A 57,671-nucleotide genomic window follows, 5' to 3' on the forward strand; every position below is an offset into this window, starting at 1 on the left:
ATAATCTCTCCTATTATTTAAATTCTAAAACTACTGGCATATCAGCAGGTGCATCTACATTAAACCATTTTTTATATAATGTATTAAATTCACCATCAGCCTTCATATCAGCAATTGCTTTATTGATTTCTTCTTGCAATGCTTTGTTATCCTTATTAATTGCTAAGCCCAAATATTCTTTAGTATTTGGATATGCCATAAATTTAATATGTTGGTCAGGATGCTTAGTACTGTAATATTGAGCTACAGGTAAATCGATTACAGTTGCATCTACTCCACTATTTTGTAATTCTAACAAAGCTTCATTACTATGGTCAAATTCTTTTACAGTAGTACCTTCAATTTTATGAGCTAAATCTGCACCAGTAGTACCTAATTGGGCTGCAATTTTTTTACCCTTTAAGTCATCAAGAGAATTCACAGCCGTTCCATCTTTATATACTACTGCTAAGGCATTTTCATAATAAGGAGAAGAAAATAATACTTTTTCACTTCTCGCTTTTGTAATAGTCATACCAGATGCAGCAACATCAATATCATGTGTGTTCAAAGCTGGAATCAAAGCATCAAAAGCTACATTTTTTAGCTCCACATCTTTATTAATACGCTTACCGATCGCACGAATCAATTCAATATCAAAACCTGTATAATCTTGAGTTTTTTCATCTTTAAACTCAAATGGAACAAATGTAGCATTAGTGCCAACGACAAGTTTATTAGATGTAGGTTGATTAGAGGAACCACATCCACCAACTAAAGAAGCCGCCATCACTAACATACAACCGCCAAGAATTATTTTTTTTACTTTGCTATTTAACATATTATCAACCTCATTATTTTAACTTACTACTACTTTATAATAGTATATAGATTTAGTATAATTATGTCAATAATTTTGTATATAATTTTAGATACAATCGCAAAATCGCTATATTTATATTTTAATTTTATACATTGTTTGTATAAATATTACGGTTATGTATAAAAACTTTCCCATAGTTAGTGGTTTTCTATAGATTTTATAATATACAACTGTATAAAAAAAGCACATGAGAAAAGCCTCATGTGCCCCTATACGGCTGACCTGGTCTTTGCCCCCACACTCGCCTGCTGGAAGGTTCGCTCATAAGTCCAAGACTCCCCACTACTACCTCTCTCGATTTTATCGGCAGGACTTACACCTAAGCCGCACCATGCTCACAACCCTTTGGGCTGCTTATGTGGATCGTTTTGCCTGCGACTAGCCTCGACTTTCAACCACAGACCCGTATAGACGTATTATAAAGAATAACAGTATTCATGTCTAGTTTTACTATTATTTTAAAAAATTTTTGATTATATAGTTAAGTAGCCAAACATAATTTTTTACCAAACATATTATCGCATAATTCTTAGAACAATGAGAATAAATTTTGCAACCCCTATTTGTTGATGTATAGAAAATTGGAATAGAAAACCTAAAATATTCTTCATAATATTTTAATATTTCTAAAATCACATTTTTTAAGTACCATATCTAGTGGATTCTTAAATTGTCAATTAGTTTTTGTATGCCAAATATGAATACAACATATTTGTAAGAACATACGTATCATACACAAAAAATTATTTATGGTGTATAATTTGTATACTGTTAAATTAGAACGGCCTAAAGTTGTACGATATGAACATAAGTACGAGGGGTTGTACCATATGTTCAGTTTGTTAGTTAGAGGGGTTTATTATGTTTATGTTATCATTGATGCAACCATCAGGTTTGTATGAACTGGAGAAAGACAGTTTAGAAGCCATAAGCGCACAACTTTTACAGATGATACAAATGAAAAGCTATCATCTCTATACACATTCTATTCAGGTTTCAAACTATGCTGTTAGCATCGCAGCTAAAATGGGTTTACCATTAAATGAAATTGAACAGATTCGTCACGCAGCTTTACTTCATGACGTGGGTCTATTAATGGTTCCTAATGCCTTAATCCAAAAATCTCCATATCTTAATAAGCAAGAAATGTCTAAGTATAAACAACATGCTGCAAGTGGTGCCAATATGATTGAAAACTATCCTTGCTGCCAACAAATTTTGCCTTATATTCGTTACCATCATGAAAAATGGGATGGCTCTGGTTATCCTAAACATTTACGTGGTGCGAATATTCCATTGGGAGCTCGAATTATTGCTGTAGCAGATTACTATGATACAACAGTTAATCCTTCTACTGAATTTTGGGCGAAAACAAAAGCTAAAGCAAAAGAAGAACTCTTTAGTGCGTCTGGTTCCCTTTTTGATCCAGATGTTGTCAAAGCATTTATTGATGTACTTGGCTAATATGAAATCAAATATTATATTCCTACATTTAGTAATAAAGATTAGAAACTACCACTAGCCAGCGTAAGGGCATCAACACGTAGCGCTTTATGCTTTTGTAAGACTTTTGCTACAGCTTCAATTGTGGCACCTGTAGTATATATATCATCAACAATTAATATATTCTTATTGGTAAAATCAATATCCTTATAATCAGCACATATAACAAAGGCATCATCAATATTTTGATGTCTTTCTTTATTTGTTAATCCCCACATATCTCGAGAAGTATTAAACTTGTATATACAATCTAACCATTTAAAGTTTTTTCTATCTATTTCCCATAAAGAATGAGCCCATTCAAAAAAGAATAAATCTACTTGATTATATCCTCTCTTAGCTTTTTTCTTTTCGCTAGACGGTACAGGAACAATATAATCATACATAATTTTACAATTACTATTCACAATATTAGACTCATTATATTTCATGTAAAAGTTGTACGATACTAAAAAAGGAGCGGCCCCTTTGGACTGCTCCTTTTTTTCATTAAATTTTACATCGTAAATCATAGACTTTAGACCACCACGATATTCGGCCAACACACATACATCATCTACATAGTGTAAAAATTTATGTGGTACATGACGAATATGTAATAAATCTGTAAAACAAGCTTTACACCAATCCCCTTGTGTTGCCACAGGTGCACCACAGTGAGGGCATACAGGTGGAAATAGGAAATCCCAAAGACTCATTACGAATCACATCTCCCTTGTAGTCGTTCTTTAAACAATGTGTAACGTTCATCGGCATTAACAGTACGCACAGCACGTTCAACTGCGCTCGTAGTACCAACGATGATTACTTTACGCTTTGCCCGTGTAACAGCAGTATACAACAAATTACGTTGTAACATACCACCATAACGTGGAACAAATGGAATAATAACTACACCATACTCACTACCTTGACTCTTATGGACCGTAATAGCATAAGCAGGCATAATCATATGTGCTTCATCGATAGGTAGACGAACCTCTTTATGGATAAATCGGATACAAATATCGGTCCGCGTAATAGCATAGATAACGCCAATTTCGCCATTAAACACTTCTAACTCATAATCATTGAGAATTTGAATAACCTTATCCCCAACGCGATACGTAATGCCATTGACACGAACTTCTCCCTTATAGCTATCTGGAGGGTTTACGGCTTGTTGTACATATTGTGATATCAATGTACTACCTGCTTCACCACGGCGCATAGGAGAAATAATTTGAATATCTAATTCATCCTCTATCGTCTCTTGTTCACGTTTATATACATCAATGATGGCTTTCATCATCATGTCATAAGATTTAACAGGAATAAAAGAAAACTCTTCGCTCACACCTTCCAGGTTAGGCATTTCACCACGGTTAATTGCGTAAGCACTTTCAACGATAGTATTACCAGAGCTTTGACGATAAATCTGATTAAGTCGTGTATAGGGCACACAATCACTATCTAATAAATCTTTTAATACGAACCCAGCACCTATAGGTGGTAATTGATCTACGTCACCCACAATAATGACATGGGCTTCCTTTGGAATAGCAGCCATCAAAGAATAGAATAAACGCACATTAAGCATAGATGCTTCATCGATGATAATGACATCTATATCTAGAGGATCATCTTCATTCTTTGTAAAGTCATAGGAGTCACTACCTTGAACAGGTACCAATAGACGATGAATTGTAGTAGCTTCAAACTCAGTGGCCTCGGTCAGACGCTTTGCAGCACGTCCCGTAGGAGCACAAAGTATAATGCGCCCCAATCCACCGAGTTGGAAACCTTTTACTAGTGCCTTGATGATAGTTGTTTTACCTGTACCAGGACCACCAGTTATAAGAGAAAACTTTTCAAAAAATGAGAGCTGTATAGCTTCTTTTTGAGCATCACCAAAGATAATGTAGTTGTCTCGTTCAAACTTTTCAATAAAACTAGAAATATCTAATGCTATTGGATCAGCTTCTAATAGAAACTCACGAGTATAGTGGACACCTTCCACTTCAGAAACATACATCTCTGGCGGATAGATATATAAGATATCTTCATAATACGTACTATACAGTGCACCTTGTTCCAGCAGGCTTTCAATAAAGTTCGCAATATCATCTACATCAGTTTGTAATAAATCGTCAAGTCGACCGATAAGTTGGTCTACTGGTAAACATGTATGACCTTGATTATCTAGACTACGTAGAATCCATTCTAAACCAGCCTCTAAACGGCGTGTATCACTACCATTAATACCAAGATGCTCTGCTAGTGTATCGGCCGTACCAAAGAGCATATCCGGTGCTACACGTAATAATGTATAAGGATTATCCTCTATAACTGCGACGGACTGCACACCATAATAGGTATATACAATACGACTCCATTTCGATGAAATGTGATGACTTTCAAAAAAATGATTTAAATCGGATAAAATACCTTCGCCAAGTAAGGTATTGAATAGCTCATCCTTAACACTCTTTCGGAGACCTGGAACATCTTTAATCTCTTCTGGACGTTCTTCCCGTAAAATTTCTAAAATACGAATACCGAAATATTCTAGTACCTTCTCTACGGATTTTTCACCAAAACCTTTTATGCCTAGGTTCAACAAATAAGTCTTGGCAGCACCCATATTATCAGGTTTTAACTTTTCAACACTGCTCGCATCAAATTGGCGGCCGTACTTTTCATGTTCTACATAGCGGCCCCGTACTTCGATGTCTTCCCCTTCTTTAGGAGACTCAAATTTGCCAGTACAAGTAATGTATTCCTCATTATAATCTTTTAGGATAAACACGCAATATGTACGTTGTGTATTCTCATATATAGTTCGGTATACAAATCCTCGTATGGCGTCCATTATTTCTCCGTATTCGGCAAAGCTTCAATAATTTCTTGCACTGCATCGGTAATACTGCCTTCGTTACCAATTTTAATATGTGCTACTTCTTCATATAAAGGATAACGTTCTTCATATACATTAAAAATATATTCGATACTTTCTTTTACAAGCGGACGAATCTCTAGATCCAAATCATCTAAAATATGATTTACATCGCGGTTAACAAATACAACAAGACCATTATTGCGCATCAATTTAACAGTTTTATCATAAGTAACAGTGCCGCCACCTGTAGCAATGACAGATGGTTTATTGTGAATTAATTCTTTGATTGTACTATATTCATATTCACTGAAAGCATCTTTACCATCGTAAATATAAATATTTTGAACGGATTTACCTACCTTATCTTGAATCGTTTGATCTAAATCGAAAAAGTCGCGGCCTAACTCTTTTGCTAGAACCTTACCAACAGTAGTCTTACCTGCGCCAGGCATACCAATGAGAAAAATATGCTTATGCATATGCTCTTTTAAGAACTCATTACTCATAGAAACGACGGTTTTTATATAATTTTCAACATAAGGTGCTAAAACTTTATCTTTACAATTTTGAGTATGTAAAGCAATGATACTTTCATCCCGTTCTTCATCAATAAGTGGTAAGTGATGTTCATCCTTATATTTACCAATTTCTTTAATCAGTGTGAGTCGCTTCTCAAACTCCGTAACTAATACAGAATCAATACTATCTATCTGTTTTCGAGCTTCTTTAATATCCATGAGAACCCCCTTTTATGCATTAGCCAAAATAGCTAGAGCCTGTTCTTCATCTACCTTCATTTGATTGATAAGATCTTGTAAATTATTAAATTTAACTTCCCCTCTAATATAAGAAATGAACTGTACAATTACTTCTTTTCCATATATATCTTGGTCAAAGTTAAAAACGTGTACTTCACATCTATGGTACTGATTTCTAAAGGTTGGATTATCTCCAATATTGCCTACCCCATCATACCAAATACCATCAATACATACACGATTAGCATAGACTCCGTCTGGAGGTGTAGCCATTTCATTAGGAAGTAATAGATTTAATGTAGGAAATCCTAATGTGCGTCCCCGTTGATCACCTTTAATCACAGTTCCTTTAAACTGAAATGGCCTACCTAGCCAATGATTTGCATCCTCCAAATGCCCTTCATGAATAGCTTTTCTAATTTCTGTACTAGAAATAGGTGTACTACTACCATCACAAGGTAATAAAGGCTGTACAAGAACTCGTATATTCTTATCCGCTACCACTTGTTTCATATATTCTGGATTACCAAGCCCCTTTGCACCAAATGTAAAGTTCTCACCGATTACAATAGCTTCCACATTCATATCATTGCAGAGTTCATGTAAGAATTCATCTGCAGTCATTTTTAATAATGCTTCAGTCATAGGTAACCGCAAAATATAGTCAACTTTGAGTTCTTCTAGCACAGTATCCATAATCTCTTCTTGAATCACTCGTTTAGGTACTCGTTCTGGATGTAATATAGTCAATGGATGATGCTCGAAGGTAATGATGATACTAACCCCATCGACTGATATAGCCTCTTCAACAGCCTTATGTATAACTCGTTGATGACCTCGATGAATGCCATCAAAGGTACCAAGGGCATATACTTTTGTATCTTTGATTTGACGTAGTTCATCAAACGAATGTAGTTGCTTCATACTTATCCTTCAATAAAAATATTTTTTTCCACTTTTAATGTGTGGTTGTTTCGTTTCATAATACCAATAAAACCATTCGGTCCATAAGCTCTATAGAGCTGACCTATTTCTGTGAAAGCAAATTCTTTACCAATCGGTAACTGCTTGCCTTCTATCATCATTCTTAATTGTACACTATTTACAGTTACTTTTGAAAGATGAGAAACAGCCGTATCTGTTGGCAACAACAGACTTTCACCATGTAGCATCAATTCTTCGGCCATCTTAGCAGAGCCGATATCAAAAGGGCCTACTTGAGTACGTGCCAAAGAAGTCATAGCGCCAGGAATACCTAAAGCAATACAAATATCGCGTAATAACGAGCGAATATAAGTCCCCCCTGAGCATGTCACACGAACCGTGAAAAAAGGGAATCCATAAGCAATGAGCTCAATATTTTTAATATGAATTTGACGTAATGGTAGCTCTACAGGAATACCTTTACGAGCATATTCATAAGCTCGAATACCATTTACTTTAATGGCAGAATACTTAGACGGCCTTTGGTCCTGAACGCCAGCAAATTTTCTCAAAATACTAACCAATTCTTCAAAGCCTGGTTTAACCATCGTTGTCGAGATTTCTGTAGATTGAATAGCTCGATTCAATACAATACCATCTCGCAATAGCATATCATTATCTGGCAATACAGGTTGTCCTGAGCTATCTTCAGTATCTGTAAAAGTACCCAATTTACATTCTGCTACATAGGTTTTATCAAATTCATCCGTGTATTCTATAAGGCGCGTAGCCTTACCAAGAAACACAGGCAATACACCATAAGCCATAGGATCCAATGTACCGCTATGACCAATGCGCTTTTCCTTTAGAATACGACGACAAATAGCAACGGCATCATGGCTTGTAATGCCAGGTGGTTTTAAAAATGGTAATATCCCATCCATTATTAAATTACCTCAATGAGAGCTTGTTTTGCCTCTTCTAATGGTAGATTAATAGTGCAACCTGCAGCACGAATATGACCACCACCACCAAAATGGCTTGCTACAACGTTCACATCAATACCTTTGGAACGTAAACTTACACGTGTTATATCATCAGCTTCTGCTTTTAATAAAATTGCCACGTCTACAGTATCAACATTTCTAATAATATCTACAAAACCATCTGTATCATCGCCAAGAATAGTCATAGCCTCACGATTCAACTCGATGGTAGCAATCGTATCATTCTTGTAAAACTCGATAGTTTGCATAACTTGTTTTGTTAATTCTAAACGACTGGCAGATACGGCTTCTATGGTTTCAGAAATAACATTTGGTCTAGCCCCTGCAGCTACACATTTGGCAGCCATCTCAAGAGTATTTGCTGTAGTATTGCTAAATTTAAAGAAACCACAATCTGTAGCAATCGCCATATATAATGCAGTACCCATAGATTCAGTGATAGGCCAATTCCATTTTGTACATAAGTCGGTAACAATTTCACCAGTAGCAGCAAAGTCAGGCTTTAAATATAGATGGTCCGCGAATTCTGTATTAGAAATATGGTGATCTATATTAAAAATAGGTGCACTCCAAAGTGCACCTACTTTGCCAATTCGCTCATACGTGCTAGCATCCAAAACCATAAGCATATCAATATCAACTGGATTAGTTTCAAAATACGCTACATCATGAATGTGGTCCGTATATCGTAAGAATGTGTACTTCTCAGGAACTACATCATCCACTACCATATATACAGTTTTACCTTGTCCTACAAGGGCTTCGTAAAAGGCTACCATGGACCCAATAGCATCACCATCAGGTCTAATATGGACGGTTAGCATAATAGAATTAGCTTCACACAGAGCCATATGTAATTGATTAATAGTAATCTTACTCATGTTCTGTATCCTTTTTGTTAATTTATTTCTTCATCCTTTTTGATTTCATTCAAAAGGGATTCAATATGCATGCTATAGTCTAAAGACGTATCCTTATCAAAGGTGATGGAAGGAATATGGCGTAATTTAAGTACTTTACCAAGCTCTGTACGAATATGACCTGCTGCATGCTTTAATGCGATAAGGGTATCTTCTTTTTCCTTATCGGAACCAAACAAGGAGACATAAATCGTAGCTTCACGTAAATCACCTGTTACATGAACATCGGTAATAGTAGTGAAGCCGATACGCGGATCTTTCAATCCGCGCATCAACATTTGACTTACCTCTTGTTTGATAAATTCTTGTAATTTTCTGACACGAACATCACTCATATAAACCTCCTATAATTGAGGTGCAATTTCTTCCATCAAGTAAGCTTCAATAACGTCGCCTTCCTTGATGTCGCGGTATCCTTCTAAGGAGATACCACATTCAAAGGATGTTTTAACTTCCTTAACTTCATCTTTAAATCGACGTAAAGAATCAACCTTACCTTCAAATACAACGATGCCGTCACGAATTAAACGAACTTCAGAGTCGTTAGTAATACGACCTTCTGTTACATAAGAGCCAGCTACAATAGCCTTTGGTGTGGAAATAACCTGACGCACTTCTGCACGACCTACGACAACCTCTTTAAATTGAGGCGCCAACATACCGCGCATAGCAGATTCAACGTCATTGATAGCATCATAAATTACACGATATGTACGCAAGTCAACCTTTTCTTGTTCCGCTGCACGTCGAACATTAGCATCAGGGCGTACGTTGAAGCCCATTACAATCGCATTAGATGCAGATGCCAACATGATATCCGATTCATTAATGGCACCTACTGCAGCATGAACAATAACAATACGAACCTCAGGGTTTTTGATGCCTTCTAAAGATTGACGCAATGCTTCTACAGAACCTTGAACATCGGCTTTGATGATAATATTAAGATCCTTCAACTCGCCTTGTTGAATTTGGTTGAAAATATCATCTAATGTAACTTTATGTGTAGCTTGCAATTCTTGAACCCGTTGCTTAGCAATACGTTTTTCAGCAATTGCACGTGCTTCGTTGTCATCCATACCATTTATAATTTCACCGGCTTGTGGAACTTCGGAGAAGCCCAAAATTTCTACCGGCATAGATGGACGAGCAACTTTTACTTTTTCACCGCGCTCATTTGTCATGGCACGTACTTTACCGTATGCAGTACCAGCAAGTACTGTATCACCTACACGAAGAGAACCTTTTTGTACCAAGACAGTACATACAGCACCACGACCTTTATCAAGTTGAGCCTCGATAACTACGCCATATGCCTTACGGTTAGGGTTCGCTTTCAATTCCATAACTTCTGCTACGAGCAAGATATTTTCAAGTAAGTCATCAATACCTTGTTTTTGTTTAGCAGATACTGGAACCATGATTACATCGCCGCCCCATTCTTCTGGTAAAAGGCCATGTTCAGACAATTGTTGTTTAACATGGTCTGGGTTAGCACCTGGTTTATCCATTTTGTTGATGGCTACAATAATAGGTACATCTGCAGACTTCGCATGATTAATAGCCTCGATAGTTTGCGGCATTACACCGTCGTCGGCAGCGACTACAAGAACTGCAATATCCGTAGATTTCGCACCGCGTAGACGCATAGCAGTAAATGCTTCATGACCTGGTGTATCAAGGAATGTGATTTTATTATCCTTGTAGCGAACTTGGTACGCACCAATATGTTGAGTGATACCACCAGCTTCGCCAGCTGTTACATTAGTTTGACGAATTACGTCCAACAAGGATGTTTTACCATGGTCAACGTGACCCATGATAGTTACTACAGGAGGTCGTAGTTTTAATGTTTCTGGTGCATCTTCAATTTCAATAACATCTGTAGGGTCTTCTTCAGGTTCTACTTCAGTTACAGTTACACCGAACTCTTCAGCCACGATAGTAGCTGTATCTACATCAACCTCTTGGTTAATGCTAGCCATAACACCTAAAAGCATCAATTTTTTGATGATTTCAGATACTTCGCGACCCATTTTTTCAGCTAAGTCTTTAACAGTTAGAGGCCCGCTCAATTCAATTTCTGTAGCAATTGCTGCTTCAGCTTTACGTTCAGCTTCTGCTTTTTGTTGTAGGTACTGCTCGTTACGATGTTTTACGCGATTTTTCTTTTTTTGCATAGATGTAGATAACAAGGATTGGGGGCGGTTATTACCACCTTTTTTATTTTTCTTGTTACGGCGATCATTATTAGAATTGCGATTATCGTTATTGCGGTTGTCGCTATTACGATTATCGTTGTTTCGACTGTCATTGTTACGCACATCATTAGAACGACCGTTATTACGGTTATCATTATTGCGGGTATTATTAGGGCGATTGTTAGCACGGTCTCCACCATGTTGCTTACCATCGGATTTGCGTGTAGGCTCAGAGATTTGTACATGACGGACATTGCCTTTTTTATGGTCCTTTTGTTTAGATTGATCGTCTTGTTTTTGACCAGCTTGTTTGTGTTTATCTTTTTTCTGTTCGTTAGAACGATTTGAATGCTGTTGTTTATGTGATGCAGCTTCTTGTTTATGAGCTGCAGTTGGAGCAGATTTCAATTCTACCTTTTTTTCTTTTTTTTGTGCTACTTTAGGAGCTTCAGATTTTTTACCTAATTGTTTTTTTACAATTTCATAACCTGAATCATCTACAGAATTAACTGCTTTAGTAACATTAATATTATGTTGTTGCAAGATAGAAATGACCTGCTTACTTTCAACGCCGAACTCTTTGGCGATTTCATGAACGCGTTTTTTGGACATCTACATACCCCCTTATTATCGATCAATCTCTTTAAGTAATGCCTTTGCAAATCCATCATCTAGTACGGCGACTACTACCCGAACTTCCTTACCAATGGCCGTGCCTAAAGCCTCTTTATCGGCAATACTGTGAAGTGGAATGTGATGGGTTTCTGCTAATTGAGTATATTTCTTTTCATTATTGGTTGCACAATCACTAGCGAGAAGTACTAATTTCGGTTCCTTTCTCTTTATAGCTTTTTCTACCATAAAATCACCAGAAATAACTTTTCCTGCTCGTTGCGCTAAGCCTAAGAGATTTAAAATTTTATCTTCATTCATGTATATCAGTGATTACTCATTCTCTTGTAAATCACGTTGTAACGCTTCATATATCTCTTTAGATACGCTATGCTTTAAGGACCGTTCTAATCGTTTTGCCTTATAGGCCTGCTCAAAACATGACATGGATTCACATAAATAAGCTCCACGTCCTGGTGCTTTACCGCTGCGATCAATAGTGATATTGCCGTCAGGACTCAAGGCTAAGCGAATCAATTCTCGTTTTGCCTTAGGTTCACCACATCCTACGCAAGTACGCATAGGTTGGGATTTTGGTTTCATGACTATTCACCATCCTCAGCATTGCCGAAACCTGTAAAAGGTTCTTCAGCAGCTTGAGTTTCACTTTTAATATCGATTTTCCAGTTAGTCAACTTAGCCGCCAAACGAGCATTTTGACCAGCCTTACCAATAGCTAAAGATAATTGGTAATCAGGTACTACTACATATGAAGATTTTTCTTCTTCGCTTACATCTACCGATACAACCTTCGCAGGGCTTAAGGAGTTAGCAATGTAAATTGCTGGATCTTCATCCCATTTTACAATGTCTATTTTTTCATCGTGTAATTCATCAACAATATGTTGTACACGTTGCCCTTTAGGACCTACGCAAGCACCTACAGGATCAATATTTTCATCACGACTATATACAGCGATTTTAGAACGCATCCCCGGCTCACGAGCTACAGACTTAAGCTCTACTACGCCTTCAAAGATTTCTGGAACCTCTAATTCAAATAGACGTTTTAATAGACCTGGATGTGTACGAGAAATCATAATTTGAGGGCCTTTCGTAGTTTTCTTAACCTCTACGATATAGCATTTAATACGATCCCCTTCACGGTATGTTTCAGTAGCAATTTGCTCTGTTGGAGGTAAAATTGCTTCTGTTTTACCAAGGTCGATAAACACATTTTTACCTTCGACACGTGTAATAACACCAGTGATGATATCACCTTCACGACTGTAGTATTCCTCATATACTACACTGCGCTCAGCCTCTTTCAAACGTTGAATAAGCATTTGTTTTGCAGTATGGGCAGCACTACGACCAAAGTTAGCAGGAGTTACATCGACTTCTACTACATCACCAATCTCAAAACGCTTATCTTTTTTGCGAGCATCCAACAAGCTAATTTCTGTTTCAGGCAATTCAACAGTTTCCACAACTTGTTTTTTGGCCATTACTTTATAAACACCTGTTTCGCGGTCAATCACAACGTACGCATCTGGATTAGATGTTGGTTCTTTGCGATATGCTTGCAGTAATGCAGCCTCTAAGGATTCAAAAATAACCTCAGGAGCAAAACCTTTTTGTTTTGTAAGCACCATTACCGCTTGAATTAATTCTTGACTCACTCGTATGCCTCCATATATTAAAAATCAAGATGTAATCGAATTTGTGCAATAGCAGAACGTTCAAATGTTATGCTTTCACCATTAATAGTAAAGTCGATAGATGTGTCCGTAAAACCTTGTAATGCACCAGTAAATTGTTTACTGCCATTAACAGGCTTAAACAACTGAATATCTACATCACGGCCATTATACCGAACTAAATCCTTATCTTTCTTTAGAACTCGATCAAGGCCAGGAGAAGATACCTCCAATAAATAATTTTCCGTAATTGGATCCTTTTCGTCGAGGACAGCACTTAATTTTTCGCTCACCAACTGACAGTCATCCAAATCTACACCACCTGGTTTATCAAGGTAGACACGTAAATACCAATCCCGTTCACGTACATAGTCTACATCGACGAGTTCCATATCGGTGCCGGCTATAATACCTTCAACTACAGAGGATACAAACTCCTCCACTGCTTCTCTTTTCATAGCCATCGCCTCCTTACTTACTACATCTTGTATATATCTCTTGATTCTAAATACTCTAAAATTGAGCTAATCATAAATGAAAGAGTGGACATAAGCCCACTCTTTTAAAAGATTATATAAAAGTCATATATAGTATATCACATTTGCTGTGTATATACAAATTCTACGCTTTCTGATGGGCAGAAAAACGACCCCATAAGCCATTCTATAAAAACATAAAATAGCTAAAATAACATAGTTAAGTCCATCCTAATTAATCAATGCGATCATTCAAGCCTTTTAATATAGCACCTAAATGCTCACGCAATAACACTGCTAAATCATCTAGATTTTTTGCATCTAAATGATGATCGATTTCTGGATAGCTTTTATAGCGAAGTTCCGCAAAGTATTCATCACGCAATTCATTATAATACAATAGTAAGCCTGTACATTCATCCATCTTGCGGTATTCGCCGATGATAAAAGACCCATTAATCATGCGAATCGCATGGGCTGGATCAATATCGCGTACAAAGCCTTCTAACTCATCAGGCATAACTTGTGAAAAGTCCCATTCAGGAATCCCTCGGCGACGATAAGTAAAAGTAAAATTATTAGCAGGTTCTATTAACATATTGGTTAACCCTTTTACACATCGTTCTTGTAGCCCACTCCAAAAAGACGCTAAATCGGCTCGCACAAAAGAAATGTCTACAAACGAAAATAGTGGCATTTCTATATGTACTGTATAGTCCTCTACCTCTTTATCATATAAGGCAGACCAACGCCACCCCAATTCATTTTGATAGTGGAAAATAGGTACCTTTAATACGTCTTCACCAGCACTAATACGATTAGCTAATATTATATAGTCACTTTCAGTAGATGTAACTAACGTAAAGCCGTCAACAGTTTGAGGTAACCAAGAATAGTCTAAGGCTTTACAAGTTTCAATAATTGTTTCCATATAACGCCTCATATCTTTCTTGATACTGTAAGACCGCCTTTACATAGCTACGGGTCTCAGGAAACGGAATCGTATCGACCATTCCATTCCAGTTATTTTCACGAAGCCACGATTCCACATGACCACGACCAGCATTGTAAGCAGCTAATGCTAACACCTGATCACCATTAAATTCCTTTAACAAGTGACCTAAATACCATGTACCTAACTCAATATTTATAGTAGGCTCTTTTAGTTGACGATCTGTATAGTTACCATGCCCCACTTGCTGTGCCACCCACCGTGCCGTATCAGGCATGAGTTGCATCAATCCAAGAGCCCCTGTTTCAGACTCCGCTGTGTTTTTATACTTGCTTTCTGCTAAGATAACACTAGCTACCAAAGATGGAGGTACCTGCTCTTTCTCAGCTGCGGCTATAACTTCCTCTTTATAGTTAAAGGGATACGCAATCTGACGCGCCAAATGGTCATCTAGATATGTAAAATAAAACCATCCTAGTACGAAACAAGATAATGCCGTTGCCGTTGCACGTTTCATATATCTCCCTTTCTATATAGAAACTATAAATAATTACCAAGATATAAAATATAATAAAATACTAGGTTAATATTATGCGAAGTTTTATGGGCTTATTATACCATTTAATAGTAATTTTTATATACCAATTTTGACACATAAAATGACTATCATTGAGGTTCTTATAAAACTGATTCGATACGCTCATTCCAAATGATATCTAATTGTTCCTTTAAATCCAGAGGTGTACCATTATTGTCAATGATTACATCCGCGTAAGACCGTTTATCCTCAAGACACATTTGACTATTAATACGAGCCAATGCCTCCTCCTCAGTCAATCCATTGCGGCTCATTAAGCGCTCAATTTGAGTCGACTCATTCACATATACGAGCCACACCTCGTCCATCATGGTATACCATTCTCCCTCGATGAGTAAAGGGATATCATATAGTAAAACTGGTGTATGTAGTGCCTCATAATGAGCTGTGAGCTCCATGATTCGATTTTGAATATGCTCTTTTAAACAACCATTCAGTTGTTGGCGTTTTTTTTCATTGTGAAAGATAATAGCCCCTAATACTTCTCGGTTTAATGTCCTATCACCGTGCAATACATCGGTTCCAAATGCAGCTACAATTGCTTCTAGCCCTTTTGTACCAGGCTCTACGACTTCACGAGCCACAATATCAGCATCGATATATGGTATACCTTTATCCTTAAAATATGTAAGAACTGTACTTTTGCCAGATGCAATGCCACCAGTTAAGCCAATTTTAAACATATATACCTTCTATTAATTATAAATATATATTACTTTACTAATGCCCAGTTTTCTGCATGATGTACGTCTACAATAAGAGGTACTTGTAGCTCTACAACAGATTGCATTGTACTACGTAATAATTCTTCTATAGCTTCTAATTCAGAGTTCACCACTTCAAGCACTAGTTCGTCATGTACTTGTAATAAAAGTCGAGACTTAAAGTTTTGTTCTTCTAATTTTTTCTCCACTTGGTTCATGGCTAACTTAATAATATCTGCGGCAGTACCTTGAATTGGCGTATTCATTGCGGTCCGTTCAGCAAAAGAACGACGGTTAAAGTTACGACTATTAATATCAGGTAACTCGCGTTGACGACCGAACATAGTGCGAACCTTCCCTGTTTCATGAGCCTCTTGAACCATTCGATCCATATACTCTTTAACCTTAGGATAACGACTAAAATAAAGTTCAATATAGTTTTTAGCTTCACCCCGTGTAATACCAAGATCACGAGATAAACCAAAGTCAGAAATACCGTAAATAATACCGAAGTTAATCGCTTTCGCATGAGAACGTTCTTCGCTAGTTACATCATCTTGAGCTTTACCAAGCACCTCTGCAGCAGTAAAACGGTGAATATCCTTGCCTTCTACAAAGGCTTTAATCAATGCTTCATCGCCAGATAAATGGGCTAAAATGCGCAACTCAATTTGGGAGTAATCGGCACTCACCAATGTATCATATCCAGCACCTGGGTAAAATAAAGCGCGAATTTCACGGCCTTTTTCGGTACGAACAGGAATATTTTGCAAGTTCGGATCAGATGAGCTAAGTCGACCTGTAGCCGTAACCATTTGATTGAAAGTCGTATGAATACGACGAGTCTTATCATTGATAAGAACTGCCAAACCTTCGCAATAGGTAGATACTAATTTAGCAACAGAACGGTATGCCAAGATTTTTTCAACAATCGGACTTTCGTGACGAAGCATATCCAGTACTTCCGCATCTGTAGAATAGCCGGTCTTAGTTTTCTTGATGATTGGCAAGTTCATCTTTTCAAACAAGATTACACCCAATTGTTTAGGTGAATTGATATTGAAATTTTCTCCAGCTAATTCATAAATCTCTTGTTGTACTTCGGCTAGTTCCTCTTTAAAACGAGTTGTTGTTTCCGCCAACTTCTCTGTATCGATATAGATACCATTCTTTTCCATCACTACTAAAGTATGAATCAAAGGCAACTCAATCGTTTCATATAAAGACCATAACTCTTCACGACGAGCAGATTCACAAGCTGCTTCGTTCATGGCGAGTAATGCTTTCACCATGGATACGCATTCTACATCTACACTACCGCTAGCAATGCTAGGTACGGAGAAGCGCTCAGTTAGATAAAGATATCCATAATTAGTACGTGTAGGATCTAATAAATACGCAATGAGAGACATATCGTGAACACGAGCAGTTTTATCAGCATTAAATAAAGAGATCTCAGCTGGCACATCTGCACCAAAGGCTTCGATAATCTCCTTGGTCTGAGTTGTAACGATGACTTTAGCACCTTGTAAAACAGCTAAAACAGCTTTAGTATCGTCTGTTTTTACAATAGTATCACCATTAGATAGATACGTATTCGTTACCGTTCTAAATGGTGTTTTTCCATCTAATATAACATGTACTGCTACCGTCTTATCTTTATAGAAGTCGGCTGTTAATACTTTAGCATCTGCTAAATCATCTAAGGAAATCTCCTCTTGTGGTGCAAATAATGAGCCTGGATCTCCAAAAGCTGCTTCATCGCCCCCCATTACTTGAACAATGCGAGGTGTTAATTTAGTGAAGCCTAAAGTTTCAAATAAAGGCTGTACTTCAGAGGTATGGAAGTTTTGTACAAAATCTTCTACTTTATAAGATAACTCCATATCTGTTTTTATTGTTGCCAACTCACGAGATAAAAAGGCTAACTCTTTATTCTCTACGAGGCGCTCTTTTAATTTCTTACCAGAAATATCTTCAATATGTTCGTATACAGATTCAAGATTGCCATATTCGGTAATTAATTTAAGCGCTGTTTTCTCACCTACGCCTGGTACACCTGGAATATTATCGGAAGAGTCACCCATAAGCGCCTTCATTTCGATAACCTTATCAGGACCATAACCATAAAGTTCCTCCATATTATCTAGAGTAACTTCTAACATGTCAGAAATACCTTTTTTAGTTAAGAACACATGGCTATGTTCTGTTACAAGCTGTAAATTATCGCGGTCACCTGTAATAATTTGAACAGCCATATCAGGGGCTCCAAACTTTTTACTTAAAGATCCAAGAATATCATCCCCTTCAAAGCCTTCTTCTTCGATGACACAAATGCCCAATGCTTTTAATACATCTTGAATTAAAGTAAATTGTGGACGCAAATCCTCAGGTGCATCTGGACGATTTCCTTTATATTCACTATACATTTCAGTACGGAATGTTTGACGACCTTTATCAAAAGCTACGGCAATATAGTCAGGATTAATTTCTTCATACAATTTAATGAGCATCGTTAAGAAGCCATATACTGCATTCGTTGGTGTTCCTAAAGCGGATTTCAACGGTGGTAATGCAAAAAATGCGCGAAATAACAAACTGCTGCCATCTATAATCATTAATTTTTTCATAAGACACCTCACTTAATTCTATTCTTCATTATAACATAAGGACCCTTTTAACTTTCATAAATAAAAATTAATATATTGTTACACTATAAAATGAATGATTAATTTAATTTTAAAAACCACATATATGCTTTCATAAATAAACAGTAGAATATGTTTTATAAATCATGTCATTAAGGAAAATATTGGGCTGAAAAGTCCTTGCGTATCAATATTTGGTATGATATAATCATTCAGGTATAAGAAACGATTTTTAAGGAGGTGACTCAATTGCCAAACATTAAATCCAGTATTAGAAGCGTAAAAACGGATGCTGAACGTCGTGCGAAAAATGCCGCTGTAAAATCTCAAATTCGTACAGCAGCTCGTAAAACCGTTGAAGCTGTTCAAGCAGGCGCAGTAGAAGAAGCAAAACAAGCACTTGTTCATGCTACTAGCGTAATTGATAAAGCAGCCTCCAAAGGTGTACTTCATAAAAACACTGCAGCTCGCAAAAAATCTAACCTTGCAGCTAAAGTAAACGCTTTATAATTTTAAAAGCAAGCAAGACAGTCTCTCGGGAATCCGTTGAGACTGTTTTTTTTATGGCCTTTTCTATTTAATCATAAAATATTTTTCGTTTGTTATACAGATATATTATTACGCCCTATGGGCAGATTAGAGGACTATTACTATGAGAACACTATTATTAATGCGTGGTGCTCCTGCTAGTGGTAAGTCTCAGTGGATTCGTGATAACAATCTTGAGGCTTACACCCTTGAAGCCGATCATTTCCGTATGCTTTTACGTAGCCCTTCCCTTGGTGAGAATGGCTGGTATATTTCACAAGAGGATAATGGTCCAGCATGGAAGCTCCTACTAGATTGTTTAGAAAAACGAATGATCAATGGCGACTTTGTCGTCTTAGATGCTACCCACACTACATCTAAAGCTGTTAATGCTTACAAAGAATTGCTTAACAAATATAAATATACTGTATATTACTATGAACCAGATACATCCTTAGAGGATTGCTTGGCCCGTAATGCGGCTCGCGCCGATTACAAACGCGTGCCAGAGCAAGTCATTCATTATATGTACAAAATGATTAAAACAAGTACATTACCAAAGTTTTGTAAAAAAATTAACTCTATTGATGAAATCAACAATTACTTCACGGTTAATCTAACAAATAGATATGATCGAGTGCGTGTTATCGGTGATATTCACGGTTGCTACACCGCATTACAACAAGCTATTACACCATGGGATGAAAAAACATTATACATCTTCTGCGGTGACTATTTAGAACGCGGTATTGAAAACAAAGAAATGATGTACGAAATGATGCGTCTCAGCACATTCCCTAATACAATTATGTTAGAAGGCAATCACGAGCGACATATTGCAAACTTTGCATTTCATACAAATTTAGATCGTTCTAAACGCTTTATGAAAGATGTGGTAGCACCTATCGTAAAGGATATGACGAAAAAAGAAGTGGAATCACTTCAACGAGAACTGCGACTCTTTTATAAATCACTTCGTCAATGTTATCCTTTTAGCTTTCATAGCAAAAAATATTTAGTTTCCCATGGTGGTATCTCCTATGTGCCTAATATGACCTTCATAGCTACCTCAACCTTTATTAATGGGTTTGGCGCTTACGAAACAAATATCGCTAATATCTACGATACTAATTACGAGCAAAACATGTGTCAGGACTTCATTCAAATTCACGGTCATCGTGGCGTTCCAGATGGAAAGTACTCCTTCTGTTTGGAAGGAGAAGTTGAGTTTGGTGGAGAACTAAAATACATTGATATCATAGCTAATACTTTCACAAAAAATGGAATTAAAAACGATGTATATGATAAAGATTATATGCGCCATGAATTCCAAAATATGACACAACATGTCATCTTCACACAAAATGAAGATATTAATATTATTGGCAATTCAAAATTAGTAAAAGTAAAACAATGTTTCCCTAACCTATATTCCTTGAACTTTACCTCTCGTGTATTTCATAAACGATTATGGAATGAAAGTACAGTACAAGCTCGTGGATTATTTGTGGATCGAATTACAGGAGATGTGAAATTACGTAGTTATAATAAATTCTTTAATCTTGGTGAGCGCCCAGAAACAGAGTTAGATAATCTAGCTAATATTCTCTCCTTCCCAGTTGAAATTAGAACTAAAGAAAATGGTTACCTTGCCATTCTTGGCGTTATCAACAAAGAATTAGTATTTGCCTCTAAATCTACAACAGAGGGTATACATGTGGATTTATTTAAAAACCTCTTCCATAGATTACCTGAAGGCTTACAAGTAGAAATCAAAGATTTATTAGCACGTAATAACTGCTCTATGATATTTGAGGTCATCAGCCAAGAGGATACTCATATCATTAAATACGACCAAGACCATCTCTATGTACTTGATATGATTCAAAATACTCTAGACGTAAATGGTAAGCATATAGATGTCCCATTCTCTAGAGAAAAATTAGCTGAACTTTATACGATTTTACAAAAATATGACACTGACTTGATTTCCATTGTTAAAACAGTTCAACAAGTTTCTACCATGGATGAGCTTCAAGCCATCATAAATGAGGAGCTAAATTCATTCCATAAATCTGAAGGCTTTGTATTAGTCGATAGCAATGGTTTTATGACTAAATTCAAAGGTCCTTATTATAATACGTGGAAGCACAGACGAAATCGCATTCTAGAACCGTATCAAAAATTTGGTAAAATTCCATATGAAAACTGTAAAAATGAAGATGACACTAAATTTGCAAACTTCCTTGGTTCATTAGATTATGATGTAGTATGTAAATCTACCATACTTGATATTAAAGATATGATGGAAAGTCAAGGCTTGTTATAGTTAAATAAACTCATCCTGTTTTAAGGATAAAAGCAAAAGGGACTATAACCAAATAGTCCCTTACTACTAAAAATAGCTATTAGTTGATTATATATAATCAACTAATAGCTATTTTTTCTGTATTTTTTTAAGGAAAAATGGCCCAAAGTACACATTCCATTGGTATATGATTTAGTAGGTATGAAAAAGAACAAAATAAATGAATTTAATTATAACAAATTATCCATACAATTTTTTGATAACAGTATTATAAGATTATATTCAATTATATATAAGAAATAGTTTCTATACAAAGCTACACTTTCAAAGAATTAAGAAATGAAGAACCAATCCCCCATTGTTTCAATCCAAAGTTTTGTAATACTGTTTCGCCTATATCCGCAAAACTATGTCTATCACCCAAAGCTACGGAATGACTCATACTTGGACTATAAGCTAGCAAAGGCACCATTTCTCTCGTATGATCTGTACCTTTCCAAGTCGGATCATTCCCATGATCTGCAGTGATGAGAAGTAAATCATCATCTTTAAGCAAGTCCAACAAACCGCCTAATTGGTAATCAAAGTCTTCAATAGCACGCTTATACCCTTCTACATTGCGCCGATGACCGTACAGACTATCAAATTCAACAAGGTTGACCATCATGAACCCCCGTGTAAAGCTTTGGCCCAACAGATAAGGAACTACGTTCATACCATGCGCGTTAGACTTTGTCGGATATGATGCATCCCAGCCAACATGAGCATAAATATCGCCGATTTTGCCCACTGCCACTGTTGGAATGTTTGCGTCTTGTAACTCTTGTTGCACCATTTTCTTTTCAGGCATACGACTGTAATCATGACGATTTGAGGTGCGTACAAAATGACCTGGTGTACCAACAAAAGGTCGAGCTATAATACGCCCCACATAATAATCACCGACACATACTTTATCGCGTGTAATTTGACACATGCGATACAAATCTTCTAAGGGAATGATATCCTCATGCGCTGCAATTTGAAAAACCGAATCCGCCGATGTATATACGATTGGCTTACCAGTTCTTATATGTTCTTCTCCGAGGCGTTCAATAATTTCCGTTCCAGAGGCTACCTCATTACCAAGAAATCCATAACCCGTTTCTTTTATGAAAGCATCCATCAGTTCCTTCGGAAATCCATCATAAAATGTCGGAAATGGCACCGTTACAGGATGCCCCATCATCTCCCAATGACCACTTGTCGTATCTTTGCCAGTACTCGTTTCAGCCATACGACCATAAGCGCCAATAACAGGCTCATCAAACGCTGATATATCAGCAATATTAGCTAAACCTAGAGATTTTAAATTTGGACAGCGAATAGGTCCTGCTACCGCTTCGATATGTCCTAATGTATTCGAACCTTCATCGCCAAATTTAATCGCATCGGCTGCATGCCCTACACCGACACTATCCATTACTAGTAGAATAATTCGATTATACATATGTACTCCTAAATCTATATGAGATTAGTTACTCATATAATGTAAAAATACTTTATAACATATTACAGTTAAAATCATCAATATGAATTAATAAAATACATATTATATTGAGAGATAATATTTCTAAAAATTACTTAAGATATGGCATAGCAAGCATGAGGGCCGCCAAAGATTTGCTATCCTTAATAGCCTCATTCTTGATAGCTTCCAATAGTTCTGTCAATGTGTAGTATTCTAGCTCCACATATTCATCAGGATCCCAATTGGTTTCCCCCATGGTAAGGTCCTTCGCAAGATATAAATGTAATACTTCATTGCAGAAACCAGGACTCGTAGCAATTGTACCTAACGAAATCCATTGAGCTGCACGATAGCCGGTTTCCTCAGCAAGCTCCCGTTTAGCACAAACAATCGGTTCTTCATTTGGATCTAATTTTCCTGCTGGTACCTCCAGTAGCGTCTGTTGCAAAGCATATCTAAATTGACGTTCCATAACAATCTTATTATCCTCTGTTACTGCCACAATCGCTGTAGCACCCGGATGATGCACAACCTCACGCCATGCATCCTTTCCGTTCACATCGGCTATATCATAGGTAACTTGAATCAACTTACCGTTAAATTTCATTTCACTGGATTTCTGAATTTCCTTACTAATTGCCATATATACCTCTAATCTTTTATTTTATGTAAAAACCCGAGCATCCTTATACGTTGTAAAATTTCCTCTAAGTACACTTTATTAGGAACAATAAAATCAATATTATCCCGCGTATGACGCTGAACTGTAATATTGTCATCCATAATAGCAAGAATCTTTTCTTTTGTTGTAGGCTCCACCATTTGCTTTATTACAAAGAGAAATCCATTATCTATATCTTGTTGTACTTTATTGTACATGTCGCCTATACCAATATAGGAGCTGCCTTCTTTTTCTACTATAGTAGAAATAAAATCTATAAAACGTTGAGGTATATACACCTTATTATCTTCGAAAGCAACTCTTTCATATGGTTCGGCATACATATCGAGATTATCTACAATAATCAAATATAGTAAACGAGAATAAACTCTGTCCATTTCGATAGTATAACCAGGCAACTTTCTATGTATATGATCAACTATATCCTGAACAGTAAATATATCCCCTCGATCCATAACCTCTTTAATAGCAATATGGATACTATCCGTCATATTAGAAGGAATACCAGTATTGACAACGCTGCAATAATATAATTTTGATAATACATCTATACTAACTCGTTCATTACGAACAATCTTTTTACTATGTTTATTTTTCGTTAACAGGGACATTCTAAACTGCGTATCATAAATGTAATCATAATATTGCTCTTTTGCAATATAATCATCATTTGCCAATTGAACTATATTATCGTGAATATCCTCCGGTAACCAACTTATGAAAGATCGTGAAAGAAATACATCCCCTATATAGGCACAACCTTGGTCATTGGCACGTTTTATAAATTCATGTACATATACAGGATCATTAAAAGGCTCTAAATATTCATGAGCCACATAATAATCGTTAGAGCTCAACACATTTTGGATGTTATCAATTTTATAACTCGCTTTTTGACTTATCCGATTATCTAATCCCATTGTATCCGCTACGAGCTTCAATATATTCTTCGTATATAAAGTCCGCTCCATCAACGGTAGCTCTAACTCTTTTTGCTCTGCATATTGCATGATTTCTCGATACTGCTCTAATCGTTTCCATCCAGGATACGTATTATACGATACATAAGCTACACCATTGTCGGATAAATTCTTATTACAGATAGATAGAATTTTATCTTTTACCACATCCGGAACCCAGGACCAAATACCATGTACAATAATATAGTCAAAGGTACCGAATGAATCATCAATATCTAGAATATCCTTCTCAAGCAAATGTATATTAGATAGTCCCATCGACGCAATCAGTTCATTTCCCATCTTAATCTGGGAAGACGATAAATCAATACCCGTAAAAGACGCTTCAGGATAGTATAAAGCTTGAGAAATAATGTTCCCGCCAAAAGAACATCCAAGCTCAAGGACACGCGCCTTTTTTAAAGATACAGGATTTAGTCCAAATAACAAAGCTCGCGCTGCTAATGTATTTAACGAGGTCGCCCCAAAAGGTTGAGAAATATATACTACATCTTCATAACTTTTTTTAAGAACCTTATTCTCATCCAAAACGTGCATGGTATTTTGTGTAGTCTCAATGTCATTCCCCATAACTGATGTACCTACATTCTTTTTTTGTTTTGACTCCTGTTTCATAAAGCCTCCCGAATTGTTCTACTAACTATAATAAATATTATATAGTATTATTGATAATAATTACAGCTGAGGAGAGAAATAAACACACAAAAACCGCCCAACAAAGTTGAGCGGTTTTTACTAGTTTATACAAAACCATATATTATTTACATAGTCCCAGTGCTTCCAATGCCACCAGTTCTTACACCAGTAGCATCATCATCATTTGTAATAAGGTATTTAGAGAATATACCTTGAGCAACGCGTTCGCCTTTTTCAAGGGTAACTGGTTCTTTGCCAAAATTATAGAGGGCGATCATAATATGACCTTCGTTGTCCTCATTGTTGTAGTAATCACTATCAATGATACCTGTGCTATTCACAAGTGCTAAATGGCGTTTAATAGCCATGCTAGATCGGATGTGAATGGCAAGGTATTCGTCGTACGCCATGAAAGCTTTAATACCTGTCGGAACGAGCACTACTTGGCCTGGTTCTAATGTAACAGCTTCAGCACATTCAATATCATAGCCTGCGCTTTCAGTTGTTTTACGTGTTGGTAAGTTGATATCTTGTTCTTCAAAAGCAGAAACTACTTCAAAGCCACGAATATCCATGTAACACCTCTTATTTTAAACAATCTTTACGGGACAAGTTTACACGGCCCTGTTTATCGATTTCGATAACTTTTACCATGATTTCATCCCCTACACTTACTACGTCTTCTACATTTTCAACGCGTTCTTTCGCAAGTTTGGAAATATGTACAAGACCTTCCTTACCTGGTAATACCTCTACAAATGCGCCAAAAGCCATTAGACGAGTTACTTTACCAAGGTATACTTCCCCTACTTCAACCTCTTTAGTAAGGTTTGTGATAATTTCTTGAGCTTTTGCAGCACCTTCTTGTTCTACAGAAGCGATAAATACTGTACCATCATCTTCGATGTCAATTTTAGCGCCTGTTTCTTCGATAATACTGCGAATTACTTTACCGCCAGAACCGATTACGTCACGAATCTTATCGGAATCAATTTTCATTGTAATAATACGTGGAGCGTATTGGGACATTTGTTGACGTGGTTCAGCAATTGTATCAAGCATGATGCCCATGATATGCATACGGCCTTTGTGAGCTTGTTCTAATGCTTCTTGAAGGATTTCTCGTGATAATCCGGAAATCTTGATATCCATTTGAATTGCTGTTACGCCTTTAGCTGTACCAGCAACTTTAAAGTCCATATCTCCAAGAGCATCTTCCATGCCTTGAATATCAGTTAAAATTGTATAGTGTTCCCCTTGAGTTACAAGCCCCATAGCGATACCAGCTACAGGCGCTTTAATAGGTACACCAGCATCCATCAAAGATAATGTAGAACCACATACGGAAGCCATGGAGCTAGAACCATTAGATTCCAATACTTCAGATACTAAACGCAAAGCATATGGGAAATCCTCTTCACTCGGAATCACAGGTACCAACGCGCGTTCAGCCAACGCACCATGACCAATTTCACGACGCCCAGGGCCACGGGAAGAACGAGTTTCCCCTACGGAGAAGGATGGAAAATTATAATGATGGATATAACGTTTTTCAGTTTCAACACCAAGACCATCGATAGTTTGTTTTTCGGATAAAGGTGCTACTGTTGTGACATTTAATACTTGAGTTTGTCCACGTGTAAACAAACCAGAGCCATGTGTACGAGGTAATACGCCTGTACGGCAAGAGATTGGACGAACTTCATCAAGTTGACGACCATCTGGACGGATTTTTTCAACAGTAATCATATGACGCACAATTTCTTTTGTCATTGCATCAAATGCTTTATTTACATCAGCCAAGTTATCTGGGTAGATTTCTTCAAAGTGAGCTAATACATCTGCACGTACTTCATTTTCTTGTGCATCACGTTGTTGTTTATCTGCACAACGAACTGCAGCATCAAGTTTATCATGACCATAGGCACGAACTGCATCACTAATTTCAGCAGGAACATCTTTACATTCAAATACGCGTTTTCCCTTACCTACTTTTGCAGTCATATCTTCTTGGAATGCTACGATTTTTTTGATTTCTTCGTGAGCTGCCATAATAACTTCAAGAATGATATCTTCCGGTACTTCTTCAGCACCACCTTCAACCATGAGGATAGCATCTTTAGTACCAGCTACAACGATATTAAGATCTGTTTCTTCTAACTGTGCTTTCGTTGGATTTACAACAAATTCACCATTGATACGTCCCATACGAACGCCTGCAATAGGACCATTCCAAGGAACATCAGAAATAGACAATGCCGCAGAAGCACCAATCATACCACAAATGGCTGGATCACAATCTTGGTCCACAGACATAACTGTTGCTACTACATGTACTTCGTTACGTACACCTTTATTAAATAATGGACGAATAGGACGGTCAATCAAACGGCTATTCAAAATCGCAGACTCAGGTGGGCGTGCTTCACGTTTAATGAACCCCCCTGGTAAACGACCAACCGCATACATTTTTTCTTCATAGTCTACTGTAAGTGGGAAGAAGTCAATATCCTTCGCCTCTTTAGAGCCTGTAGCAGTAACGAGTACACGAGTATCGCCATAACCAACCATTACGGCACCGCCAGCTTGTTTTGCAAGTTCCCCAGTCTCAATCGTAAAAGTACGACCAGCTAGGTCCATTTGGAATTGTTCCATTCCTATTCCTCCTAAAAATCTTCTTATATGTATACCTTCTAATTATATATCAATTAAAGCTAAATAGCCAATTCAAAATAAAAAAGCCGTCCTTTAGGACGGCTAATTTTATTATTTACGAAGACCAAGGCGTTCGATAAGAGAACGATAACGTTCGATATCTTTACGACGAAGGTAGTCAAGCATGTTACGGCGTTGACCAACCAATTTCAACAAACCACGACGGGAATGATGGTCTTTTTTGTGCTCTTTCAAGTGCTCAGTTAAGTATTGAATGCGACTTGTTAAAATCGCAACTTGTACTTCTGGAGAACCAGTGTCACCTTCATGAGTAGCGTATTCTTTAATTACTGCTAATTTAGCTTCTGTAGTTAACATTAATGTTACCTCCTAAAAAAATTATAATCCCGATAAGCTTAAGTAACCGTTGGAGAATCGAATACTTCGCTTACGATATGTCTTACGACCTAATTTAGTATACAGTATCTGCCCTATCTTGTAAAGCAAAAATACAGTAATTGAACAAAAGATAGATTAGAACTTTCTTCTATTATTTAGCACCTAGCACCATGCGGTCGCTCAGTGCATTTTCACCAGCTACCTCGAACTTTTGAAGTAAGTCCGCAACAGTTAATTGTTTCTTTTCTTCCCCTTTTACATCATAGATGATTCGACCAGCGTCCATCATGATGAGGCGATTACCAAATCGCAATGCATCACGCATATTATGGGTAATCATAAGAGTTGTTAGATTATGTTCTGCAACGAGTTTATCTGTTAGTTGCAATACATTTTCTGCAGTTTTAGGGTCAAGTGCCGCCGTATGCTCATCTAGCAATAAGAGTTCTGGACGAAGCATGGTAGCCATTAACAATGTAATAGATTGACGTTGACCACCAGATAGTAGGCCCATACGAGCAGATAAACGATCTTCAAGGCCTAAGCCTAATAATGCAAGACGTTCCTTGAAAAATGCTTGTTCACTATCTTTGAAAGCCCATTTAAGACCTAAGCTTTTACCACGGCGCATAGCAAGAATCAAGTTTTCCTCGATTTGCATATTACCAGCAGTACCAACCATAGGGTCTTGGAATACACGACCAATGTATTTAGCACGTTTGTATTCTGGCATTTTTGTCACATCAATCTCATTAATTGTAATGGATCCTTCATCTACTGGAAATACACCAGCAATGGAGTTTAACAAAGTACTTTTACCAGCACCATTACCACCAATGACAGTACAAAAATCACCCTCTTCTAGACGAAGATTAATGCCTTGTAATGCAGTCTTTTCATTAATTGTGCCCTTAAAGAAGGTTTTTACCATATTTTTTACTTCTAACATAGTGTCCTCCTTAACGAGCCAACCATTTTGCTTTCAATGTAGGTAAGGAAAGCGCGATGGCAACAAGAATTGCAGTGAATAATTTCAAATCGTTTGGTGGCATACCCATGTAGAGAACTGCAGCAATAACGATACGATATACAATAGAACCAAGTACTACGGCGATGAGACTACGTACGAAGGATTTCGTACCAAACACTACTTCACCGATGATTACAGAAGCCAAACCAATAACGATGGTACCAATCCCCATACCTACATCAGCAAAGCCTTGGAATTGACCGATAAGAGCCCCAGACATACCAACAAAACCATTGGAAATCAAAAGACCAAGAACGATCATATTATCAGTATTTACGCCTTGAGCGCGAATCATTTGAGGGTTAACACCTGTAGCACGTAAGGCTGTACCAATTTCGGTACCGAAAAACCAAAATAAGAGCAAACATACAACTATAGCTACTATAATACCTACGATGGCTGCAGACCACATATTCGGCGTATGGAAAAATCCACCAAGAATCGTATAAATTGTATCCATACGAAGCAAAGATACATTAGCTTTGCCCATGATGTGAAGGTTTACAGAGTACAATGCAATCATTGTCAAAATACCAGCCAATAATGCAGGAATTTTTAATTTTGTATGAATCCAACCTGTTACAGCACCGGCTATCATACCACCCACACCGGCAAGTAGAATGGAAAGGATTGGATTCATACCACTTGTAATTAAAATAGCAGAAATGGCTGCCCCCATTGGGAACGTACCTTCCACGGTTAAATCAGCCACATCTAATACGCGGAAGGTTATGAATACACCGACCGCTAACAAAGACCATAGAAGGCCTGTGGTTATGGTGCCTACCACTAAATCTAACATCAAATTCTCCTCTATTGTTTCATATCTTTACGAAGAACTTCAGGAATCGTAATACCTAATTTTTTAGCACGTTCTTCGTTAACAGTTAACTTAATCTCTTTTTGTGTCTCAATAGCTAAGTCTGCAATTTTTGCTTCTCCTGCAAGAACTTTAGCAGCCATTAAACCTGTTTGATAACCCAATTGATAGTAATCAACAGAATAAGTTGCTACACCACCAGTCATTGTCATACCTTCATCGGCAGCAAATACTGGAATTTTAGCAGCATCTGTAATTTGTGCTAAGTTAGCCATTGCAGATGCCAATACATTATCTGTTGGCGTATAGATAGCTTGTACATCTTGGTTCACAAGATTGGTAGCCGCTTGTTGAATATCATTTACATTGGAAACAGTTGCCTCTACAACAGTAATACCTTTTGTAGCTGCATACGCTTTCATTTTTTCAACTTGCAATTGGGAGTTGATTTCAGAGGATGTATAAATGGCACCAATACGCTTTACATTCGGTACTAATGCTATGATAAGATCAACCTCTTTTTCAACAGGTGTCATATCAGATGTACCAGATACATTACCACCAGGGTGTTCGTTAGATTGAACGAGTTTAGCTGTCACGTAATCTGTAATAGCTGTACCCATGATTGGCATGTCATGAGAAGCATTTGCCATCGTCTGAGCCGCAGGCGTTGCAATAGCTAATACTAAATCTTTTTTATCAGATACGAAACGTTGTGCAATGCTATTTAGATTGGATTGATCGGCCTGTGCATTTTGTTGGTCAATTTTAATGTTTTGACCATCCTTATATCCTTTAGCTGCTAAACCATCTACGAAGCCTTTATTAGCAGCATCAAGAGATGGATGTTCTACTAATTGAATAACACCAATTTTCTTTTGGTCATTAGTTGCGGTATTGGAACCACAACCTGCTACCATTGCCATAACAGCGATGGCACTAAGTGCCACTGCAATACTTTTTTTCCAGTTCATGTATAACTCCTTACCAGATATGTATTAAATCATAGTCGCCTTGTTCATCAAATCCTCTGGTAAGGTGATGCCCAATTTTTCTAATTTATCTTTTCCCACAACTAATTTAAATTCTTTCTGCATTTCGATAGGCATATCTTCAACTTTAGCTTCACCAGTTAGAATTTTAGCTGCCATCAAGCCGGTTTGATAACCAAGTTTGTAGTAATCCACAGACAAGGACATAACTGCCCCACCTTTTACGTGGTTATCTTCACCGCCAAACACAGGGATTTTTGCTGGATCGGTAATAGCTACAAGATTGCTCATCGCAGATGCTACCACATTATCTGTTGGCACATAAACTGCATCCACACGTTGAGATACTAGGTTTTGTGCCGCTTGTTGAATATCGTTTACATTGGAAACTGTAACTTCTTCAACTTTAATACCCTTTGTAGCTGCATAAGCTTTCATCTTCTCCACTTGAATTTGAGAGTTTACTTCGCTAGAGCTATAGATGGTACCAATTGTTTTCGCATTTGGCATTACTCGTAAAATTAGATCTACTTGTTGCTCTACTGGATTCATGTCAGACGTACCAGATACATTACCACCAGGTTTTTGATTTGATTTAACAAGTTTAGCTGCCTCGTAATCAGTAATAGCTGTACCTAAGATTGGAATATCATGAGTTGCATTCGCCATGGATTGGGCCGCTGGCGTAGCAATTGCTAAAATCAAATTTTTCCGATCGGATACGAAACGTTGTGCAATACTATTCAAATTAGATTGATCTGCTTGTGCATTTTGTTGATCAAAAGTAATCTTTTCTGCTAAACCCTTTTCTTTTAGCGCATCAACAAAACCCTTATTTGCCGCATCTAATGCAGGATGTTCTACCAGTTGTACAACACCAACTTTGTATTCACCATTCGATGTAGTTCCATTTGAGCCACAGCCTGTAAACGCCAACAATGCTGTCGCTGTGAGCGCCAAAGCAATACCTTTTTTCAAGTTCATGGGGATTTCCTTCCTATCTGCAAAGATTATAATACTTTCATTATAAACAAATTTATCTACTACATCAATGTAGCAGGTTAAAGTATTTTACATTTGTCCATTTATAGAACACATTAAGATACGAAATCCTTTTACTTTTCAAGAGACGCTAACATGTCTTCTGTTAAATCATTAGCCGCTAAAATATAGTCCTTAAGAGTCCCTTTGTCGAGAGCTACCTTCATAACAGGAACTTCAAATGGGTCCAAGATGACGCACATTAGAATTTCACCCGTTATATAGTAACCAACCACTGCTTCCCCTTCTTCAGGATCTAAGGTTTCACGTTTTACAGTAACACAGTATGATTTCATAACCTGCGCTGCTGCTTCTGCTACCTCTTCACGATTTTCAATATATTCTTCAACCTTCGTTTCAGGGATGTCAAAGATATCTACCTTTACAGTCTTGACCTCTGTAGCCTCTCCTTTCGCAGACTCTATAGCTGCGCCTAATTCAGTTTGCTTCATATACACCTCACATAGAATGGACTTTCACCATTGGTGAAAGCCCCATTATCTTAGATTGATTCATCAGCTGCATTTAAAAACGCCACATAGCATTGTTTAGCCTCGTAAATATCAGCCTTAGATGTAACCTCCCAAGGAGCATGCATGCTAAGAACGGCTACACCACAGTCGATGACATTCATACCATAAAGAGCCATGATGTACGCAATGGTGCCACCACCACCTAAATCAACCTTACCAAGCTCTGCTGTTTGGTATGTTACATTATTAGATTCCATGACACGACGAATAAAGCCCATGTACTCAGCATTCGCATCGTTAGAACCAGCTTTACCACGAGAGCCAGTAAATTTATTGAATACTACACCCATACCAAGGTAAGAAGCATTTTTCTTTTCATACGCCGATGCATAAAGCGGATCATAGCCTGCACTTACATCGGAGGACAACATACGAGATTTCTCCAACGTACGACGTACACTTACAGAATTAGGTTTACCCATAAGTGTTAAAATTTCAGCTACTGCATTTTCAAAGAAGCGTGATTGCATACCTGTAGCACCTACAGAACCAATTTCCTCTTTATCTACAAGTAAGCAACAAGTAGTACGCTTTATATTATCCACTTCAAGCATTGCTACCAAGGATGTGTAAGCGCACACACGGTCATCTTGGCCATACGCCATTACCATAGAACGATCAAAGCCCATATCACGTGCTTTACCAGCTGGTACAATTTCTAATTCTGCAGACAATAAGTCACGTTCAATAAATCCATACTCTTTTTCAAGAAGGCTATTAATAAATTTAGTAACCCCTTCTTTTTCTTCGTCTTTAACTGGACGGCTACCGATGAGTAAATCAAGAGCTTCCCCTTCAATTACTTTAGCTGCATTCTTTTGCATTTGTTCTTGTCCCAAATGAGGCAACAAGTCAGTAATACAGAATACAGGATCGCTTTCCTTATCACCAATATTAATATTGATACGAGTACTATCTGTTTTTACCACAACGCCATGAATAGCAAGAGGCATAGCTACCCAATGATATTTTTTAATACCTCCATAATAATGAGTATCCCAAAATACTAAATTACTATCCTCATATTGTGGATTTTGCTTTACATCGATGCGTGGAGAATCAATATGAGCACCTAAAATATTCATACCCAATTCAATATCATCAGTACCAATATTAAATAAAGCAATAGATTTATCCATATGTGTGTAATAAATCTTATCACCAGCTTTAATTGACGTATTGCTTTTAATAATGTCATTTAGATTTACATAGCCCTTTGCTTCTGCAAATTCTACAGCTTGCACAACGCATTCACGTTCTGTTTTACCATTATCTAAAAATTGACGATATGTATCACTTAAAGCATATACCTTTTCCATAGTGGCATCATCATAATTATGCCATGCATATTTACGTTCCATAATCTATCCTTTCTAAAAGTTCATATCCTAATATATAGTACAGTTCAGAAAACGAACTTGAATTTACATAACTATTTTTGGCGGACTTTTTCTTGTTCCGCCTTACGATACTCTAAATATTTTCGCTCTTTTTCGCGATTGATTTCAGACTTCTGAGTATATAGAGAACGAATTTCATCCGTACAATGGGTCAGTACCTTAGTAACATAGAATTTACTACTGCCGGACTTAATCGTATACTTTCCAACTTTAAGTTGCACCGCAAAATCGCCATGTTTAGGACATACTCCAATGGCTAGGTGCTTATCCCCTTGTAATCGTTCAGGGCTTGTCATTTCTAAACGTGTTTGACAGTACGGACAGAAGGACATACGTACTCTTCTATCATGAACAATACGTTTTTTCTCAGAAAAATTTTCATACATAAAAAATGTGAGAATAGGAGGATATAGGAAAGGATTACTACTTTCCTTGCGAATTAGATCATAATGCAAAATTCCTTGTGCGATATCTAAAGACTGACAAATGTGAGCTGTAAAGACTGCATCATGCAAGGCATTATGAGCAGATAGATGCTCCGTTGATATATTAAGATTCTCCATAGCATGTGCCACAGAGTACTGCTGATTTGTTCCATAGCGTTGATAAGAATAAATCATTTGCGCATCTACCCATTGATCATAAGATAATGCTTTCATCTTATGAAGCATAAGATTTTCGCGTAGGATAAGAATATCGTCTGATCCCCAAGAAAGCAGCATATATTCATCACCACACCATTTTTGAAAGTACTGCATAGCCGTCTTGAATGGCACACCATGATTGAGCTCATGGGTGGTTATCCCTGTCAACTCACGCACATGTTTATGCATCCGTGTCAGATATTGAGGCTTGATGAACATCGTAAAATGATCTATAATGTCCATCTTTTCATTCAGTTTTACCGCTCCGATTTGAATGATTTCCCCTGTCAACGGCATTTTTGTGCGCTTCATAAAGCTAATGTCATTGCTATAGGGTTGATTCCATTCTAAATCAAATACAATATAGTTCATATGTTTATTTCGATTCTAAAAGCAAGGTTTCCGCTGCTTTAATAACCTGTTCTTCAGAAATTACAGATAAACCTTTATAATTTCCTTCTTTAATAATTTTTTTCATGCTTTTACCAATCTCATAAGAATCCATCGTTTCTAAAACGATAGCATGAGCTTGATAAGGTCCATAAAAGAATGGATTTGATGGACCATACAGTGCCACAATTGGCACACCTTGACTGATTCCTACATGCATTGGTCCAGAATCATTAGTAATTAACAGATTACAACGGCTCATAGCCGCTGCCAAAGGGCCTAACTGGAATTTTCCGGTAGCCACAATAGGCTTTGTTTCCATTTGTTCTACTACGGGCTGCACCATTTCAAGGTCCATAGGTCCGCCAAAGAAAACCGTCTTATAACCTAAATGACCAAAGTAATCTGCTACATGAGCAAATCGTTCAGCTGGCCAACGTTTCTCAGGAACGGCGCTACCGATATTAAAACCAATGAGTATATCAGTATCAGTTAATCCATGTGTAGCGTAAAACTCTTGAGCCTGACGACGCCATTCTTCACAGGTTTCAATATGTAAACCAGAGTTAGAAGTATCTGTTACACCTAATTGCTCTAGGACATTAATGTACATGTCCGCAGCATGACGAGTTTTACGATCTAACCGCGTATACTTTGTCATGAATGGTCTAAATAGAAAATGGCTCATACCAGTTGTGATAGGTGCATGAATTTTCCATGCTAAATATGAAGTACGCTCATTAGGATGTAAATTAATGACAATGTCAGGTTTTCCCTTAGCATTGATTTCATGAGCAACTTCATTGAGACCTGAGATGCTATTATGGCGACCTTTTTTATCTACAACGATAAGTTCATCAATATTTGGATTATATTCCATGACTTGTTGTAATTTTTCATCTATTACATACGTAATATGACTATGAGGAGCCGCTTTACGAAGCACTTCTAAAAATGGAGTCGTTAATATGACATCCCCTAAATGCATTAAAAAGGTTACCACAATGCGCTTATAATCTAGTTCCATTATAGTTCCTTTCCAAGTACTTGTTCATACACTGACCATACTGCGTCTACAGGAATTTGTGCCATACAGTCTGGATCATCTACTAGTGGTTGCTCAGGTGTAGCCTTAGAAGTAGGTGAAATAATGAGATGTACATGACTGCCACCATAAGGACCTGTACGCTTAGGAGATGTTGTGCCAAACATGGCAATCAAAGGACGCTTCAAGGCATTTGCAATATGCAATGGTCCTGTATCGGCACTAATAAAGATTTGACAGTGACGTATCAATTCAATGAGTTCAGGCATTGTTGTAGATCCAACTAAATTGATGAGATTATCATTCTTTACGTAGTTCTCAATAAAAATACCCTTCTCTGCGTCATCAGGGGCACCGGCAATAACAACCTTCTTACCAGATTCACATAAACGAATACATAATTCTCCAAAATTAAGAAGTGGCCACTCCTTAACAATCCATCGTGCCCCTGGTACAACTACAATATATTCATCATCTACACCATGGCATTTCAACTTTTGTTTTATGGATTTCTCAGCCTCAACGTAGGCTGGCATAGGAAATTCAATCTCCTCTACCTCGCCACCAAGTGCACGTACAGTATCAAGATACCGTTCGATAACATGGTCGTATTTATGCTCACCTACTAAGGCTTTATTAACTAGATTACTTCCTTCGCGAAGCTCCCAGTAGCCATACTTTTCAGGTGAACCAGATAATAAAGATACAATGGCGCTTTTAGCAATACATTGAAGGTCCAGGGTCATATCAAAATGACGACTATGCAAATCTTTACGCAATTGATATAAATAAGCAGGCTTTTTGAGTCGTTTTTTATCGATAATAATCACGTCATCGACCCAAGGTGTACCAGGTAAGAGGCTAGCGAATTGCTCATGAATAGCCCATGTAATACGCGCATTAGGCCAATTCTTGCGCATAGCGTACAAGGTAGGCAATGCGTGAATTACATCACCTAAGGAACTCATCTTGATGATGAGTATATTCTTGTAATCTTTCATAAAGCCTCCCCAAATACAACACAACAAACCCAAATATATTCTTCCGAAATAAACTAAATGGAATAAATGATTAAATTATTGTTTTAATGAAATCCAATAGATTAGAGCCTTTAAATAGGTACCCCTTAATGCCAGCGGCCTCAGCAGCATCAACATCACGCTGACTGTCGCCTATAAGGAAACTCTCTGCAGGATTTACATTATAATCCTTAATGGCTTGATTAATCATGCCAGGTTTAGGTTTTCTACATTCACATTCTACTGCATAGAGAGGAACAATACCTTCTTTATGGTGTGGACAGTAATAGAAATGTAAAATCGGTGCTCCACTGCGATCTAGTTCATGAGCCATATAGTCATGTAAAATCTGAACATCAGACTCTTTATAATAACCACGAGCTACACCACTCTGATTTGTCACTACAATGAGATCATAGCCCTTACTATGAGCATAAGCAAGGGCCTCTTTTGCACCATCTACCCACTCTAAATCGCTGATTTTATATAGATAACTAACATCCTTGTTAATAACACCATCGCGATCTAAAAATAATACCTTGCGCATTAGCGTAAATATCCTTCGTTATTATCTAATAGTTCACAATATTCTTTAACGGCATCTTCCATTTTATGGAACCCTTTATCATAGCCAGCAGCTAACAATTTAGTAGTATCAGCCTCTGTAAAGCTTTGGTATTTACCCTTTAACACCTCTGGGAATGGCACATATTCAATTTTGCCTTGACCATTGTAGTCGATAACAGCTTGCATGAATTGGTTAAAGCTATGAGCATTACCTGTACCACAGTTAAAAGTACCAGAGATTTCAGGATGCTCCCAGAAATAGAAGTTTACATTAACTACGTCTTTTACATAAATAAAATCACGTGTTTGACCACCATCTTCGTAACCATCTGTACCTTCAAAGAGGTTAATAATACCTGTTTCTTTATTTTTGTAGAACATTTGACGTACTAAAGAAGCCATTTTATCTTTATGAGCTTCATTAGGACCATATACGTTAAAGTAACGCAGCCCCACAACTTGTGCAGTATATTCACCTTCATATTTACGTACATAACGGTCGAATAACAATTTAGAATACGCATATGGGTTAAGTGCTTCTTCAGCTTCCGGTTTTTCTACGAAACCATGTGTACCATTACCATAGGTAGATGCAGAGGAGGCATAGATGAATGGAATACGACGATCTTGGCAATAATGGAATAGATTTTTAGAACCTTCATAGTTGTTCTTCATCATGTATTTGCCATTATATTCCATTGTGTCTGCACAAGCACCTTCATGGAATACGACTTCAATAGGGCCAACGTCGAATGTACCATCAGCAATAGCACAATCAAAATCATCACAATCGATGTAATCTAGAAATTCTAAATTTTGAATATTGCGAATCTTACGACCATCTGTAAGATCATCTACGATGAGAATATCTGTACGACCACGATCATTCAGTGCTTTCACAATATTACTGCCAATAAAACCAGCACCACCTGTTACGATAATCATAATTTGCCCTCCTTAGCCATAGTGGCTATTTTCCCTACAATATCTGATGTAGAGTAACCTTCTTTAAATGAAAGAACCTCTACATTGTCAACGGACTCGCGTCCAATAATATCTTCTATTTTGTAATCTCCGCCCTTAACAAGAGTATTGGGACGTAAGTACGCTAGTAATTCAGCCGGTGTATCCTCTTCAAATAGTACTACACCGTCAATACATTGCAACGCACTCAACAAGGCCGCTCTATCCGCTTCACTTACGATGGGCCGTGTTTCCCCTTTTAAACGTCGAACAGATGCATCAGAATTTAATCCAATGATTAAATGATCACCTAGCTGCGCAGCTTCTTGTAAATACGTGATATGTCCACGGTGAAGAATGTCAAAACAACCATTTGTAAACACTACAGTTTCACCTTTGCTTTGCCATTGTGAAACGAGTTCTTTCATCTCTTCCTTCGTATATAATGGCTTAGATTGAATACTATGTTTATAGGAATGCCATAAGTCTAATAACTCAGAACGATGTATTGGATACGTACCAACCTTAGATACTACGATACCCGCTGCACCATTGGCGATATGTAAGGCTAAACGCATCGATAAACCACTTGCAAGACAGGTCATCATCATGGATACAACGGTATCTCCTGCACCACTCACATCAAACACCTCTTGTTGAGTAGCAGGATTATGCCATGTACGGCCATCCTTTGCAATAACCGTAATACCCTTAGCAGATCGAGTGGCCACAATATAGTCTAAATCTACATCAGCAAGTACAGACTTAGCAGCCTCTACAATAGTAGCATCATCATTTTCTAACGTACGGCCTACACATTCACCAAGTTCTTTCACATTCGGTGTAATACATGTAGCACCATTGTATTTAGACCAGTCTGCCCCCTTAGGATCTACGATAGTTTGCACACCATATTCCTTAGCCAAACCAAAGATTGTCTTCAATAAGGTAGGTGTACAAACGCCTTTACCATAGTCAGATACGACAATACCATCAATCCCCGCTTTACATAGATTTTCCAACCAAACAGACAATTGTTGCTCTTCTTGATTGGTTAAATTTGTAATTGTTTCAAAATCAAGGCGCATCATCTGTTGACGATCACCCAATATGCGCATCTTAGTAATAGTAGAGCGGTCATCACTAGTGATTAAACCAGTCGTATCGATTTTATCAGTATCAAGTAAATTTTTTAATAAATGGCCATGGTCGTCATTACCTGCTAGTGCACCAAGATATACTTTACAGTCTAAATTAGACAGATTAGATGCAACATTACCAGCTCCACCAAGGACCTCTTTCATCTTGGACACGCGGTTTACAGGAACCGGTGCTTCTGGAGAAATACGACTTACATCACCAAAAACATAACGGTCTACCATTACATCGCCTACAACGGCAATCTTCAAGTTTGGCAGTTGCTTTGTTAAAAACTGACTAATGGTAGTATTTATCATAATCCACCTATTCCTTATCAAAATTACATATGTTCCTAATTTAAATAAATTTTTAATTGAAACAATGTGTATCTATGAGTAAAAACCTATCGGTTAATAATCTTCTTCAATAATTTCGCACATAATGTGGCCAGCTAAGATATGCATTTCTTGAATGCGTGCTGTCACATTACTAGGAATAGCCAGCGTAATATCACATAGTTCGGCCAATTTGCCACCGCCTTCCCCAGTGAAAGCAATGGTATGCATACCGATAGAACGGGCCATTTCTGCAGCTTTTACAACATTCTTGGAGTTACCAGATGTAGAAATACCGATGAGAACATCACCTGTACGGCCTAAGCCCTCTACTTGACGTGCAAAAACAGATTCAAAATCATAGTCATTCGCAATAGCTGTTAATGCAGATGTATCAGTAGTTAATGCAATGCCTGCAAGAGAGCGCCGTTCCTTTTTAAAGCGACAAATCAATTCAGCTGCTAAATGTTGAGAGTCCGCCGCAGAGCCACCATTACCACAGAACAAAATTTTATTACCATTTTCTAAAGCCGCTTTACAGCGATATCCGATTTCTTGAATGGTATCCATATGTTCCATCGTTTTACCAAACACTTCAAGATGCTCTGTAAAACGATCAGCAATGATTGGATTTAAATCAGTCATTATAAAATCTCCTTTAATAGTCTATCTGCATTTTTCCAGAATAACTTTTCACATTGTTCCACAGATAAACCTGCCTCTTTAAAAGCATCATAAAGACGACTCATTTGAGACATATCTGCAATCTCTGTGTCGGGTGGAATCCCATCGAAATCAGTTCCTAATGCCACTACATCTTCACCGCCCTTGTCGATGAGATATAGACCATGTTTAACAATATCTTCAATGCGACTAATTAGCGATGTGCCGAGAAAATTCTGTGCAAAATTAAGTCCTATAATACCTCCCTTATTAGCGATAAGTCTAATAAGATTATCCGGCAAATTTCGAGTATGAGCCCTAACTTCCCGTGCATTTGAATGGGATGCTATAAAAGGAACATCTAGAATATCTCCTAGTTGCTCTGTACCAGCATCATTGAGATGTGAACAGTCAACGATCATTCCTAAATCTTGCATAGCTTCAACGAATTCAACACCTTTAGATGTTAATTGTTTATGCTGCTCACCACAATGTGGCTCGCCAAGTCCATTTGGATAATTCCACGTTAGTGTTATAAGTCTAACTCCATCTTGGTAAGCTTGGTTAAGTTTATTCAAATCGCCACCTAGTACGCCACCTTCTTCAATAGACATGAGCGCCCCAATCTTACCAGACTCATATACAGACTCTACATCTTGATAAGAGAGCACATGCTGTATGTGCTCTCCATAGTGATGAATTTGTGATGTACACAAATTACGCATCTCCTCATAGCGACCATAAGGGTCATTCGTCTCACCAATATTGATAAAAAGTGCAAAATCTTGTACCTTACTGTGAGCCTTCTGTAATTTTTCTATATCGATTTTCCAAGTATTACGATATAAATCACCACTATTAGGATGATCTAGTAATTGCATTATCGTATCGCAATGTAAATCTATCATAAAGCCTCACACATCGCTAATTTCAAAACCATGTATAACCAATCAGTAATACAAAATCCATTATTCTTCTACGACAGGTTTGCGTTTCGGCTTTTTAGCATCTAACTTCTTCAGAGCCTTTAACTCTTCCATAAAGCTATCAATATTATCAAACTTACGATATACACTGGCAAAACGAACATACGCAACTTGGTCGATATCTTTCAATTGTTGTAATACAAGCTCACCAATGCGATCAGTCGTAACCTCTTGATTAATTTCATTTCGAATATCGCGCTCTACATCATTAACTACTTGCTCCATCACTGACATAGGAACTGTACGTTTGTCACAAGAGCGCAATAGACCATTCAATAATTTACCTCGATCAAATAATTCACGTCGTCCATTTTTCTTCAATACCATAAGAGGTACTTCTTCTATAATTTCATAGGTAGTAAATCGACGGCCACAATTGATACATTCACGGCGACGGCGAATACTATTACCTTCATCAGTCGTTCTAGAGTCTGTTACCTTCGTGTCTGTGTGTTGGCAATAAGGACATCTCATCTGTTACTACTCCTTTTCTACTAATCATTCTGAAATAACGCATAATACGCCCATTTTCTCTACTTTATATACTACCATGAAACCCTTGAAAATACAAAGAATCCCTAGGATTTCCTAGGGATTCTTCCATTATTCTTCAATTTTTCATTTTATAAAATACTTGAAAAATAATATTTTTAATTTTAAATGGTTTTTAACTTATCGTTTCAAAGCATCTTCAATGCGAAGCAAACAGTCACCAGATTCGATACGGCTACCTTCACGTACAAGGATTTCTTCTACGATACCATCGATAGGAGCTGTGATTGTTGTTTCCATTTTCATCGCTTCTGTAACAATCAATGGTTCACCTTTAGTTACAGATTGACCATTCTTAACGAGGATCTTAACAACGGAACCAGACAATGTAGCACCTATTTCACCAGGGTTAGATTCATCCGCTTTGCGACGAACTACACCAGTTGTCTTAGCATGTTTATCATGAACCTTAATACTACGAGGTTGACCATTAAACTCGAACAATACGATGCGGTTACCATCTTCATCCGGTTCAGAAAAACCATTCATCTTGATAATCAGTGTTTTACCTTTTTCAATGGTTACTTGAATTTCTTCGCCCCGTTTCATACCAAAGAAGAATGTTGGAGTATCTAATACAGATACATCGCCAAAGTCTTTTACAAATTTATTGTAATCTTGGTAAACCTTAGGATACAAACAATATGCACTAATATCTTCATCAGTTGTTTGGGCTCCCATTTCGCTTAATTCATGACGAATATGTTCAAAATCTGTTGGAGATAATACGGCACCAGGGCGAACTGTGATTGGGCGAGCACCTTTCAAGATGATTTTTTGTAATTTTTCAGGGAAGCCTTGATATGGAGTACCAAGACGTCCTTCAAAGAATTCAACTACGGATTGAGGGAAATCCAATACATCGCCTTTTTCGTAGATATCTTTTTCAGTCAAGTTGTTTTGTACCATGTACAATGTCATATCCCCTACCACTTTAGAGGATGGTGTAACTTTAATGATATCACCAAACATCAAGTTTACTTGGTGGTACATTTTCTTAATATCTGTCCAACGATCACCAAGCCCTACCATTTTAGCTTGTTGTTGCAAGTTAGAGTATTGTCCACCTGGCATTTCATGTTGATATACTTCAGTATTAGGATATGCTTCTGCTTTATCTACACCTTTGTAATATGGTCTGATACTACCAAAATAATGAGACATTTCTTCCATGTAGTCGATGTTCATTTCTGGTTGACGTTCATGACCAGACAACGCATAATACATGGAATTCATACTAGGTTGAGAAGTGCCATTAGCAAAAGCAGAGTACGCTAAATCGATTACATCAACACCAGCATCTACAGCGCGGCCATATGTATAGATAGAGTTACCGGAGCCTTCATGAGTATGCAAGTGAATTGGAACAGAGACAGCATCTTTCAAGGCAGATACCAAGTTATAAGAAGCTTGTGGTTTTAAAAGGCCGGCCATATCTTTAATGGCAATAATATTGGCACCAGCTTTTTCAAGCTCTTTTGCCATATTTACATAATAGTCCAAGTTGTATTTTGTACGAGCACCATCAAGGATATCGCCAGTATAGCACAATGCAACTTCAGCTATTTTATTTTGTGCACGCACTTCATCGATAGCAACATGCATATTATCAAGACTATTCAAGCTATCAAATACGCGGAATACATCAATACCATTAGCAGCAGCCCGTTGAATGAATTGACGAACTACGTTGTCTGGATACGATGTGTAACCTACGGCATTTGCACCACGAAGAAGCATTTGAAGCAATGTATTTGGCACTTCACGACGGAACATGCGCAAACGCTCCCACGGATCTTCATGTAAGAATCGGTATGATACGTCAAAAGTAGCACCCCCCCAACATTCTAAGGAGAATAAGTTAGGTACACCTTTTGCAGCATGACCAGCTACACGAGCCATATCGATTGTACGAAGACGTGTAGCAAACAAGGATTGATGGGCATCACGCCAAGTGGTATCAGTGAAGAATACTTGTTTTTGTTCCGATAACCATTTACTGAATTTATCTGGTCCAAGTTCATCAAATTTTTGTTTTGTACCAGATGCTGGACTTACATCCAAAGTAGATGGCATTTGAATCGGTTCAAAGTCAGGAACCTCTTGAGCTCCTGCACCAGAATAGCCATTAATTGTAACATCAGCAATGTAACGTAATAATTTAGTACCACGGTCGCGATCTGGTTTCAATTCGAATAATTCAGGATGTTCTTCAATGAAGTTTACATTGTAAGAACCACTTTGGAATTCAGGATGTTCCAATACATTAATCAAGAAGTGAATATTTGTTTTTACACCGCGAATACGGAACTCTTTTAAGCAACGAAGCATTTTACGAATAGTTTCTTCGTTGTTAGGACCAAATGCTGTCGCTTTCACAAGCAAGGAGTCATAGTAAGGTGTTACAACGGCACCTGTAAAAGCATTACCAGAGTCAAGACGGATACCAAAACCACCGGAGCTACGGTATGCCAAGATTTTACCGGTATCAGGCATAAAGTTGTTTTTAGGATCTTCTGTGGTAATACGACATTGGATAGCAGTGCCTTTACAAGGAACTTTATCTTGCTCAGGAATACCTACTTCATGGCTATGTAAACTAAAGCCTTCAGCGATTCTAATTTGAGCATGAACAATGTCAATATCTGTAATCATTTCTGTTACAGTATGCTCTACTTGAATACGTGGATTAACTTCGATGAAATAGAAGCTACCGTCAGCAGTTACCAAAAACTCTACAGTACCTGCATTCACATATCCAACATTTTTCATGATTTTAACGGCAGCATCACATACAGCTTTACGAGTTTCTAAGGACAATGCAAAAGCTGGCGCCATTTCAACTACTTTTTGGTGACGACGTTGGACAGAGCAATCACGTTCATGCAAATGAACTACATTGCCATGTTCGTCACCTAAGATTTGAACTTCAATATGTTTAGGCTCTACGATAAGTTTTTCTACATATACATCATCATCACCAAACGCAGCTTTCGCTTCAGATTTAGCACGATCATATGCATCTCGAAGGTCTTCTTTATGATGAACTTCACGCATACCACGACCGCCGCCGCCATTAACGGCTTTAATCATCAATGGAAAACCATGTGTATCAGCAAATTCTTCTAGTTGAGCATAATCTTTTAAAGCCCCATCAGAACCTGGGATCATCGGAATTTTTGCTAATTTAGCTTGCTCACGAGCATTTACTTTATCACCAAACATATTCAAATGCTTGATTTTAGGCCCGATAAAGATAATTCCTTCTTCTTCACAACGACGAGCAAAGCCTTCATTTTCAGATAAGAAGCCATAACCTGGATGGATAGCATCGATGTCATGTTCTTTTGCAATACGGATGATATCTTCAATATCAAGATATGCGTCAACTGGTTTTTTCCCTTCCCCTACGAGATAGGCTTCATCGGCTTGGTTACGGTGCAAGGATAATGTATCCTCTTTAGAGTAAATGGCTACAGTTTTAATCCCCATTTCATTACATGCACGGAACACGCGGATTGCAATTTCTCCACGGTTGGCAACCAATACGGATTTAATTTTTCTCATGTATTGCCTCCTACTAGCTTCCACAAATGTGAACTATCAGCTTTCATTTTTATTAATATATGAATATTTCCTATACTTATAGATAAATCAATATTGCGGAAAGCCTCATCAAAATTTATGATAAGGTTTTATATTCATAATAATATATACTTATTATACAATATTTTCATTATATTTAAAGGATTATACCAATTATGAAAGTATAAAATATATTTTTTACTGTTCATTACAAAAAATCATATGTCTTTCAATAATGCACATCGAATAAATTCCATTTTTATATTATTTACCACCTAAAAAGTGATTCATTAATCGATTTAATTGCTCTTGATCAGCTGCCCCCATCAATTCTCTAGCTGAATGCATTGCTAAAAGAGGCAATCCTACATCAATAGTACGCATTGGTAACATAGCTGATGAAATGGAACCTACAGTAGATCCACCTGGAATATCCGAACGATTTACATAAATCTGATACTGTGCATCCGCTTCTTCACAAAGGCCTTTAACGATAGCAATGGCCTTAGCATCCCCGGCGTAAGATTGGCTACATGCAATCTTGAGGGCTAACCCTTTATTAAGTACAGGAATATTCGTAATATCATTTTTCTCTGGATAGTTTGGGTGTAATCCGTGCGCTACATCGGAAGAAATCATAAAGCCCTTAGAGATAAAGCTGTCCATCTCTTGATTAGAGTATCCTAGTGCGTCATACACGCGTTTAACGAGATTTGGTAATATCATGCCGGCCCCACCTTGTTTCGTACGACTGCCAACCTCTTCGTTATCAAAGAGTATAGCACAGCGAACACCATTGACATTCATTTTTTTGGCTTGAATAATACCAGATAATACACCAAAGCAAGATGTTAAATTATCTAAACGAGGTGAGCTAATGAAATCACCTTCCGTACCAAGTACACAGCCTTGTTCCGTAGGATATAAAGTCATTTCATAAGATAATATTTCGGAAGGATCACAATCTACTTCATCAGCTAAAAACTTTGTCCACTCATCGTATTGAGAATCTGATTCTGGGAATAAACTTGGATTATTTCTATTATTTAAAGCTTTTGTAGGATTATCTTCATTATTACGTTCCATCATCAATATAGGAAGCATTTCTTTTTGACGATTTAGTTTAACCCCATCATTAACAGAGTGATTCATATGAATAGCTAGGTTTGGAACAATAGTGATAGGCCGTTTTGTATCGACTAGAACAGAATCTACGTCAAAGGCATTTTTCCCTTTTAACACAACCGTACCTGCTGCACCTAATGGACGATCAAGCCATGTATTTTCTATAAGACCGCCATACATTTCTACATTTAACTTTGTGTATCCTTTCACAGATGTTATAGGGTTTGGCTTCACACGAATAGCAGGAAAATCGGTGTGAGCTGACGCAATACGTAATGTATGTTCTGGTTTCTTACCTATATGAAAGGCAAATAAGGTGGTGCCAAATACATTAACTACATATGAACCAGAATCTAACTGCCACTCCTCTTCTAAACTGAGTTCTGTAAAACCTGAATCCAATAGCATTTGTAAACTCGTATCTACTGTATGATACGGAGATGTACAAGCGCCAATATACTTTAATAACTGTTCATTATCAAACTTCATAGGTCCCTCCTATGCACAAATCATATAAAATTTGTACAATTAGCTTGAATAATTTATTATGTATATTATTTTACAATATTTACATTAATTATCTATTAACTACTCATATTTTATCATAAAAAGCCGCCCCTATCGGGACGGCTTTTTATATGCGATGAAAATGCATAGTACACTAAGTCTAATAGGTTTAAAGTGCATGCATTACAATCCTATAAAATTGTTAGTACTAAATTTTACCACATACCAATCAACTTCATCCATACGGAGCCAAGACCCATGAAGATAATTAAGTTGATTACAGATGTGAAGAAACCAAGTTTCCACCATATATTTTGAGGAACATAACCAGTATTAAAGATTACTGGAGATGGACCTGCTGCATAGTGAGTCAAAGACATACACAAGTTAGATGTGAATGCAATCATCAACAATGTCAACATAGGTGGGGCACCTGCAGAAATAGCGATTGCAGAGAATGCTACGAACATCGCAGAAATATGCGCTGTTAAGGATGCAAATACATAGTGAGCATATGTATTAACAAGAACAGCTACAACAAAGGCAATTACCCAAGAGCCTTCTGGAATATAACCACCCACTTGAACTGTAGCCCATTTGATAAAGCCCAATTTGGAAAGGAATCCGGCAAAGCCCATCAATGTACCCATCCAAACCAATGTATCCCAAGCACCCTTTTCACTCTTAACATCGTCCCAAATTAGAACGCCTGTAGCAAGTAAAATAGAAATACCTAAGAATGCAACAGTTGTAGCATCAAGTTTTGTAAATTGAGACGTAGCCCACAATACTAATGCTAAAATAAATACGCCAAGCATTACCCATTCTTGGAAAGAAATCTTGCCAAGACCTTTTAACTCTTCACGAATCATTTGTTGAGCTTCACGAGCATCTTTGATTTCCGGTGGATATACTTTATAAATGAAATACGGCATAATAATTAATGCAATAATACCAGGTACGATAGCTGCCATAGCCCAGTCGCCCCATGTAATACCAATACCAAAAGATTGAAGCGCTAATGCTGCAACCAATGTATTACCAGCCATGGATGTTTGGAACATCGCAGATGTAATCGTATTTACTTGGTAAATTGATTGCATCAAGAAAGAACCAATTTTACGAGGTCCATCTTGTGGTTCAGAACCGAAAGCTTTTGCTAAGCTAGTTGTAATTGGCATGATTACACCGCCTACACGAGCTGTGTTAGATGGTGTTGCGGGAGCTAAAATCAAATCAGACAAAGCCAATGCATAGGCCAAACGCAAGGAGCTACTACCAAAAGCAGAAATCAAATTATAAGCAATACGTTTCCCCAAACCAGTTTTAATAAAGCCACGAGAGAATAAGAAAGCACCTACAATTAGCCAGATTGCAGAGTTAGCAAAACCTGAAATACCTTCACTAATCTTTAATGTGCCTGTCAATGCAGCAACAGTAATAACAACGATAGATACGCCACCAATCGGTAACGGCTGAGTAATGAAGCCTACGATAGTAGCTACAAAGATTGCAAATAAATGCCATGACTGAGGAGTTAATCCCTCTGGAGTTGGAACAAACCACAGACCTAAACCAAAGGCTACTGGAATGATCCAGTTCAATAGTTTTTTCATACACATACGTCCTACATAGGAAAACATTAAAATTAAACCAATATATGCCAATACACCCTATAGTATCATGTTAAGAAAAATAAAAATCTATACTAACTATGTTCAGCATATCTGTAGTAAGAGAATTAAAGATATAATTCTATCTTCCTACCATAAATATAACATAATTCACCATAAAAAGATGTGATAAAAAGCTGTGCATTTATAAATACACAGCTTTCATCATCATATGAATCCTATTCAGGTAGAGATACGTCCTCTAAATTTGTTTTTTCGATAGACTCAATATCACCTTTATCGCAAAGGTTTGCAATAGTTGGGTCAATTGGTAAACGGTTCAACAATAATAGACCGTATTTTTGAAGGATTTCTTCGATGTGGCTTTCACCAAAAATTTGATAATCCTTACCGTTATCTGGGCAATGGAAGTAAGAGTAGTTTTCCACCACACCAATAATAGGCACTTGCATTAAATCAGCCATTTTAACTGCTTTTTCAACAATCATGGATACCAAGTCTTGAGGAGATGTAACGATAATAATACCGTCCAATTTCAAGGATTGATATACAGTAATCGCTACGTCACCTGTTCCCGGTGGCATATCAACAAATAAATAATCGATGTCTTTCCAAATAACATCTGTATAAAATTGTTTTACTACATTACCTAAAATAGGACCACGCCATAAAACAGGATCTGTATCGTTTTCCAAAAGGAGGTTAACAGACATAACGTCAATACCGCCTTTAGATTTTACAGGATACATACCGATTTCGTCAGCATATGCCTTTTCCTTAATGCCAAACATCTTAGGAATAGAAGGACCTGTAATATCCGCATCGAGGATACCTACTTTGTAACCTTTACGCGCCATTGTAATGGCCATCAAGCTGGTAACGGAGGATTTACCTACGCCACCTTTGCCAGATACTACACCAATTACATGTTTAACAGAACTAAGCTCGTGTAATTGAGCTGTAAGATCTTGAGGTTGTTGAGACGCGCCACCACCGCAACCAGAAGATTGAGATGGGCATCCGCCACAATCACTGCTGCTACCGCAACCCATAGTAAACACCTACTTTCTTTGAGGCTATACCTCACATCTATATTAAAAACTTTTTTATATGGTAAACACAATGTATCTACGCCTACATTGTATCACGTTATATCAAAAATTATCAATATATTACTCACCACAAAATTCTTTAGTTAACCCGCCGAGAATTTCCATCCCCTTTGTAATTTCCTCTACTGTTGGTACCGTATAGCTCAAACGAAATGCATGACCTGCTCCTGCTCCATCTGCTGCAAAGGCACCACATTTAATAATCCCAACATTGCGGTCCATACAAGTTTCAAAGAATACATCACAATCTACATCCTCAGGCATCGTCATCCATGCAAACATACCACCTGTAGGTTGTGTCAAATGAACTTTAGAACTCGCATACTTTTTAAAAGCGTTAAGTAAAACTTCACATTTCATTTTATATACTTTTCGTACATTATCTAAATGAGCATCGTAATCAATGGTATCAAGAACCTTCGCTACCACCTTTTGAGTTACTAATGGCATTTGACCGGCCGTATTATTTTTTAATGCTTGGATAGCTTCAATAACTTTAGTTGGGCCAAATAAGAAGCCTACACGCAAGCCTGCAGATAATGTTTTAGAATAAGAACCTGCATACAGAACACGATCTTCTGTGTCGAAGGATTTGAACGTTGGAATATATTCTCCGGCGAAACGAATTTCACCATATGGATCATCTTCATAGATAAATAAATCATATTTAGATGCAATAGCATAAATCTCCTTACGGCGCTCTAAAGGCATAGTAATGCCTGTTGGATTCTGGAAGTTGGGAATTAGATAAATATATTTACCTTTACCAGATTGAGCCGCTTTTTCTAACTCACCCGGAATCATACCGTACTCGTCAGTTTTAATACCTATTGCTTTACCGCCCATGTTGCGCACAGAGTTAATAGCACTGGTGAAAGTAAATTCATCCATATACACTTCATCGCCTGGTTCTAAAACTGTAATTGGTACAAGACCTAATAATTGACCTGCACCATTGGAAATAATGAGACCTTGTCCTTCCGAATTCATCTTATGAGTTTGTACTAAACGTTCTAACGTAAGTTCTGCTAAATGTGCATCACCTTGCATTGGACCATATTGTAAAAGGCTCATAGGATTAGAATGCACAACTTCATCAAAAGCCCTTTCGATGACCTCTACCGGTATCGCTTCTGGCGCAGGATTACCAATACCAAAGCTAATAAAGCCTTCCACGCCTACACCACGTTCAAATACTTCACGAATAAAATTAGGACCTTTTAAGGTTACACGTTCAGGAAGAGAAAAGCTCATACTATCGCCTCTTTCATATATACTATGTAGAAAACACTTCTAAGTAGAAAATATTACTAACATCAAGAATTAAGAATATTACATTATTAAAACGTAAGCAGCCTATAGTTAATTAGTTATTTTGTAATGGCTTACCTAATTAGACTTTATATTACGCATTAGGATCATGCTCTTGTTCCGCATTTTTCTTATTAATATAGTTCTTATATACTTTCCAAAGAATGAAGTATACAACACCTGCAACAAGAACAATAATTCCTAATCGTCCCATATTTTCTTGGAAATTTACAATATCTGTACCAATAGCTACTTCTAAAGCCGTAGATGGAAATTTACCAATCAAGTTTGCCAATATATAATCTCTAGGTTTGATTTTACTAATGGCCCCTAAGGCGGTAATGACCCCAGATGGAAAATACGGTAAGGATCGTGCAAATAACATGACCACAAAACCATTTTTACCGGAAAAATCATCTACTTTCATCAATACCGTACTCTTAGCAATCAACTTGTCCGCTGTATCACGTAAGAAGTAACGCATAATATAAAAGCTAATGACTACACCAATTGTTTCAGCCAACCAAGAAATAATGATCCCTGGCCACATACCAAATACTAAACCATTAGCTGTAGATATGAAAATTGACGGTAAAAAACCTACGGCGTTAACAAAAATATCGAGGACCATACTCACCAACATGGCCATAGGGCCAAAACTTTGAATATACTCCGCTACCTCTTCCATAGAGCCACTTGTTGCTAAGTGCCACATGGTCGGATAAAATGTAGGATCTACAATATTTATAATAATTAATAAAACAATAAAACCTATGCCTGCTATTAACTGTACCCAACCTTCACCAGAAGGTTTTAAATTTCTTTTACTCATATATACCTCGTATAAAAAAGACTAGCTTCATTATATCACGTATTCTATAGAACAGTTATAACTAGTTACATTTCTTTAATTTGAATAGCTTTTTTAATATATTTAAAATTGATAACCGATATAGCATTAGAGGTGTATACATATATCTATAAAATATGTATCATTACATTAGCATAAAAATTATCGAAAGATGTATAATACTATTATAACGAGAATTTTCTTAATGAAAGAAGGTATAATATGGTATCAGCAGGTCAAACAGCTACGGCTACTGTAACAGTTACAGAATCTAATATTGCTAAAACAATGAAATCTGGTTCTTTAGATGTCTTTGCCACACCAGCCATGTGCGCTTTAATGGAAGAAGCGGCTCAAGCAGCAGTACAACCATACTTAGAAGAAGGTGAAGGCACTGTAGGTATTGCTTTATCCATCACCCATGAAGCCCCTACTCCACTTGGTGCAACAGTAACAGCAAAAGCTATTGTAAGCGCCGTAGAAGGTCGCAAAATCACATTCGATATCGAAGCTTCTGATGGCATTGGTATTATCGGTCGTGGTACACATGAACGCTTTGTCATTAACAACGAAAAATTTATGGCTAAAGTGCATAGTAGAGCAAACGCTAACTAAATATAGCTAGAATATTTATCAATCAAAATCATTAGTTTACTAATATCTTTAGCAGAATAAAAAACGGCATCTATCATACGGTAGATGCCGTTTTTATATACTTTCATGTTTGCATAATTAAATCATATTTGCATAGTTAAATAATTAGCAAATTTTAACTACCCAGCCTTCAGGAGCTTCGATTTCACCATGTTGAATGCCAAGTAATGTGTCATATAATTTTTTAGTGATAGGACCCATATCATCCATGCCAGCAGGAACATTAATAGTGCCTTCTGGAGTATCGATTTGACCTACTGGAGAAATAACAGCCGCTGTACCACAAAGACCAATTTCAGCAAAGTCTTTTAATTCATCTTTATGAACAGGACGATGTTCTACAGTCATACCAAGGTAGTGTTCTGCTACATACATCAAAGAACGACGTGTAATGGATGGCAAGATACTATCAGATTTAGGTGTAACTAATTTACCATCTTTAGTAATAAAGATGAAGTTAGCACCACCAGTTTCTTCTACATGTGTACGAGTAGCCGCATCAAGATACATATTTTCTGCATAGCCTTCATTATGAGCATCAGTGATAGCATACAAACTCATAGCATAATTCAAACCAGCTTTAATATGGCCAGTACCATGAGGAGCTGCACGATCAAAATCAGTAATACGAATTTTGATTGGTTTAGCACCACCTTTAAAGTAAGGGCCTACTGGTGTTGTAAACACACGGAATTGATATTCATCAGCAGGTTTTACACCGATAACGGAGTTTGTACCCATCATGTAAGGACGAATATAAAGGCTTGCACCATGACCATATGGAGGAACAAAGTCTTTATTTGCTTTTACAACTTCTTTTACAGCTTCGAGGAAACGACCTTCAGGTAATGTAGGCATTACAAGGCGTTCACAGGATTGATTCAAACGTTCTGCATTCAAATCTGGACGGAAGCATACGATGTGACCATCTTTTGTATAGTATGCTTTCAAACCTTCAAAAACAGTTTGAGCGTATTGGAATACACCAGCACATTCATTAAGGACAACGTTAGCATCAGTAATTAGACCACCTTCGTCCCATTTACCATCTTTATATGTAGTCAAATAACGGTAGTCGGTTTCTACATAACCAAAACCGAGATTATCCCAATCGATATTCTTGCTCATAACAATAACCTCCATTTATATTGATATACACTTAATCTTATCACTATCATCTTGTATTTTCAATAGATTCTATAGAGATGATAAATTATATATACAGATATAGTATCTATTAAGATATATCATCTATATATAGGTAACATATTAATAGATATGTATATTATCAAATAGGCCCCTAGCTATACTATCGTTGAATATAAAAATTGTTTTTTACAGTATAGCTACCGCCCTATTTATATTATAATAATTTCAGATATACATTATCTTATTTTACTAGAGGTCCCTATTATGAACGAAAATAAAAATTTTTTAATTCCTAATCCTAAAAGTATCATTTGTATCGGCCTTAACTATGCTGATCATATTGCTGAAACTAGTCTAGCTACACATGATTTTCCAGAAATCTTTATGAAAACATCAAATGCTCTTGCAGGTAATCATGATACAATTACTATTGAAGACGAAACTTTCCATTACGATTATGAAGGAGAATTAGTTATCATCATCGGTAAATCTGGTAAAAACATATCTCCTGAAAAGGCAATGGAACATATCTTAGGCTATACCATTGGTAACGACGTATCTGCCCGTACATTACAGTTTAGAGGTTCTCAATGGATCCTTGGCAAATCGCTTGATCACTTTGCTCCTATTGGTCCTAATATTGTATCTCCTGATGATTTTGACTTTGAAAGTGCTACTATTACGACAACAGTAAATGGTGAAATACGTCAACAAGCAAAGCTAGAACAAATGATTTTTAAGCCTTATAACATTATTGCCTTCTTATCAACATATATGACACTCCAAGAAGGTGACATTATCTTTACAGGTACGCCTAGTGGTGTAGTATTAGGTAAAAATGAAAGTAAGTATTCTTGGTTAAAACCAGGAGATATTGTTACAGTTTCCATAAGTGGTATTGGTACCTTAGAAAACAAATTTATTTAAAATAAGTACATTGTTAAAGTATTGTATTTGCTCGTATTCTTATTATTACGATATCTATTTACATTACAACTAAATATATCTAAACACAAAAAGAGATTACTTCTATGTATGTCTAACTATACATAGAAGTAATCTCTTTTATTATTATCTATGTTTTATATTTACTATTACTTTATTTATGCTCCGACTCTAGGTCTAGCATATATTTCTTACGTTCAATGCCCCCTGCATAGCCTGTTAACTGGCCATTACTACCAATAACACGGTGACAAGGAACGATGATAGAAATTGGATTATGCCCTACAGCCCCCCCTACGGCTTGAGCAGAGAATTTCTCTTTACCTTGTTCCTGTGCAATCTGTTTACCAATATCTCCATATGTTGTAGTTTCACCATAAGGAATTGTCTGTAATATAGACCATACGGATTTACGGAACTCAGTACCTTCTAACTGGATGGGAGGTGTAATAAAGGGCTTTTTACCATTAAAGTATTGATTTAGCCACATAATTGTTACTTCAAATGGACCTGTTAGTTGCTCTATATACTCCGCATCATCATAACTAGGTGCATGAGCTTCATCAATAAAAAATAAATCTGTTAAGTATGATAATGTACCAAGCATAATCATAGTTCCTAATGGACTTTCATAGGTGTATTTATAGTTCATAGTACATTAGCTCCTTCTTTAGATAACAAATCATTCAATACCTTTTGTATGTCATTATTAAATGATACAGCATTTTTATGAATTTCAAAAGGAGTATGTTAGTTATCCCAATAGTTTGTTGTAGATGTCATAATCTATATCCTTATATACATTAAATACCACTTGTATTTTGCTATTAGTTTCTTTTAAATAAGTACGCACCGTATCAATAGCAATTTGTGCGGCCTCTTCATTCGGAAATCTGAATTCACCGGTAGAGATACAGCAGAATGCAATAGAGTGTAAGTTATAAGCATTAGCCAACTCTAAGCAGGAGCGATAGCAAGAGACTAATTCATTTCGCTCTTTATTTGTTACCTCTTCGTAAATAATAGGTCCAACAGTGTGAAGTACATGTTTTGCTGGTAAATTATACCCATAGGTCATTCGAGCTACACCAGTCTTTTCAGGCATATCTAAATACTCAATCATTCTTGCACATTCCATACGAAGCTCAATACCAGCAAAGGTATGGATAGCATTATCGATACATTTATGGTTAGGCGCAAAGCATCCAAGCAATTGATTGTTGGCTGCATTAACAATGGCGTCAACAGCTAGTCGAGTAATATCACCTTGCCATAAAAAGATTTGAGACTCTCGCTCTTCCATATCATGAATTGTGATGATGCCCTTTTCATGGGCTAATGTATTTAAATATTCATCCTCTATCTTCATCCATTCAGCGGGCATGGCTCCTGCAGGACGAATATTACATAGTGCTCTAAATAGAGTAAACTGTTCTTCTTCACTTACGGGAATATCTATATGTTCCTTATGTTTCTCTTTATATTCTGCTACTAATCTCTCTAAAAGATAGCGTAATCGTTCTTGCTGTGTCATATATAACTCCTAAGTAGAATTAACTAGATTATAACCTATTATATAGTAAAAAACTGCTAGCACATAATATGCTAGCAGTAACTTTACTGATTAGTATTATATCAAAAACTAAGGTCTAACAAATGATTGACCACCATGGTTTACAAGGATATCCCCAGCTAATACTTTAGTAGTAACCCCTTGTAGACTACCTTGAATTTGGCTCATCATAAAACGATAACCTGGGCTGTTCAAATGTTTAGTAAGAGCATCTTGATCGCTATAGATTTGAATGACATACCAGCGATTTTTTGCGTTTCTTTCACGAAGCACATAACCAGCCTTATAACCCGCATCATCCCGAACGGCACGTTCCATATCGAGTTGATATTGTCGTTGTACCGTATCGATTTCATTGCTATCAACAGTAAACTCAGTTAAGGTAACTACCGCCTTACCATCATTTACGATAGATAATGCATCTTTCTTTTCAAATAAAAGTACAGACTGTACATCGTACATCTTGCGATTTGTTAATTTAGAACCGACTTCATTAACAAATGCCTGATAATGATCAGATTTGCGATGTACTTCAATAGCAGCTAAATCTTTATAGATTTCAACTACATAAGACTCCGAAGAATTCCCCTTTACATGAGCCACATTCATGGACAATGTATTAGGCTCTTTTTCCATAGATGCTGTCAGATTAGCTACACCTGCAC

The 57,671-nt window shown here is 37.1% G+C and carries 54 protein-coding genes (2 of these 54 only partly in view); 5 read left to right on the forward strand and 49 right to left on the reverse strand.

The features are described from left to right. Together DWV85_RS03010 and DWV85_RS03015 are read right to left on the reverse strand one after the other, a co-directional pair. Positions 1–2: a 2-nt sliver of an amino acid ABC transporter permease gene (locus DWV85_RS03010; protein WP_004693053.1), read on the reverse strand. 655 nt of this gene lie to the left of the window's left edge; a 2-nt sliver of its 657-nt coding sequence is all that appears in the window; only part of the start codon is in view: it crosses the left edge, with 2 bases visible at positions 1–2; its stop codon lies beyond the left edge, outside the window. Positions 3–13: 11 nt separating this feature from the next. After that, positions 14–820, reverse strand: coding sequence for a basic amino acid ABC transporter substrate-binding protein (locus DWV85_RS03015; RefSeq protein WP_120054737.1), 807 nt, complete (start codon positions 818–820; stop codon positions 14–16). Between the two features lie 903 nt (positions 821–1,723). Between DWV85_RS03015 and DWV85_RS03020 the strand changes: the two genes are divergently transcribed. Beyond that, positions 1,724–2,326 (forward strand): HD domain-containing phosphohydrolase, encoded by a 603-nt coding sequence (locus DWV85_RS03020; protein WP_004693025.1) that lies wholly within the window; start codon positions 1,724–1,726, stop codon positions 2,324–2,326. 41 nt (positions 2,327–2,367) lie between these two features. Here the strand turns inward: DWV85_RS03020 and DWV85_RS03025 are convergent, their stop codons facing one another. The 16 genes from DWV85_RS03025 to polA all read right to left on the reverse strand — a co-directional run bounded on the left by DWV85_RS03025 (position 2,368) and on the right by polA (position 18,725). After that, on the reverse strand, positions 2,368–3,063 hold the full coding sequence (locus tag DWV85_RS03025) for a double zinc ribbon domain-containing protein (protein ID WP_123137980.1): 696 nt from the start codon (positions 3,061–3,063) through the stop codon (positions 2,368–2,370). Further along, positions 3,063–5,216 (reverse strand): ATP-dependent RecD-like DNA helicase, encoded by a 2,154-nt coding sequence (locus DWV85_RS03030; RefSeq protein WP_004693020.1) that lies wholly within the window; start codon positions 5,214–5,216, stop codon positions 3,063–3,065. The genes DWV85_RS03025 and DWV85_RS03030 overlap by 1 nt, the downstream gene beginning before the upstream one ends. Continuing rightward, a complete protein-coding gene (locus DWV85_RS03035; protein WP_004693019.1) occupies positions 5,216–5,980 on the reverse strand; it encodes a shikimate kinase in 765 nt (254 codons plus the stop codon). The genes DWV85_RS03030 and DWV85_RS03035 overlap by 1 nt, the downstream gene beginning before the upstream one ends. 12 nt (positions 5,981–5,992) lie before the next feature. After that, positions 5,993–6,925, reverse strand: a complete 933-nt coding sequence (locus DWV85_RS03040) for a bifunctional riboflavin kinase/FAD synthetase (protein WP_123137981.1) — start codon at positions 6,923–6,925, stop codon at positions 5,993–5,995. Between the two features lie 2 nt (positions 6,926–6,927). After that, on the reverse strand, positions 6,928–7,869 hold the full coding sequence (locus tag DWV85_RS03045) for a tRNA pseudouridine(55) synthase TruB (RefSeq protein ID WP_004693015.1): 942 nt from the start codon (positions 7,867–7,869) through the stop codon (positions 6,928–6,930). A 2-nt stretch (positions 7,870–7,871) separates the two neighbouring features. Further along, positions 7,872–8,813, reverse strand: a complete 942-nt coding sequence (locus DWV85_RS03050) for a bifunctional oligoribonuclease/PAP phosphatase NrnA (protein ID WP_004693013.1) — start codon at positions 8,811–8,813, stop codon at positions 7,872–7,874. Positions 8,814–8,830: 17 nt separating this feature from the next. Next, positions 8,831–9,187, reverse strand: coding sequence for a 30S ribosome-binding factor RbfA (gene rbfA / locus DWV85_RS03055; protein ID WP_004693011.1), 357 nt, complete (start codon positions 9,185–9,187; stop codon positions 8,831–8,833). Between the two features lie 9 nt (positions 9,188–9,196). After that, positions 9,197–11,665: a translation initiation factor IF-2 gene (gene infB, locus DWV85_RS03060; RefSeq protein WP_123137982.1), complete on the reverse strand. Its 2,469-nt coding sequence runs from the start codon at positions 11,663–11,665 to the stop codon at positions 9,197–9,199. A gap of 15 nt (positions 11,666–11,680) precedes the next feature. Then, on the reverse strand, positions 11,681–11,986 hold the full coding sequence (locus DWV85_RS03065) for a ribosomal L7Ae/L30e/S12e/Gadd45 family protein (RefSeq protein ID WP_123137983.1): 306 nt from the start codon (positions 11,984–11,986) through the stop codon (positions 11,681–11,683). Between the two features lie 12 nt (positions 11,987–11,998). After that, a complete protein-coding gene (locus DWV85_RS03070; RefSeq protein ID WP_021148062.1) occupies positions 11,999–12,268 on the reverse strand; it encodes a YlxR family protein in 270 nt (89 codons plus the stop codon). A gap of 2 nt (positions 12,269–12,270) precedes the next feature. Continuing rightward, positions 12,271–13,347, reverse strand: a complete 1,077-nt coding sequence (gene nusA / locus DWV85_RS03075) for a transcription termination factor NusA (protein WP_123137984.1) — start codon at positions 13,345–13,347, stop codon at positions 12,271–12,273. 17 nt (positions 13,348–13,364) lie between these two features. After that, a complete protein-coding gene (rimP, locus tag DWV85_RS03080; RefSeq protein WP_004693003.1) occupies positions 13,365–13,823 on the reverse strand; it encodes a ribosome maturation factor RimP in 459 nt (152 codons plus the stop codon). Between the two features lie 253 nt (positions 13,824–14,076). Then, entirely contained in the window at positions 14,077–14,772 is a 696-nt protein-coding gene (locus DWV85_RS03085; RefSeq protein WP_123137985.1) for a hypothetical protein, read from the reverse strand. Then, positions 14,756–15,310 (reverse strand): lytic transglycosylase domain-containing protein, encoded by a 555-nt coding sequence (locus tag DWV85_RS03090; RefSeq protein WP_123137986.1) that lies wholly within the window; start codon positions 15,308–15,310, stop codon positions 14,756–14,758. Before DWV85_RS03090 ends, DWV85_RS03085 begins: the two co-directional genes overlap by 17 nt. A 161-nt stretch (positions 15,311–15,471) precedes the next feature. After that, positions 15,472–16,074, reverse strand: coding sequence for a dephospho-CoA kinase (coaE, locus tag DWV85_RS03095; RefSeq protein ID WP_123137987.1), 603 nt, complete (start codon positions 16,072–16,074; stop codon positions 15,472–15,474). 29 nt (positions 16,075–16,103) lie between these two features. Beyond that, complete coding sequence (gene polA, locus DWV85_RS03100) at positions 16,104–18,725, reverse strand: DNA polymerase I (RefSeq protein ID WP_123137988.1); 2,622 nt, start codon at positions 18,723–18,725, stop codon at positions 16,104–16,106. A 267-nt stretch (positions 18,726–18,992) separates the two neighbouring features. Here polA and rpsT point away from each other — a divergent pair, with 267 nt between their 5' ends. Both rpsT and DWV85_RS03110 read left to right on the forward strand, forming a co-directional pair. Next, positions 18,993–19,253 carry a 30S ribosomal protein S20 gene (gene rpsT, locus DWV85_RS03105; RefSeq protein WP_004692998.1) on the forward strand — a complete coding sequence of 87 codons (261 nt, stop codon included), beginning with the start codon at positions 18,993–18,995 and terminating at the stop codon, positions 19,251–19,253. 142 nt (positions 19,254–19,395) lie between these two features. Then, positions 19,396–21,600, forward strand: a complete 2,205-nt coding sequence (locus DWV85_RS03110; protein WP_123137989.1) for an RNA ligase — start codon at positions 19,396–19,398, stop codon at positions 21,598–21,600. Positions 21,601–21,895: 295 nt separating this feature from the next. On the opposite strand, the gene DWV85_RS03115 is transcribed toward DWV85_RS03110, so the two are convergent. The 27 genes from DWV85_RS03115 to DWV85_RS03245 all read right to left on the reverse strand — a co-directional run bounded on the left by DWV85_RS03115 (position 21,896) and on the right by DWV85_RS03245 (position 52,667). Beyond that, positions 21,896–23,068 (reverse strand): phosphopentomutase, encoded by a 1,173-nt coding sequence (locus DWV85_RS03115; protein WP_004697085.1) that lies wholly within the window; start codon positions 23,066–23,068, stop codon positions 21,896–21,898. 130 nt (positions 23,069–23,198) lie between these two features. Further along, a complete protein-coding gene (locus DWV85_RS03120; protein ID WP_004692995.1) occupies positions 23,199–23,732 on the reverse strand; it encodes an NUDIX hydrolase in 534 nt (177 codons plus the stop codon). A gap of 8 nt (positions 23,733–23,740) precedes the next feature. After that, a complete protein-coding gene (locus DWV85_RS03125) occupies positions 23,741–25,366 on the reverse strand; it encodes a class I SAM-dependent methyltransferase (protein ID WP_123137990.1) in 1,626 nt (541 codons plus the stop codon). A gap of 146 nt (positions 25,367–25,512) precedes the next feature. After that, a complete protein-coding gene (gene dut, locus DWV85_RS03130; protein ID WP_004692993.1) occupies positions 25,513–25,962 on the reverse strand; it encodes a dUTP diphosphatase in 450 nt (149 codons plus the stop codon). A gap of 10 nt (positions 25,963–25,972) precedes the next feature. Then, the gene (locus DWV85_RS03135; RefSeq protein WP_123137991.1) at positions 25,973–28,042 is read right to left on the reverse strand and encodes a polyribonucleotide nucleotidyltransferase; all 2,070 of its coding nucleotides are present in this window, start codon (positions 28,040–28,042) and stop codon (positions 25,973–25,975) included. Between the two features lie 111 nt (positions 28,043–28,153). After that, complete coding sequence (gene rpsO, locus DWV85_RS03140; protein WP_004692991.1) at positions 28,154–28,420, reverse strand: 30S ribosomal protein S15; 267 nt, start codon at positions 28,418–28,420, stop codon at positions 28,154–28,156. Between the two features lie 172 nt (positions 28,421–28,592). Continuing rightward, positions 28,593–29,390, reverse strand: a complete 798-nt coding sequence (locus DWV85_RS03145) for an ABC transporter ATP-binding protein (protein WP_004697427.1) — start codon at positions 29,388–29,390, stop codon at positions 28,593–28,595. 10 nt (positions 29,391–29,400) lie between these two features. Continuing rightward, positions 29,401–30,273 carry an ABC transporter permease gene (locus DWV85_RS03150; RefSeq protein WP_123137992.1) on the reverse strand — a complete coding sequence of 291 codons (873 nt, stop codon included), beginning with the start codon at positions 30,271–30,273 and terminating at the stop codon, positions 29,401–29,403. 11 nt (positions 30,274–30,284) lie between these two features. Further along, positions 30,285–31,265: an ABC transporter substrate-binding protein gene (locus tag DWV85_RS03155; RefSeq protein ID WP_123137993.1), complete on the reverse strand. Its 981-nt coding sequence runs from the start codon at positions 31,263–31,265 to the stop codon at positions 30,285–30,287. 24 nt (positions 31,266–31,289) lie between these two features. After that, positions 31,290–32,267: an ABC transporter substrate-binding protein gene (locus DWV85_RS03160; RefSeq protein WP_123137994.1), complete on the reverse strand. Its 978-nt coding sequence runs from the start codon at positions 32,265–32,267 to the stop codon at positions 31,290–31,292. Positions 32,268–32,398: 131 nt separating this feature from the next. After that, positions 32,399–32,776 (reverse strand): hypothetical protein, encoded by a 378-nt coding sequence (locus DWV85_RS03165; protein ID WP_123137995.1) that lies wholly within the window; start codon positions 32,774–32,776, stop codon positions 32,399–32,401. A 50-nt stretch (positions 32,777–32,826) separates the two neighbouring features. Further along, on the reverse strand, positions 32,827–34,218 hold the full coding sequence (locus DWV85_RS03170; RefSeq protein WP_123137996.1) for an aminopeptidase: 1,392 nt from the start codon (positions 34,216–34,218) through the stop codon (positions 32,827–32,829). 71 nt (positions 34,219–34,289) lie between these two features. Next, the gene (locus tag DWV85_RS03175) at positions 34,290–35,273 is read right to left on the reverse strand and encodes a 3'-5' exonuclease (protein WP_123137997.1); all 984 of its coding nucleotides are present in this window, start codon (positions 35,271–35,273) and stop codon (positions 34,290–34,292) included. Positions 35,274–35,277: 4 nt separating this feature from the next. Next, positions 35,278–36,318 (reverse strand): glycosyltransferase family 9 protein, encoded by a 1,041-nt coding sequence (locus DWV85_RS03180; RefSeq protein ID WP_123137998.1) that lies wholly within the window; start codon positions 36,316–36,318, stop codon positions 35,278–35,280. Further along, on the reverse strand, positions 36,318–37,337 hold the full coding sequence (locus DWV85_RS03185; protein WP_123137999.1) for a glycosyltransferase family 9 protein: 1,020 nt from the start codon (positions 37,335–37,337) through the stop codon (positions 36,318–36,320). The genes DWV85_RS03180 and DWV85_RS03185 overlap by 1 nt, the downstream gene beginning before the upstream one ends. A 70-nt stretch (positions 37,338–37,407) precedes the next feature. Then, positions 37,408–37,902: an HAD family hydrolase gene (locus DWV85_RS03190; protein WP_105086547.1), complete on the reverse strand. Its 495-nt coding sequence runs from the start codon at positions 37,900–37,902 to the stop codon at positions 37,408–37,410. Continuing rightward, positions 37,902–38,867, reverse strand: coding sequence for an ADP-glyceromanno-heptose 6-epimerase (gene rfaD / locus DWV85_RS03195; protein ID WP_004697321.1), 966 nt, complete (start codon positions 38,865–38,867; stop codon positions 37,902–37,904). Before rfaD ends, DWV85_RS03190 begins: the two co-directional genes overlap by 1 nt. Next, a complete protein-coding gene (gene rfaE1 / locus DWV85_RS03200) occupies positions 38,864–40,342 on the reverse strand; it encodes a D-glycero-beta-D-manno-heptose-7-phosphate kinase (RefSeq protein ID WP_004697349.1) in 1,479 nt (492 codons plus the stop codon). Before rfaE1 ends, rfaD begins: the two co-directional genes overlap by 4 nt. 93 nt (positions 40,343–40,435) lie before the next feature. Continuing rightward, positions 40,436–41,005: a D-sedoheptulose 7-phosphate isomerase gene (gene gmhA, locus DWV85_RS03205; protein ID WP_008600733.1), complete on the reverse strand. Its 570-nt coding sequence runs from the start codon at positions 41,003–41,005 to the stop codon at positions 40,436–40,438. Further along, complete coding sequence (locus tag DWV85_RS03210) at positions 41,005–41,931, reverse strand: membrane dipeptidase (RefSeq protein WP_123138000.1); 927 nt, start codon at positions 41,929–41,931, stop codon at positions 41,005–41,007. Before DWV85_RS03210 ends, gmhA begins: the two co-directional genes overlap by 1 nt. Positions 41,932–41,991: 60 nt before the next feature. Continuing rightward, entirely contained in the window at positions 41,992–42,483 is a 492-nt protein-coding gene (nrdR, locus tag DWV85_RS03215; RefSeq protein WP_004692976.1) for a transcriptional regulator NrdR, read from the reverse strand. A gap of 198 nt (positions 42,484–42,681) precedes the next feature. Further along, positions 42,682–46,128, reverse strand: coding sequence for a pyruvate carboxylase (locus tag DWV85_RS03220; protein WP_123138001.1), 3,447 nt, complete (start codon positions 46,126–46,128; stop codon positions 42,682–42,684). A gap of 282 nt (positions 46,129–46,410) precedes the next feature. Further along, complete coding sequence (locus tag DWV85_RS03225) at positions 46,411–47,760, reverse strand: M18 family aminopeptidase (protein WP_123138002.1); 1,350 nt, start codon at positions 47,758–47,760, stop codon at positions 46,411–46,413. A 233-nt stretch (positions 47,761–47,993) separates the two neighbouring features. Further along, positions 47,994–49,394, reverse strand: a complete 1,401-nt coding sequence (locus tag DWV85_RS03230; protein ID WP_123138003.1) for an anion permease — start codon at positions 49,392–49,394, stop codon at positions 47,994–47,996. A gap of 236 nt (positions 49,395–49,630) precedes the next feature. Next, a complete protein-coding gene (locus tag DWV85_RS03235) occupies positions 49,631–50,464 on the reverse strand; it encodes an Mrp/NBP35 family ATP-binding protein (protein WP_004697392.1) in 834 nt (277 codons plus the stop codon). Positions 50,465–50,584: 120 nt separating this feature from the next. Beyond that, positions 50,585–51,778 (reverse strand): PLP-dependent aminotransferase family protein, encoded by a 1,194-nt coding sequence (locus DWV85_RS03240; protein WP_004697454.1) that lies wholly within the window; start codon positions 51,776–51,778, stop codon positions 50,585–50,587. 151 nt (positions 51,779–51,929) lie between these two features. After that, complete coding sequence (locus DWV85_RS03245; RefSeq protein WP_004692970.1) at positions 51,930–52,667, reverse strand: TVP38/TMEM64 family protein; 738 nt, start codon at positions 52,665–52,667, stop codon at positions 51,930–51,932. A gap of 240 nt (positions 52,668–52,907) precedes the next feature. Between DWV85_RS03245 and DWV85_RS03250 the strand changes: the two genes are divergently transcribed. Beyond that, positions 52,908–53,300 (forward strand): thioesterase family protein, encoded by a 393-nt coding sequence (locus tag DWV85_RS03250; protein WP_004692969.1) that lies wholly within the window; start codon positions 52,908–52,910, stop codon positions 53,298–53,300. A 144-nt stretch (positions 53,301–53,444) separates the two neighbouring features. On the opposite strand, the gene DWV85_RS03255 is transcribed toward DWV85_RS03250, so the two are convergent. Then, positions 53,445–54,467 carry a branched-chain amino acid aminotransferase gene (locus tag DWV85_RS03255; protein WP_004697304.1) on the reverse strand — a complete coding sequence of 341 codons (1,023 nt, stop codon included), beginning with the start codon at positions 54,465–54,467 and terminating at the stop codon, positions 53,445–53,447. A gap of 285 nt (positions 54,468–54,752) precedes the next feature. On the opposite strand from DWV85_RS03255, the gene DWV85_RS03260 reads away from it, so the two are divergent. Further along, positions 54,753–55,415 (forward strand): fumarylacetoacetate hydrolase family protein, encoded by a 663-nt coding sequence (locus DWV85_RS03260; protein ID WP_004697151.1) that lies wholly within the window; start codon positions 54,753–54,755, stop codon positions 55,413–55,415. Between the two features lie 172 nt (positions 55,416–55,587). Here DWV85_RS03260 and DWV85_RS03265 read toward each other — a convergent pair whose 3' ends face one another. The 3 genes from DWV85_RS03265 to DWV85_RS03280 form a co-directional block, all read right to left on the reverse strand. Further along, on the reverse strand, positions 55,588–56,085 hold the full coding sequence (locus DWV85_RS03265; RefSeq protein WP_008600716.1) for a methylated-DNA--[protein]-cysteine S-methyltransferase: 498 nt from the start codon (positions 56,083–56,085) through the stop codon (positions 55,588–55,590). A gap of 102 nt (positions 56,086–56,187) precedes the next feature. Further along, positions 56,188–56,967, reverse strand: a complete 780-nt coding sequence (locus tag DWV85_RS03275) for a protein-ADP-ribose hydrolase (protein WP_123138004.1) — start codon at positions 56,965–56,967, stop codon at positions 56,188–56,190. Between the two features lie 108 nt (positions 56,968–57,075). Then, a protein-coding gene (locus DWV85_RS03280) for an antibiotic biosynthesis monooxygenase (RefSeq protein WP_123138005.1) crosses the window boundary here: on the reverse strand, positions 57,076–57,671 show its 3' portion. 172 nt of this gene lie beyond the right edge of the window; only the last 596 of its 768 coding nucleotides appear in the window; its start codon lies beyond the right edge, outside the window; its stop codon occupies positions 57,076–57,078.

The sequence above is a fragment of the Veillonella sp. AF13-2 genome (assembly GCF_003603295.1).
In the GTDB taxonomy this organism is placed as follows: Bacteria; Bacillota; Negativicutes; order Veillonellales; family Veillonellaceae; genus Veillonella; species Veillonella parvula_E.

Excerpts from the sequence above, each read along its gene's own strand:
- DWV85_RS03015 (WP_120054737.1), bottom strand. The coding sequence starts at position 820 with ATGTTAAATAGCAAAGTAAAAAAAATAATTCTTGGCGGTTGTATGTTA.
- DWV85_RS03020 (WP_004693025.1), top strand. The coding sequence starts at position 1,724 with ATGTTTATGTTATCATTGATGCAACCATCAGGTTTGTATGAACTGGAG.
- DWV85_RS03025 (WP_123137980.1), bottom strand. The coding sequence starts at position 3,063 with ATGAGTCTTTGGGATTTCCTATTTCCACCTGTATGCCCTCACTGTGGT.
- DWV85_RS03030 (WP_004693020.1), bottom strand. The coding sequence starts at position 5,216 with ATGGACGCCATACGAGGATTTGTATACCGAACTATATATGAGAATACA.
- DWV85_RS03035 (WP_004693019.1), bottom strand. The coding sequence starts at position 5,980 with ATGGATATTAAAGAAGCTCGAAAACAGATAGATAGTATTGATTCTGTA.
- DWV85_RS03040 (WP_123137981.1), bottom strand. The coding sequence starts at position 6,925 with ATGAAGCAACTACATTCGTTTGATGAACTACGTCAAATCAAAGATACA.
- DWV85_RS03045 (WP_004693015.1), bottom strand. The coding sequence starts at position 7,869 with ATGGATGGGATATTACCATTTTTAAAACCACCTGGCATTACAAGCCAT.
- DWV85_RS03050 (WP_004693013.1), bottom strand. The coding sequence starts at position 8,813 with ATGAGTAAGATTACTATTAATCAATTACATATGGCTCTGTGTGAAGCT.
- rbfA (WP_004693011.1), bottom strand. The coding sequence starts at position 9,187 with ATGAGTGATGTTCGTGTCAGAAAATTACAAGAATTTATCAAACAAGAG.
- infB (WP_123137982.1), bottom strand. The coding sequence starts at position 11,665 with ATGTCCAAAAAACGCGTTCATGAAATCGCCAAAGAGTTCGGCGTTGAA.
- DWV85_RS03065 (WP_123137983.1), bottom strand. The coding sequence starts at position 11,986 with ATGAATGAAGATAAAATTTTAAATCTCTTAGGCTTAGCGCAACGAGCA.
- DWV85_RS03070 (WP_021148062.1), bottom strand. The coding sequence starts at position 12,268 with ATGAAACCAAAATCCCAACCTATGCGTACTTGCGTAGGATGTGGTGAA.
- rimP (WP_004693003.1), bottom strand. The coding sequence starts at position 13,823 with ATGAAAAGAGAAGCAGTGGAGGAGTTTGTATCCTCTGTAGTTGAAGGT.
- DWV85_RS03085 (WP_123137985.1), bottom strand. The coding sequence starts at position 14,772 with ATGGAAACAATTATTGAAACTTGTAAAGCCTTAGACTATTCTTGGTTA.
- DWV85_RS03090 (WP_123137986.1), bottom strand. The coding sequence starts at position 15,310 with ATGAAACGTGCAACGGCAACGGCATTATCTTGTTTCGTACTAGGATGG.
- coaE (WP_123137987.1), bottom strand. The coding sequence starts at position 16,074 with ATGTTTAAAATTGGCTTAACTGGTGGCATTGCATCTGGCAAAAGTACA.
- polA (WP_123137988.1), bottom strand. The coding sequence starts at position 18,725 with ATGAAAAAATTAATGATTATAGATGGCAGCAGTTTGTTATTTCGCGCA.
- DWV85_RS03110 (WP_123137989.1), top strand. The coding sequence starts at position 19,396 with ATGAGAACACTATTATTAATGCGTGGTGCTCCTGCTAGTGGTAAGTCT.
- DWV85_RS03115 (WP_004697085.1), bottom strand. The coding sequence starts at position 23,068 with ATGTATAATCGAATTATTCTACTAGTAATGGATAGTGTCGGTGTAGGG.
- DWV85_RS03120 (WP_004692995.1), bottom strand. The coding sequence starts at position 23,732 with ATGGCAATTAGTAAGGAAATTCAGAAATCCAGTGAAATGAAATTTAAC.
- DWV85_RS03125 (WP_123137990.1), bottom strand. The coding sequence starts at position 25,366 with ATGAAACAGGAGTCAAAACAAAAAAAGAATGTAGGTACATCAGTTATG.
- dut (WP_004692993.1), bottom strand. The coding sequence starts at position 25,962 with ATGGATATTCGTGGCTTTGAAGTAGTTTCTGCTTTTGAAGAACAAGAT.
- DWV85_RS03135 (WP_123137991.1), bottom strand. The coding sequence starts at position 28,042 with ATGGAACAATTCCAAATGGACCTAGCTGGTCGTACTTTTACGATTGAG.
- rpsO (WP_004692991.1), bottom strand. The coding sequence starts at position 28,420 with ATGTTAACTACAGAAGCTAAATTAGCAGTAATTAAAGAATACGCTACT.
- DWV85_RS03145 (WP_004697427.1), bottom strand. The coding sequence starts at position 29,390 with ATGTTAGAAGTAAAAAATATGGTAAAAACCTTCTTTAAGGGCACAATT.
- DWV85_RS03150 (WP_123137992.1), bottom strand. The coding sequence starts at position 30,273 with ATGTTAGATTTAGTGGTAGGCACCATAACCACAGGCCTTCTATGGTCT.
- DWV85_RS03155 (WP_123137993.1), bottom strand. The coding sequence starts at position 31,265 with ATGAACTGGAAAAAAAGTATTGCAGTGGCACTTAGTGCCATCGCTGTT.
- DWV85_RS03160 (WP_123137994.1), bottom strand. The coding sequence starts at position 32,267 with ATGAACTTGAAAAAAGGTATTGCTTTGGCGCTCACAGCGACAGCATTG.
- DWV85_RS03165 (WP_123137995.1), bottom strand. The coding sequence starts at position 32,776 with ATGAAGCAAACTGAATTAGGCGCAGCTATAGAGTCTGCGAAAGGAGAG.
- DWV85_RS03170 (WP_123137996.1), bottom strand. The coding sequence starts at position 34,218 with ATGGAACGTAAATATGCATGGCATAATTATGATGATGCCACTATGGAA.
- DWV85_RS03175 (WP_123137997.1), bottom strand. The coding sequence starts at position 35,273 with ATGAACTATATTGTATTTGATTTAGAATGGAATCAACCCTATAGCAAT.
- DWV85_RS03180 (WP_123137998.1), bottom strand. The coding sequence starts at position 36,318 with ATGGAACTAGATTATAAGCGCATTGTGGTAACCTTTTTAATGCATTTA.
- DWV85_RS03185 (WP_123137999.1), bottom strand. The coding sequence starts at position 37,337 with ATGAAAGATTACAAGAATATACTCATCATCAAGATGAGTTCCTTAGGT.
- DWV85_RS03190 (WP_105086547.1), bottom strand. The coding sequence starts at position 37,902 with ATGCGCAAGGTATTATTTTTAGATCGCGATGGTGTTATTAACAAGGAT.
- rfaD (WP_004697321.1), bottom strand. The coding sequence starts at position 38,867 with ATGATTATCGTAACAGGTGGTGCTGGTTTTATTGGCAGTAATATTGTG.
- rfaE1 (WP_004697349.1), bottom strand. The coding sequence starts at position 40,342 with ATGATAAATACTACCATTAGTCAGTTTTTAACAAAGCAACTGCCAAAC.
- gmhA (WP_008600733.1), bottom strand. The coding sequence starts at position 41,005 with ATGACTGATTTAAATCCAATCATTGCTGATCGTTTTACAGAGCATCTT.
- DWV85_RS03210 (WP_123138000.1), bottom strand. The coding sequence starts at position 41,931 with ATGATAGATTTACATTGCGATACGATAATGCAATTACTAGATCATCCT.
- nrdR (WP_004692976.1), bottom strand. The coding sequence starts at position 42,483 with ATGAGATGTCCTTATTGCCAACACACAGACACGAAGGTAACAGACTCT.
- DWV85_RS03220 (WP_123138001.1), bottom strand. The coding sequence starts at position 46,128 with ATGAGAAAAATTAAATCCGTATTGGTTGCCAACCGTGGAGAAATTGCA.
- DWV85_RS03225 (WP_123138002.1), bottom strand. The coding sequence starts at position 47,760 with ATGAAGTTTGATAATGAACAGTTATTAAAGTATATTGGCGCTTGTACA.
- DWV85_RS03230 (WP_123138003.1), bottom strand. The coding sequence starts at position 49,394 with ATGAAAAAACTATTGAACTGGATCATTCCAGTAGCCTTTGGTTTAGGT.
- DWV85_RS03235 (WP_004697392.1), bottom strand. The coding sequence starts at position 50,464 with ATGGGTTGCGGTAGCAGCAGTGATTGTGGCGGATGCCCATCTCAATCT.
- DWV85_RS03240 (WP_004697454.1), bottom strand. The coding sequence starts at position 51,778 with ATGAGCTTTTCTCTTCCTGAACGTGTAACCTTAAAAGGTCCTAATTTT.
- DWV85_RS03245 (WP_004692970.1), bottom strand. The coding sequence starts at position 52,667 with ATGAGTAAAAGAAATTTAAAACCTTCTGGTGAAGGTTGGGTACAGTTA.
- DWV85_RS03250 (WP_004692969.1), top strand. The coding sequence starts at position 52,908 with ATGGTATCAGCAGGTCAAACAGCTACGGCTACTGTAACAGTTACAGAA.
- DWV85_RS03255 (WP_004697304.1), bottom strand. The coding sequence starts at position 54,467 with ATGAGCAAGAATATCGATTGGGATAATCTCGGTTTTGGTTATGTAGAA.
- DWV85_RS03260 (WP_004697151.1), top strand. The coding sequence starts at position 54,753 with ATGAACGAAAATAAAAATTTTTTAATTCCTAATCCTAAAAGTATCATT.
- DWV85_RS03265 (WP_008600716.1), bottom strand. The coding sequence starts at position 56,085 with ATGAACTATAAATACACCTATGAAAGTCCATTAGGAACTATGATTATG.
- DWV85_RS03275 (WP_123138004.1), bottom strand. The coding sequence starts at position 56,967 with ATGACACAGCAAGAACGATTACGCTATCTTTTAGAGAGATTAGTAGCA.